The organism is Caballeronia sordidicola (genome assembly GCF_000729995.1).
Lineage (GTDB): Bacteria > Pseudomonadota > Gammaproteobacteria > Burkholderiales > Burkholderiaceae > Caballeronia > Caballeronia sordidicola_A.
The window spans coordinates 1-56,544 of the sequence record NZ_JNFG01000014.1 but is presented as its reverse complement, the minus strand read 5'-3'; the positions used below and the strand labels follow the sequence as shown (position 1 = coordinate 56,544).

Annotated in this window: 54 protein-coding genes and 2 tRNA genes (1 of these 56 only partly in view); 28 read left to right on the top strand and 28 right to left on the bottom strand. The window is 59.7% G+C overall.

The window, feature by feature from the left end; all coding sequences use genetic code 11:
• The 4 genes from FH08_RS0115280 to FH08_RS0115265 form a co-directional block, all read right to left on the bottom strand.
• Positions 1–228, bottom strand: partial view of a RelA/SpoT family protein gene (locus FH08_RS0115280; RefSeq protein ID WP_200878744.1) — the 5' end (the start) only. 2,202 nt of this gene lie to the left of the window's left edge; the window shows 228 of its 2,430 coding nt (coding positions 1–228); the start codon lies at positions 226–228; its stop codon lies off the left edge, out of view.
• A gap of 62 nt (positions 229–290) precedes the next feature.
• Complete coding sequence (gene rpoZ / locus FH08_RS0115275; protein ID WP_031359151.1) at positions 291–494, bottom strand: DNA-directed RNA polymerase subunit omega; 204 nt, start codon at positions 492–494, stop codon at positions 291–293.
• A gap of 57 nt (positions 495–551) precedes the next feature.
• A complete protein-coding gene (gmk, locus tag FH08_RS0115270) occupies positions 552–1,220 on the bottom strand; it encodes a guanylate kinase (protein WP_031359150.1) in 669 nt (222 codons plus the stop codon).
• Positions 1,221–1,227: 7 nt separating this feature from the next.
• Complete coding sequence (locus FH08_RS0115265) at positions 1,228–2,160, bottom strand: YicC/YloC family endoribonuclease (protein WP_031359149.1); 933 nt, start codon at positions 2,158–2,160, stop codon at positions 1,228–1,230.
• Between the two features lie 358 nt (positions 2,161–2,518).
• Here FH08_RS0115265 and rph point away from each other — a divergent pair, with 358 nt between their 5' ends.
• From rph to FH08_RS0115240, 5 genes are all read left to right on the top strand, one after another.
• On the top strand, positions 2,519–3,265 hold the full coding sequence (rph, locus tag FH08_RS0115260; protein ID WP_235210376.1) for a ribonuclease PH: 747 nt from the start codon (positions 2,519–2,521) through the stop codon (positions 3,263–3,265).
• Positions 3,258–3,887 (top strand): RdgB/HAM1 family non-canonical purine NTP pyrophosphatase, encoded by a 630-nt coding sequence (rdgB, locus tag FH08_RS0115255; RefSeq protein ID WP_031359147.1) that lies wholly within the window; start codon positions 3,258–3,260, stop codon positions 3,885–3,887. Before rph ends, rdgB begins: the two co-directional genes overlap by 8 nt.
• A complete protein-coding gene (gene hemW, locus FH08_RS0115250; protein ID WP_031359146.1) occupies positions 3,887–5,131 on the top strand; it encodes a radical SAM family heme chaperone HemW in 1,245 nt (414 codons plus the stop codon). Before rdgB ends, hemW begins: the two co-directional genes overlap by 1 nt.
• A gap of 40 nt (positions 5,132–5,171) precedes the next feature.
• On the top strand, positions 5,172–6,362 hold the full coding sequence (locus tag FH08_RS0115245; RefSeq protein WP_035566312.1) for an MFS transporter: 1,191 nt from the start codon (positions 5,172–5,174) through the stop codon (positions 6,360–6,362).
• A gap of 122 nt (positions 6,363–6,484) precedes the next feature.
• Positions 6,485–6,574: transfer RNA gene (locus FH08_RS0115240), tRNA-Ser, on the top strand.
• 65 nt (positions 6,575–6,639) lie between these two features.
• On the opposite strand, the gene FH08_RS0115235 is transcribed toward FH08_RS0115240, so the two are convergent.
• The 3 genes from FH08_RS0115235 to FH08_RS51875 form a co-directional block, all read right to left on the bottom strand.
• Positions 6,640–6,918 (bottom strand): BrnA antitoxin family protein, encoded by a 279-nt coding sequence (locus FH08_RS0115235; RefSeq protein WP_031359144.1) that lies wholly within the window; start codon positions 6,916–6,918, stop codon positions 6,640–6,642.
• On the bottom strand, positions 6,878–7,150 hold the full coding sequence (locus FH08_RS0115230; RefSeq protein ID WP_031359143.1) for a BrnT family toxin: 273 nt from the start codon (positions 7,148–7,150) through the stop codon (positions 6,878–6,880). Before FH08_RS0115230 ends, FH08_RS0115235 begins: the two co-directional genes overlap by 41 nt.
• Positions 7,151–7,282: 132 nt before the next feature.
• Positions 7,283–7,441 (bottom strand): hypothetical protein, encoded by a 159-nt coding sequence (locus FH08_RS51875; protein ID WP_200878747.1) that lies wholly within the window; start codon positions 7,439–7,441, stop codon positions 7,283–7,285.
• A 113-nt stretch (positions 7,442–7,554) separates the two neighbouring features.
• On the opposite strand from FH08_RS51875, the gene FH08_RS0115220 reads away from it, so the two are divergent.
• Entirely contained in the window at positions 7,555–8,034 is a 480-nt protein-coding gene (locus FH08_RS0115220) for a TonB family protein (protein WP_031359142.1), read from the top strand.
• A 291-nt stretch (positions 8,035–8,325) separates the two neighbouring features.
• Positions 8,326–9,642, top strand: coding sequence for an MFS transporter (locus FH08_RS0115215; RefSeq protein ID WP_031359141.1), 1,317 nt, complete (start codon positions 8,326–8,328; stop codon positions 9,640–9,642).
• A gap of 61 nt (positions 9,643–9,703) precedes the next feature.
• Here FH08_RS0115215 and FH08_RS0115210 read toward each other — a convergent pair whose 3' ends face one another.
• Complete coding sequence (locus tag FH08_RS0115210) at positions 9,704–10,837, bottom strand: OpgC domain-containing protein (RefSeq protein ID WP_031359140.1); 1,134 nt, start codon at positions 10,835–10,837, stop codon at positions 9,704–9,706.
• A 207-nt stretch (positions 10,838–11,044) separates the two neighbouring features.
• On the opposite strand from FH08_RS0115210, the gene FH08_RS0115205 reads away from it, so the two are divergent.
• Together FH08_RS0115205 and FH08_RS0115200 are read left to right on the top strand one after the other, a co-directional pair.
• Positions 11,045–11,224 (top strand): hypothetical protein, encoded by a 180-nt coding sequence (locus FH08_RS0115205; protein ID WP_031359139.1) that lies wholly within the window; start codon positions 11,045–11,047, stop codon positions 11,222–11,224.
• Positions 11,225–11,520: 296 nt separating this feature from the next.
• Complete coding sequence (locus FH08_RS0115200; protein ID WP_051888296.1) at positions 11,521–12,891, top strand: chloride channel protein; 1,371 nt, start codon at positions 11,521–11,523, stop codon at positions 12,889–12,891.
• Between the two features lie 216 nt (positions 12,892–13,107).
• Here FH08_RS0115200 and FH08_RS0115190 read toward each other — a convergent pair whose 3' ends face one another.
• From FH08_RS0115190 to map, 6 genes are all read right to left on the bottom strand, one after another.
• The gene (locus tag FH08_RS0115190) at positions 13,108–13,413 is read right to left on the bottom strand and encodes a YXWGXW repeat-containing protein (RefSeq protein WP_031359137.1); all 306 of its coding nucleotides are present in this window, start codon (positions 13,411–13,413) and stop codon (positions 13,108–13,110) included.
• Positions 13,414–13,658: 245 nt separating this feature from the next.
• Positions 13,659–13,913: a cell division topological specificity factor MinE gene (gene minE / locus FH08_RS0115185; RefSeq protein WP_031359136.1), complete on the bottom strand. Its 255-nt coding sequence runs from the start codon at positions 13,911–13,913 to the stop codon at positions 13,659–13,661.
• 9 nt (positions 13,914–13,922) lie between these two features.
• On the bottom strand, positions 13,923–14,738 hold the full coding sequence (minD, locus tag FH08_RS0115180; RefSeq protein WP_031359135.1) for a septum site-determining protein MinD: 816 nt from the start codon (positions 14,736–14,738) through the stop codon (positions 13,923–13,925).
• Positions 14,739–14,834: 96 nt separating this feature from the next.
• Entirely contained in the window at positions 14,835–15,590 is a 756-nt protein-coding gene (gene minC, locus FH08_RS0115175; RefSeq protein WP_031359134.1) for a septum site-determining protein MinC, read from the bottom strand.
• Between the two features lie 228 nt (positions 15,591–15,818).
• Positions 15,819–16,349, bottom strand: a complete 531-nt coding sequence (locus tag FH08_RS0115170; protein ID WP_031359133.1) for a GNAT family N-acetyltransferase — start codon at positions 16,347–16,349, stop codon at positions 15,819–15,821.
• Between the two features lie 193 nt (positions 16,350–16,542).
• Positions 16,543–17,325 (bottom strand): type I methionyl aminopeptidase, encoded by a 783-nt coding sequence (gene map, locus FH08_RS0115165; protein ID WP_031359132.1) that lies wholly within the window; start codon positions 17,323–17,325, stop codon positions 16,543–16,545.
• A gap of 439 nt (positions 17,326–17,764) precedes the next feature.
• Here map and FH08_RS53395 point away from each other — a divergent pair, with 439 nt between their 5' ends.
• A complete protein-coding gene (locus FH08_RS53395; protein WP_235210374.1) occupies positions 17,765–17,941 on the top strand; it encodes a hypothetical protein in 177 nt (58 codons plus the stop codon).
• Positions 17,942–18,032: 91 nt separating this feature from the next.
• Here the strand turns inward: FH08_RS53395 and FH08_RS0115155 are convergent, their stop codons facing one another.
• Positions 18,033–18,527 (bottom strand): outer membrane beta-barrel protein, encoded by a 495-nt coding sequence (locus FH08_RS0115155; protein WP_031359131.1) that lies wholly within the window; start codon positions 18,525–18,527, stop codon positions 18,033–18,035.
• 461 nt (positions 18,528–18,988) lie between these two features.
• Here FH08_RS0115155 and FH08_RS0115150 point away from each other — a divergent pair, with 461 nt between their 5' ends.
• Entirely contained in the window at positions 18,989–19,357 is a 369-nt protein-coding gene (locus tag FH08_RS0115150) for a hypothetical protein (protein ID WP_031359130.1), read from the top strand.
• 105 nt (positions 19,358–19,462) lie between these two features.
• On the opposite strand, the gene FH08_RS0115145 is transcribed toward FH08_RS0115150, so the two are convergent.
• The 3 genes from FH08_RS0115145 to FH08_RS0115135 all read right to left on the bottom strand — a co-directional run bounded on the left by FH08_RS0115145 (position 19,463) and on the right by FH08_RS0115135 (position 22,489).
• Positions 19,463–19,552 (bottom strand) — tRNA-Ser (locus tag FH08_RS0115145).
• Between the two features lie 142 nt (positions 19,553–19,694).
• On the bottom strand, positions 19,695–20,993 hold the full coding sequence (gene serS / locus FH08_RS0115140) for a serine--tRNA ligase (RefSeq protein ID WP_031359129.1): 1,299 nt from the start codon (positions 20,991–20,993) through the stop codon (positions 19,695–19,697).
• A gap of 182 nt (positions 20,994–21,175) precedes the next feature.
• On the bottom strand, positions 21,176–22,489 hold the full coding sequence (locus FH08_RS0115135) for a replication-associated recombination protein A (RefSeq protein WP_031359128.1): 1,314 nt from the start codon (positions 22,487–22,489) through the stop codon (positions 21,176–21,178).
• 230 nt (positions 22,490–22,719) lie between these two features.
• Here FH08_RS0115135 and cytX point away from each other — a divergent pair, with 230 nt between their 5' ends.
• The 3 genes from cytX to FH08_RS0115110 all read left to right on the top strand — a co-directional run bounded on the left by cytX (position 22,720) and on the right by FH08_RS0115110 (position 27,311).
• Positions 22,720–24,063 (top strand): putative hydroxymethylpyrimidine transporter CytX, encoded by a 1,344-nt coding sequence (cytX, locus tag FH08_RS0115125; RefSeq protein ID WP_031359127.1) that lies wholly within the window; start codon positions 22,720–22,722, stop codon positions 24,061–24,063.
• 849 nt (positions 24,064–24,912) lie between these two features.
• Complete coding sequence (locus FH08_RS0115115; protein WP_031359125.1) at positions 24,913–25,491, top strand: hypothetical protein; 579 nt, start codon at positions 24,913–24,915, stop codon at positions 25,489–25,491.
• Positions 25,492–26,189: 698 nt separating this feature from the next.
• Positions 26,190–27,311, top strand: a complete 1,122-nt coding sequence (locus FH08_RS0115110) for a PIN domain-containing protein (protein WP_031359124.1) — start codon at positions 26,190–26,192, stop codon at positions 27,309–27,311.
• A 423-nt stretch (positions 27,312–27,734) separates the two neighbouring features.
• On the opposite strand, the gene lolA is transcribed toward FH08_RS0115110, so the two are convergent.
• Positions 27,735–28,400: an outer membrane lipoprotein chaperone LolA gene (gene lolA / locus FH08_RS0115105; RefSeq protein ID WP_200878746.1), complete on the bottom strand. Its 666-nt coding sequence runs from the start codon at positions 28,398–28,400 to the stop codon at positions 27,735–27,737.
• Positions 28,401–28,457: 57 nt separating this feature from the next.
• Positions 28,458–30,773, bottom strand: coding sequence for a DNA translocase FtsK (locus FH08_RS0115100; RefSeq protein ID WP_031359122.1), 2,316 nt, complete (start codon positions 30,771–30,773; stop codon positions 28,458–28,460).
• A 380-nt stretch (positions 30,774–31,153) separates the two neighbouring features.
• Here FH08_RS0115100 and trxB point away from each other — a divergent pair, with 380 nt between their 5' ends.
• The 6 genes from trxB (at position 31,154) to FH08_RS0115070 (ending at position 36,768) form a co-directional block, all read left to right on the top strand.
• A complete protein-coding gene (gene trxB / locus FH08_RS0115095) occupies positions 31,154–32,149 on the top strand; it encodes a thioredoxin-disulfide reductase (protein WP_031359121.1) in 996 nt (331 codons plus the stop codon).
• A gap of 269 nt (positions 32,150–32,418) precedes the next feature.
• Complete coding sequence (locus FH08_RS0115090) at positions 32,419–33,255, top strand: Smr/MutS family protein (RefSeq protein ID WP_031359120.1); 837 nt, start codon at positions 32,419–32,421, stop codon at positions 33,253–33,255.
• Positions 33,256–33,257: 2 nt separating this feature from the next.
• On the top strand, positions 33,258–33,878 hold the full coding sequence (locus FH08_RS0115085; protein ID WP_031359119.1) for a trimeric intracellular cation channel family protein: 621 nt from the start codon (positions 33,258–33,260) through the stop codon (positions 33,876–33,878).
• A 169-nt stretch (positions 33,879–34,047) separates the two neighbouring features.
• Positions 34,048–34,701 (top strand): protein-L-isoaspartate O-methyltransferase family protein, encoded by a 654-nt coding sequence (locus FH08_RS0115080; protein ID WP_031359118.1) that lies wholly within the window; start codon positions 34,048–34,050, stop codon positions 34,699–34,701.
• A gap of 159 nt (positions 34,702–34,860) precedes the next feature.
• On the top strand, positions 34,861–35,184 hold the full coding sequence (locus tag FH08_RS0115075) for a rhodanese-like domain-containing protein (RefSeq protein ID WP_031359117.1): 324 nt from the start codon (positions 34,861–34,863) through the stop codon (positions 35,182–35,184).
• Positions 35,185–35,256: 72 nt separating this feature from the next.
• Positions 35,257–36,768: a TolC family outer membrane protein gene (locus FH08_RS0115070; RefSeq protein ID WP_031359116.1), complete on the top strand. Its 1,512-nt coding sequence runs from the start codon at positions 35,257–35,259 to the stop codon at positions 36,766–36,768.
• Between the two features lie 68 nt (positions 36,769–36,836).
• Here FH08_RS0115070 and FH08_RS0115065 read toward each other — a convergent pair whose 3' ends face one another.
• The 3 genes from FH08_RS0115065 to hemC are packed head-to-tail and all read right to left on the bottom strand — an operon-like array spanning position 36,837 to position 41,217.
• Positions 36,837–38,030, bottom strand: coding sequence for a heme biosynthesis protein HemY (locus tag FH08_RS0115065; protein WP_031359115.1), 1,194 nt, complete (start codon positions 38,028–38,030; stop codon positions 36,837–36,839).
• Positions 38,030–40,216 carry a fused uroporphyrinogen-III synthase HemD/membrane protein HemX gene (gene hemDX / locus FH08_RS0115060; RefSeq protein ID WP_051888290.1) on the bottom strand — a complete coding sequence of 729 codons (2,187 nt, stop codon included), beginning with the start codon at positions 40,214–40,216 and terminating at the stop codon, positions 38,030–38,032. Before hemDX ends, FH08_RS0115065 begins: the two co-directional genes overlap by 1 nt.
• Positions 40,216–41,217 carry a hydroxymethylbilane synthase gene (gene hemC / locus FH08_RS0115055; RefSeq protein WP_031359113.1) on the bottom strand — a complete coding sequence of 334 codons (1,002 nt, stop codon included), beginning with the start codon at positions 41,215–41,217 and terminating at the stop codon, positions 40,216–40,218. The genes hemDX and hemC overlap by 1 nt, the downstream gene beginning before the upstream one ends.
• A 347-nt stretch (positions 41,218–41,564) precedes the next feature.
• On the opposite strand from hemC, the gene ppc reads away from it, so the two are divergent.
• From ppc to FH08_RS0115025, 6 genes are all read left to right on the top strand, one after another.
• A complete protein-coding gene (gene ppc, locus FH08_RS0115050) occupies positions 41,565–44,621 on the top strand; it encodes a phosphoenolpyruvate carboxylase (protein WP_031359112.1) in 3,057 nt (1,018 codons plus the stop codon).
• Positions 44,622–44,985: 364 nt separating this feature from the next.
• Entirely contained in the window at positions 44,986–45,837 is an 852-nt protein-coding gene (locus FH08_RS0115045) for a helix-turn-helix transcriptional regulator (protein WP_031359111.1), read from the top strand.
• A gap of 389 nt (positions 45,838–46,226) precedes the next feature.
• Positions 46,227–46,811 (top strand): sigma-70 family RNA polymerase sigma factor, encoded by a 585-nt coding sequence (locus FH08_RS0115040; protein WP_031359110.1) that lies wholly within the window; start codon positions 46,227–46,229, stop codon positions 46,809–46,811.
• Positions 46,811–47,596 (top strand): anti-sigma factor, encoded by a 786-nt coding sequence (locus FH08_RS0115035; RefSeq protein ID WP_031359109.1) that lies wholly within the window; start codon positions 46,811–46,813, stop codon positions 47,594–47,596. Before FH08_RS0115040 ends, FH08_RS0115035 begins: the two co-directional genes overlap by 1 nt.
• A gap of 204 nt (positions 47,597–47,800) precedes the next feature.
• A complete protein-coding gene (argH, locus tag FH08_RS0115030) occupies positions 47,801–49,207 on the top strand; it encodes an argininosuccinate lyase (protein WP_031359108.1) in 1,407 nt (468 codons plus the stop codon).
• A 138-nt stretch (positions 49,208–49,345) separates the two neighbouring features.
• Complete coding sequence (locus tag FH08_RS0115025; RefSeq protein WP_051888289.1) at positions 49,346–50,287, top strand: bestrophin family protein; 942 nt, start codon at positions 49,346–49,348, stop codon at positions 50,285–50,287.
• An 89-nt stretch (positions 50,288–50,376) separates the two neighbouring features.
• Here FH08_RS0115025 and FH08_RS0115020 read toward each other — a convergent pair whose 3' ends face one another.
• On the bottom strand, positions 50,377–52,674 hold the full coding sequence (locus FH08_RS0115020) for an arginine/lysine/ornithine decarboxylase (protein WP_031359106.1): 2,298 nt from the start codon (positions 52,672–52,674) through the stop codon (positions 50,377–50,379).
• A 104-nt stretch (positions 52,675–52,778) separates the two neighbouring features.
• Positions 52,779–53,348: a dCTP deaminase gene (dcd, locus tag FH08_RS0115015; protein ID WP_031359105.1), complete on the bottom strand. Its 570-nt coding sequence runs from the start codon at positions 53,346–53,348 to the stop codon at positions 52,779–52,781.
• An 81-nt stretch (positions 53,349–53,429) separates the two neighbouring features.
• Between dcd and FH08_RS54010 the strand changes: the two genes are divergently transcribed.
• Entirely contained in the window at positions 53,430–53,561 is a 132-nt protein-coding gene (locus FH08_RS54010) for a hypothetical protein (protein ID WP_268810829.1), read from the top strand.
• A gap of 3 nt (positions 53,562–53,564) precedes the next feature.
• On the opposite strand, the gene FH08_RS0115005 is transcribed toward FH08_RS54010, so the two are convergent.
• Together FH08_RS0115005 and apbC are read right to left on the bottom strand one after the other, a co-directional pair.
• Positions 53,565–54,038, bottom strand: coding sequence for a superoxide dismutase family protein (locus FH08_RS0115005; RefSeq protein WP_051888288.1), 474 nt, complete (start codon positions 54,036–54,038; stop codon positions 53,565–53,567).
• Positions 54,039–54,272: 234 nt separating this feature from the next.
• Positions 54,273–55,361, bottom strand: a complete 1,089-nt coding sequence (gene apbC / locus FH08_RS0115000) for an iron-sulfur cluster carrier protein ApbC (RefSeq protein WP_031359103.1) — start codon at positions 55,359–55,361, stop codon at positions 54,273–54,275.
• Positions 55,362–55,634: 273 nt separating this feature from the next.
• On the opposite strand from apbC, the gene FH08_RS0114995 reads away from it, so the two are divergent.
• On the top strand, positions 55,635–56,291 hold the full coding sequence (locus FH08_RS0114995) for an OmpA family protein (RefSeq protein WP_031359102.1): 657 nt from the start codon (positions 55,635–55,637) through the stop codon (positions 56,289–56,291).
• A 48-nt stretch (positions 56,292–56,339) separates the two neighbouring features.
• Here the strand turns inward: FH08_RS0114995 and FH08_RS53385 are convergent.
• Positions 56,340–56,544 (bottom strand): hypothetical protein (locus tag FH08_RS53385; protein ID WP_235210373.1); only part of this gene is annotated, 205 nt, incomplete at its 5' end.

The following is a 56,544-nucleotide window of genomic DNA, read 5'->3' as shown; positions in this document are numbered from 1 at the left end:
AACGACATCGTGGCGGCGCGGCTTTTCCGGTGTGGCAGTCGGCCCGAACAGATGGCGAAACGATTGTTCGAGGACTGCGTCGATGTACTTGCGCGCCGCCGAGGGCGAGTCGGGGTCATGAGCGGTGTCATGATCGTGCGCGTGGGTTCCAGAATGAGACCCAGAGTGCTCTGTACTGAGGATGTCGTTATGCGGGTCCACAGAGACGGACGATGGAACAGGATTCATGGTCGCCTCCGTGGTTGGCTGACGCGGTTAGTGACAATGCGCGCAGACGTCCGGGCCGCAAATCAGACCGGCACCTTCTTCAACATCTCGACGCCGACCTGGCCGGCCGCGATTTCGCGCAGCGCAACAACAGTCGGTTTATCGCGGCTTTCGATCTTCGGCGTATGGCCTTGAGCGAGCTGACGCGCGCGATACGTTGCTGCGAGCGCGAGCTCGAAGCGATTGGGGATCATTTTCAGACAGTCTTCGACGGTGATGCGGGCCATGGTTGATTCCTTCTCGATATGTTCTTCATTCTACCTTATGTGACCGGAAAGCCCCGTTCACTCGGCGTGCGGCGAGTGTATGCCTAACTCGACAAACAACTGCGTATGACGGGCGTACTGTGAACCGAAACGCAGCCGTGTGGCTGCAACGAGACACTGCAACTCGCCAAGCGCGCGCTCGAAGTTCTCGTTGATCAGCACGTATTCCGCTTCCGGCGCATGCGCCATCTCGCTGCCTGCTGCCAGCAAACGGCGAACGATCACGTTCGGCGCGTCCTGGCCGCGCTTCTTCAGGCGCTCTTCCAGCGCATCCAGCGACGGCGGCAGGATAAAGATTTCCACCGCGTTGCGAAAGCGTTTCTTGACCTGTTGCGCGCCTTGCCAGTCGATTTCAAGCAGCACGTCGTGGCCGCTTTTCATCTGCGCTTCAATCCACACGCGCGAGGTTGCGTAGTAGTTGCCGTGCACTTCCGCGCTTTCGAGGAACTCGCCGGCGGCGTGTCGCGCCATGAAGTCATCGACGGAAGCGAAATGGTATTGAACGCCATTTTCTTCACCCGGGCGCGGTTCGCGCGTGGTGTACGACACGGACAGGCGGATCGCTTGATCCTGTGCGAGCAGCGCGTTGACCAGCGTCGACTTGCCCGCGCCCGATGGCGCGACAACCATGAACAGGTTGCCCGGATAAACCCCGGCGTAGGTGTTGCGTTGTTGTGCGTCGTTCATGGCAGCGTTACTCCAGGTTTTGCACTTGCTCGCGCATCTGTTCGATGAGCAATTTGAGCGTCATCGACGAATCCGCCAGTTCTTTCGCAGCCGCTTTCGACCCGAGCGTGTTCGCTTCGCGATTCAGTTCTTGCATCATGAAGTCGAGCCGCTTGCCCACTTTCCCGCCCTTTTGCAGCACATGGCGGGTTTCCGCCAGATGCGCGGAGAGACGCTGCAATTCCTCGGTGATGTCGATACGGATGCCGTACATGGTCACTTCCTGGCGAATCCGTTCCGCGATTTCCTCGCGCGGGATGCTGGTTTGCGTGCCTTCCGGCGACGCAATGCCCAGCGCATCCTGCAAACGCTCGACAATTTTCTGCTGATGCTTCGTGATCAGTTCCGGCACGAGCGGCGTGACCTTTGCCACGATAGCTTCCATTTCCGTCACGTTCGCGATCAGCACGGCGGCAAGCGCGGCGCCTTCACGGGCGCGGACATCGATAAGTTCGGTGATCGCCTGCTTGCCGCATGCCAGGACCGCGTCGCGCAGCGTTTCCGCCGATACCCCGCTCTCCGACAAAATGCCAGGCCAGCGCAGGATTTCACCCGTGCGCATGCGTTCGGCATCGGGGAAAATATCCAGCACCGAGCGCTCGAGCGCGGCGAGTTGCGACAGCGCATCGCGATTGAGCACGCCTGCAATCGTGGTCTGCTCTGCGCGATTCAGGTTGATGCGGATGTCGACCTTGCCGCGCGACAGCTTGTTCATCAGCATTTCGCGCAATTGCGGCTCGCACACGCGCACGTCTTCGGGCATGCGGAAATTCATATCGAGGAAGCGCGAATTCACCGTGCGCAATTCCACCGATACGCCCACGCCCGAGCCATTGGCGCCCGCACCGTCCGACGCTACTTCGCGCGTTGCGCTGGCGTAGCCTGTCATGCTGTAGATCATTGTCGCGTCCGTGATTGAAGGCCGTGGCGCTTTTTGCTGTTCGCTTTGCTGCTTGCGCGGCACGGCCAGTTCGCTTCGAAACGCCCGGCGTGAAGCTGCGCGAGATGGCAGGCAATGTTGGCCGGGCGAGGAAGCTGGCATTATCCCATTTTTGCCGATCCCGCCCGTGGAAACGCAATGCCGCCATGCGGCGCGCACGGATGAACACCGGGTGAACCCGGAAAGCCGCGCCGGACGCTCACTCCGATTGCGGATAAAATTCGTACCTTGGCGCGATTTTTACGCTTTTTTTACCGTGCGCCCAAGCTCCTTTTCACTGCGTTTCCTTCACTTTGCCGCCTCCATGACCGACTCCACGCTGAACCCGTCCGCCCCGTTCAACCGCCCGAGCGCACGTCGCGCGGACCAATTGCGCGACGTGCGCATCACGCGGCACTACACGAAGCATGCGGAAGGGTCGGTTCTCGTCGAATTCGGCGATACCAAAGTGATCTGCACCGCGAGCATTTCCGAGCGCGTGCCCGAATTCCTGCGCGGACGCGATCAAGGCTGGCTCACGGCCGAATACGGCATGCTGCCCCGTGCCACCAACACGCGTAACGACCGTGAAGCCGCGCGCGGCAAGCAAACCGGCCGCACGCAGGAGATCCAGCGCCTGATCGGGCGCGCGCTGCGTTCCGTGTTCGATCTGAACAAGCTGGGCGCGCGCACGCTGCACATCGATTGCGACGTGATCCAGGCCGACGGCGGTACGCGCACGGCAAGCATTACCGGCGCGTTTGTCGCAGCCCACGATGCGGTAACCAAGCTGCTGGCCGCCGGCAGACTCGCGGAATCACCGATCAATCAATTTGTCGCGGCGATCTCGGTCGGCGTGTACAACGGCCAGCCGGTGCTCGATCTCGATTATGACGAAGACTCGCAGTGCGACACCGACATGAACGTCGTGATGACCGGCGCCGGTGGTTTTGTCGAAGTACAGGGAACGGCAGAAGGCGTACCGTTCACGCGCGCCGAGATGACCGCGCTGATGGATCTGGCGCAGAGCGGTATCGAAACGTTGATCGCGAAGCAGAAGATCGCGCTGGAGTTGCTCAGTGTCTGATTCCGATACCGCTAGCGCCTTGGGACGCGTCGTACTCGCGTCGAACAACCCCGGCAAATTGCGCGAGTTCGCAGCCCTGCTGAGCACGGCCGGCATCGATCTCGTGACGCAGGGTGAACTGGGCGTGTCCGAGGCCGAGGAACCGCATGTGACCTTCGTCGAGAATGCGTTGGCGAAGGCGCGGCATGCATCGGCGGCGACGGGATTGCCTGCCCTTGCCGACGACTCCGGCCTCTGCGTGCATGCGTTGCGCGGTGCGCCGGGCGTGTATTCGGCGCGTTATGCTCAATTGCTCAACGGCGGCGAGAAAAGCGATGCCGCGAACAATGCGCGGCTCGTGAAGGATCTCGCTAGCGAATCGGATCGACGTGCGTATTTCTTCTCCGTCCTCGTGCTGGTGCGCCATGCCGACGATCCGGAACCGCTAATTGCGGAAGGCCGCTGGCACGGCGAAGTCATCGATACCCCGCGCGGGGCGAACGGCTTTGGTTATGACGCACATTTCCTGGTGCCGTCGCTGGGACAAACCGCCGCCGAACTCGATCCCGCTGTGAAAAACGCCAACAGTCATCGGGCGATTGCGCTTCGGCATCTGCTGGCGCGGTTGAAGGAAATATCGTAATGGCCAGCTCGAGCGGTCCTCAGACGATCAACGTGGTCAAGGCGTTCACGTCGCCGGGCAGTATCCGGCTGACGTCGTTGCCGCCCTTGTCGCTGTACGTGCATTTCCCGTGGTGCGTGCGCAAATGCCCGTATTGCGATTTCAACTCCCACGAGTGGAAGGGCGAGACGTTTCCCGAGGAACGTTATCTCGATGCATTGCGCGCCGATCTCGAGCGCGCGTTGCCGATGGTCTGGGGCCGGCAGGTCCACACCATTTTCATTGGCGGCGGGACGCCCAGCTTGCTGTCGGCGAAAGGACTGGACCGCCTGCTCTCCGACGCCCGCGCACTGCTACCGCTCGACGCCGACGCGGAAATCACGCTCGAAGCCAATCCCGGCACGTTCGAAGCCGCGAAGTTCACGCAGTTCCGGGCGAGCGGCGTGAACCGGTTATCGATCGGTATTCAAAGTTTCAACGAGCAGCATCTGAAAGCGCTCGGCCGGATTCACGATGCAACGCAAGCGCGTCAGGCAGTGGAAATAGCGGCCAGGAACTTTGATAACTTCAATCTCGACCTGATGTTCGCGCTGCCCAAGCAAACGCTGGATGAATGCCGGGCGGATATCGAAACTGCTATCAGTTTCGCGCCGCCGCATTTGTCGCTGTATCACCTGACGCTTGAACCGAACACGATGTTCGCGAAGTACCCGCCGCCCGTTCCCGATGACGACGCTTCCGCCGACATGCAGGACTGGATTCACGAGCGCACGGCTTCGGCCGGTTATGAACGCTACGAGGTGTCGGCCTATGCGAAGCCGCACAGGAAGAGCCAGCACAACCTGAACTACTGGCGCTTTGGCGACTATCTCGGCATTGGTGCCGGTGCGCATACCAAGCTGTCGTTTCCGCAGAAAATCGTGCGCCAGGTGCGTTATAAACATCCTGGAACGTACATGGATGAAGCGCTTAGCGGCGCGGCTATACAAGAAGAGAACGAGGTCGGGCCGCGCGACTTGCCCTTCGAATTCATGCTCAACACGTTGCGACTCGTAGAAGGGTTTCCGGTGCATTCGTTCAACGAACGAACCGGGCTCGCGATGTCTGCAATCGAATCGGGGCTGGTGGAAGCGGAGCGTCGTGGCTTGATCACGCGCGATATTGAACGCATTGCGCCAACGCAGCGCGGACAGGATTTTCTCAACGACCTGCAGGCGCTCTTTCTCAGGGACACGCCGTCGATAACGATCAAGGAAGACCGTTAAATTGAATGCGCCCGCCCCTGCTCTGACCGCCGGCTCCGTGATGCGGCACCGGCCCTTTGCGCTGTTCTGGAGCGCGCGGGTGATGTCATCGGTTGCGTTTCAGATGATGTCCGTGGCAATCGGCTGGCAGATCTACTCGATCACACACAGCGCGTTCGCACTCGGACTCGTCGGCCTCTCGCAGTTCCTGCCAATGTTCATGCTCACGCTGGTGGTCGGCCATGTCGCCGACCGCTACGATCGGCGCACGATCGCGTTCGTCTGTCAGGCAATTCAGGGCGTGGCCGCGTTGACGCTGTGCGTTGCGACGTGGCGCGGAATGACCAGCCAGGGGCTGATCTATTTGATCGCAGCTGTTGCCGGGTCGGCGCGAGCGTTCGAGTCGCCTTCGATGGCCGCACTCTTGCCCAACCTGATTCCGCGCGCCCAGTTGCAGTACGCGACCGCGTGGTCGACGTCGGCGAACCAGACAGCACAGATCCTCGGACCGGCAATGGGTGGTCTGCTCTATGGACTCGGAGCGCTTACGGTTTATGGCGCGGTAGCGGTGGCGTTCATTGGGGCGGCGGTGTCTTTGTCATCGATAAAAATCGAACAAGTGGTACGCATGCGCACACCGCTGACGTTCGAGTCGCTCTTCTCCGGCATCGCCTTCATTCGACGCAAGCCTGTGATTTTGGGGGCGTTATCGCTGGATCTGTTCGCGGTGTTGCTAGGCGGCGCGACGGCGTTGCTACCCGTTTTCGCCCGCGATATCTTGCACGCCGGCCCGTGGGCGCTTGGCGTATTGCGCGCGGCGCCTGCCGTTGGCGCGCTGGCCGGATCGATTTATCTCGCGCATTTCCCGTTGCGGCAGCGCGCCGGGACAGCGATGTTCGGCGGCGTGATCGCATTTGGCATTGCTACGATTGTGTTCGGGTTATCGCGGAATCTGTATGTCTCGCTGATCGCGCTGGCCGCGCTCGGTGCCTCCGATGTGATCAGCGTCGTCGTGCGTATGTCGCTCGTTCAGCTTCAAACACCCGACGATATGCGAGGACGCGTGGGCGCCATCAATTCGCTGTTTATCGGGACATCGAATCAGCTGGGCGAGTTCGAGTCCGGGATGACGGCGGGACTGTTCGGCGCGGTGCCGGCGGTGTTGATCGGCGGCGTAGGAACGATCGCCGTTGCGTTGTTATGGATGCGATTGTTTCCCGGTTTGCGAGCGACGAGGTCACTGGAAGGGTAAGGCGGTTTTGCTTGATGGACGCCCGCGAAAGTTGCGCTACAATACGCGCCTTGCCGGAAAGGTGCGACGCAGTTTGAACGCACTTTTCTCGTAGTTGCTGTGTGTGAAAATTTTTGAAACGTGGAAGCGTGGCCGAGCGGTTTAAGGCACTAGTCTTGAAAACTAGCGACGGGGTGACTCGTCCGTGAGTTCGAATCTCACCGCTTCCGCCAAAAACCAGCATTTCAGCTTGTGTGCAACCCTTCGCTTCAAACTCCCCTCCGCCATACCACGCACGTCACACCGCCAGTTCATCCGGCGAATGAGTCTTGAGCCAATCGGCCAGCGCGGCGTTCAGGCGCGATTGCCAACGCGGTCCTGTCGAGCGAAACGCTTCGAGTACTTCGTTGTCGAGGCGGACTGTCGTCGGTGTCTTTGTGCTGCCGAGCGGCCTTCCCCTCCGCACGACCTTTTCACCATCGCGCAGCTCCGCGCTGGCGATCCAATCATCGGTAATTTCGGGCGCATCGTCGGGATCAACCCAGGTGCTCGGCGAGCTTTTTAGTTTCGCGGTCATTTGCTTTCCTCATGCTTATGATGCGGCGATCCGCGCCGCGGGGCGTCCAGACCAACACGACAATCCGGCCATGCAACCAACCCGCAGTCGTGAATCGTTGTTCCCCATAATCGAAGCGCAAGTCTGGTTGCGTCAGCGTCATGCCCGCAAAAACCTCGGGAGCAAGCTCAAAATCCAGTCCGCGCTCAACGAAGGTTTTATCGCGCTTCACCCTGTCGTAAAGAATTCTCATGCAATTATTGTACTAACTTTAATCCAAAAGCAATGTAATTTTTTGTTAGTACAAAAAACAACTGCATCGCGATAAAAAACCCGCATCGTCTCCGATGCGGGTTTTTACCTTGCGGGACGCGCCTACTCAGTCTCACCCCACATCCGGCTCGCCCTCTCCTGGCTTCTTTCCGGGTTTATCGCTTGGGGCCTGCTTACGGTCGTCGTCGTCGCGCTCGGGCATCTTGCTTGCCTCGTTATCGCTGTGTTCGGCGGGCTTCGGTGTTTTCACATCGGTGGAATCGTTGCTCATGGTCTTCTCCTTGCGCATCAAAATGCAGTGGACTTGCAAAATGGGCAGCAAGTCCCGGACCAGCCGCGTATTGTTAAGTATGAGTACAACGAATTCGCGGAGCCTCGCTTGCCATGACCTCCAGCCTGAAAATCGCGCGTATCGCGCTTGCCACAGCAATAGCGGCAACCATCGCCGCTTGCACGATCACCCCGCCCCCTAGCGCGCTCGAGTCAAAACCGGCCGCTGCCGTAAGCGGCGCGACACTCGATCAGTACAAGGTGCGCGTTGCGCAACACATCTTCGATCACAATCCTTCGCTGGTGCTCAAAGGCACGCCGCAAGCGATGCTGCGCTCGCTCGTCGTAGTCGCGTTTACCGTGGACCGCAACGGTCGCGTGCTCCGATCATCGGTCTACCGGACCAATGGCGACGACGAAGCCGAAGCGACCGCGCTCGCGTCGCTGCGACGTGCGTCACCATTGCCGACGCCACCAACCCGCCTGCTCGATGGCAACGGCCAGCTCGATTTGTTCGAAGATTGGCTCTTCAACGACAACGGCAAGTTCCAGCTACGCAGCGTCCATTCACCGCAGGCGACAACCATCGACTGAGCGAAACAAGTGGAACTATTGGCCCGTTCATCAATACGGTTTCCTTGCCCGCCACGGCGCACGATCGTTATAATTTTCGATACCCCGCGCCGGCCATGCCGGCAAAGCCGTCGCCTTCGCCCATCCAGCGCTTGAGCCGGCGCCTGACCGGTCGACTCCGCGACACACCACGCGCAGTTCCACACCGTTCGGTTTCACCGCCGTACGCCGCCTCGCTGCGCATTCAATACAAAGTGTCCCGACGCGCGCTCCCATTCCCGGACGCGATACGAAGGGCGAACCGGAGACGCCATGTCATCAGCCTCACCATCGGGCTCCTTACCCGCATCGCCCGCAAGCGACGCGAAGATGAGCACTTCCCGCGTGATCTTCGCGAGTTTTATCGGCACGGCAATCGAGTTCTACGATTTCTATGTCTACGCGACCGCCGCTGCGCTGGTTATCGGCCCGGTCTTTTTCCCGCATAGCTCGCCCGCGGCGCAAGCGTTGTCGGCGTTCGTCACGTTTGGCATCGCGTTTATCGCGCGGCCGATCGGCTCGTTCATCTTCGGCCATTTCGGTGACCGCATCGGGCGAAAATCGACACTTGTCGCCTCGCTGCTCGTGATGGGCGTGTCGACCACCCTGATCGGCTTTGTTCCAGGCTACGCGTCCATCGGCAGCCTGGCGCCGGTGCTGCTGTGCATCCTGCGCTTCGGCCAGGGCATCGGGCTCGGCGGCGAATGGGGTGGTGCCGCGCTGCTCGCCACCGAATACGCGCCGCAAAACAAGCGCGGCTGGTTCGGCATGTTCCCGCAACTTGGGCCATCGGTGGGTTTCCTGGCATCGAATGGACTGTTCTTCGGGTTGGCGCTCTCGCTCACCGATGAACAATTCCGTAGCTGGGGCTGGCGCGTGCCGTTTCTCGTCAGCGCCGTACTGGTGGCGCTCGGACTTTATGTGCGCCTGAAAATCGCGGAAACGCCGGCGTTTCGTGAGGCTATCGAGAAAAAAGAACGCGTGCGCGTGCCTATCGCGACGTTGTTCGGCCAATACCTGAAACCGACGCTGCTCGGCGCGATCGCGATGATCGTCTGCTACACGCTCTTCTACATCTCGACGGTTTTTTCGCTCTCGTACGGCGTCTCGACGCTGCATTTCACGCGCGAAAAATTCCTTGGCCTGCTGTGTTTCGCGGTGATTTTCATGGCTATCGCGACGCCGATTTCCGCATTAGCCAGCGATAAATTCGGCCGCCGGCCGGTGCTGATCGTGGGTTGTATCGCGGCTATCCTGTCGGGTTTCACCATGGCCCCGCTGCTCGGCAGCGGCAACACCTACGCGGTCGCGCTGTTTCTCACCATCGAACTGTTCCTGATGGGCGTCACTTTTGCACCGATGGGCGCGCTGCTTCCCGAGTTGTTCCCGACCAACGTCCGCTATACCGGTGCGGGCGTCGCGTATAACGTGGGCGGCATTCTGGGGGCGTCGGTAGCGCCGTACATCGCGCAATTGCTGGCGAATCGCGGCGGTTTGGCGTGGGTTGGCGGGTATGTATCGGTCGCGGCGGCAATCAGCCTGATCGGCGTGCTGTGCATGCGGGAAACGCGCGATATCAAGCTTTCATAGCACTCAACGCGTGCCGGCGGCGCTTTGTAAAGCTCGCCGGCACGCGTTATTCAAACTCTCGTCATCTGTCGCGCCGGTTGACGACATGCGCTGGAACCGTCGGTCCCTTCGGCAACCGCGCCCGCTGTGCCTCCTTGCGATCGCGCCAGAACGCCGCGAGCCAGATCAGGCTGCCAATCGCGATGACGTCGCCGCCCAGCCCTGCCATCCACTGATATTGCCCGAGCGACACGACCCGCAAGGCGGTATCGATAACGAGCGACATGCACGCGCCCGCAATAAAACACACCAGCCCCTGCTTGCCGATGTTGACCACGCTCGGCAGGCGCTTCGCCACCGCTTTTATCCATCCGGCGTGCACCGCCTGAGCGAACAGCCACGCGATCACGACAAAACTCACAATGCGCAGGCTCGCCAGGTTCTGCTTCATATACCCGGGCGGCGCTTGCGTCTCCAGGAACAGCTTCGCGAACGCGAACGTCAGGAACACGACAACGGCAGCACGGGTCAACCAGCGAGCGGTTTTCGAATCGTGGAATTCGGCGGGAATCGGCTGCACGCGAGCCAGGATGCCGAGCGCGAACATCAGTTGCCACGCGAACGGGTTAAACGACCACCCTTCCGCGTAAGCAGACGGCAACCATTGCGCGAGCGACGATGCGAACAGCCATACGCCAAGACTGCCGAACAGCACCACCACCGGCTTACGTTCAGCCAACGGCACCACGAACGGCACGGCGAGCGCGAACATGGCGTACATAGGCAATACCGCCGATAGATACGGCTGATGCCGCAACGTCGCGACATCGAACGTAAGCCCCAGCGGCCGCGCCAGGAACGTCGGCCATTCGGTGATCTGCAGCATCGGGGTGTCGATGCGCAGCCACATGAGCAGCGCCCCGCCGAGCAGCATCATCACGGCAGTGAACAGGTACGCGCGATAAATCTCCCAACTGCGCTTCAGGAAGCGCAGGCGCGCGGCTCCGTGACTTCGATTCGCTGCCAGCGTTGTGTAAGCGGCGGCCGATGCATATCCCCCCAGGAACACGAAAACCTCTGCGGAATCGCAGAACGCGTAACTATGGAGTGTAAATCTGGATAAAACGCTTCCCGAAATATGATCGACGGCAATCACCAGCAGCACGAGTCCCCGGAAGAAATCCACTTCGAGAGAACGGCGGTTCGGCGAATTCATAAATGCAACTCCGTGGATGAAGTTTGCCCTTCACGGGAAAACACCAATTCGGGTTAGTACGGACTGCGCCCGGAAAATTCCCATCAGATCATTAGATAAATACGCCGATCCCAGACTTGTTTATTTTTATGCAACTTGCGTACCGGCACGTGCTGGCTATACTCGACAAACACTCAACAAAGACCGAACAATCGTGAGGCCAGCGTCATGCGCATTCATCTTCAAAGTGCTGATGTTGTTGCGATCATCGCCCTAGCGCTTTTCACCGCACTCATGCTGGCCGTGCGTTTCCGGACGACGAGCTGGCGCGGGATCGTACTGCAGGCATTGATTGCAAATGCCGGCGCCATTGCCGCCGTAGTCGCTTTCGAAGTAATGACAACCTGATCTTCAGTAAGCGCTTCACGTCCCGCCTAATACAGTAATCGATAAAACTTTCAATCTCCCTGGGCCATCGTTGAAACGTTTGCGTGTCATTCAAATACCTGAATAAAATATTACTTACTTATTACGTTTTTCTCTCCACTCTCGCCACCCCGACGAGAGTGTTTTTGGGGCGCTGGCTCATAGCCGCGCCCCGTTTTCTTTTCAAAGCGCGTTATCCGGCAGCCATCGGCTTGATTATTGCGACGGATCGGTATAATCAACGCTTTGCCGACAGCCGGTCGCATGGCTCACTGCACATGATTCGAGCGTTACGCTCTCTTCCCCGCTTTACTCTTCGACGCGCGCGCAACCTCTGGTACCGCTACGGCATTTTCTGGGTTGGTGCGATCGCGGTCGGGCTGGTTGCCGTGTTGTACGCTAGGCTCATCGACTGGGGCTATAACGCGTTTCGCGCGGTTCAGCACGACCATGTGTGGTTGCCGCTGATCCTGACGCCGGCGGTGGCCGCGTTATCCGTCTGGCTCACGCGAAAATTCTTTCGCGGCTCGGAAGGCAGCGGCATTCCGCAGGTTATCGCCGTGTTGCACAGTCCGCCGGGACTGGGGACGCGGCTGTTGTCGCCAGCCATCCTGATCGCCAAGATGGGAATCTCGTTTATCGCCATCCTCGGTGGTTTCACCATCGGCCGCGAAGGTCCGACTGTCCAGGTCGGCGCAGCGCTGATGTACAACCTGCGACGACTGTTTCCCCGCTCAAACGCCCGCATTGAACGGCAACTCGTGCTCGCCGGCGCGGCGGCGGGTTTATCCGCGGCGTTCAACACGCCGCTTGCGGGCATTGTGTTCGCGATCGAAGAACTGACGCGCAGCTTCGAAGCGCGTACGAGCGGTGTGCTGATCACGGGCATCATTCTCGCGGGTATCGTCGCGCTCGGCCTGAACGGCAATTACACCTATTTCGGCACCATCGAAGTCGACTCGCATTTCCCGAGCTTGCTGGCGGTCGCGGTGGTGATCACGGCTATCGTGACGGGCATTGCCGGCGGCGCGTTTTGCTGGTTGCTGCTCAATACCTCCAAGTGGATTCCGGCACGTCTGCGCGAGATGCACGGGACGCGCCCGGTCGTGTTCGCCACGCTCTGCGGGCTGATCATCGCCGTGGTGGGGCTCGTGTCGGGCGGTACGACCTTCGGCAGTGGTTACGCCGAGGCGCGTGGCCTGCTGGAAGGCCACGAGCAGCTATCGCCGCTGTATCCGCTGCTCAAGATGGTCTCAATGATCGGCTCGTACCTGCCCGGCATTCCTGGCGGGATCTTCGCGCCGTCGCTATCGATTGGCGCCGGCTTCGGCAACGTGCTCCATATGGTCTTCAGCCACATGCAGTTGTCGATGCTAATTGCGCTCGGCATGGTGGGTTATCTGGCGGCCGTCACGCAGTCGCCGATCATGTCGTTCGTGATCGTGATGGAAATGATCAACGGTCATGCGCTGGTGATTTCGCTGATGGCAACAGCGCTGATTGCGAGCCGGGTGTCGCGCCTCTTCGCGCCGCCGCTTTACGAAGCCTTGGCTGAGCGCTACATGACCCCATTGCCCTTGCCCGTGCCACGGGCATCGCCGGAACTGCCCGAGACGCCTGTCGAGGACGAAGAACCGGTGACCAAATAAAGCTTGGGCAAACTTAATAAACGTAGACGCGTGGCACCGGATGATAAGCATACGGATGCGCCGGCACGACAATACAGCCACCCAGCATGGTTGCGAGCAAGCCGATAATCAACAGTTTGGTTTTCATGTGGAACTCCGGAAGCGGGTTTATTGGATCAGATTCGGGCGGCGCTTAACGGGCCGCCCGTGAGGCTGGCAAGGCTGGCCTGTCAGGCGTCACGCCCAGTGTCCAGGCATCCAGCGCCATGCGCCGCCGCGGGCGAGCCAGTGCCCCGGCACCCAGTGATATCCCACGCGTTCGACTTGCCAATGCCCCGGATTCCACACGTATTGGCCGTGTTCCCAGCGCCAGTGGCCGTTGTCCCAGACATAACCCACGCGAGCTGGCGGAACGGATTCCACGCGTACCGCCGGCGGTGCATTCGGTGCCACGATAATCACTTCAGCCGACGCACTTACGGCTACTGCCGCGACGCCGGCCAGAACAATCGCCGCCTGCGCAATGAACAAACGTATTTTCATGATCGGCCTCTTGAGTTGGTCGCCTCGTATCGGCGATACACACTCAATGCGCGAGCACACGGTTTAGCCGACAGCGCCCGTGTAACGGCGATGGCTAAACTGCAACGGAATATTGATGTAAGTCGGCTATGCGACTTAGAGGTGCAAACGCACAAGCAAAAAGCCCGGAATCAAGCGATTCCGGGCTTTTTGGATGCTACGCGCCAAGGAAAATCTTCAGCGCTGGTTCAAACCGTCATCCCTCTTCAAACCGATGGAATTTCGATCTTCACTTCGAGTACTTCGAGATCGTCCTGACGTTCGAGGCTTACCCGGATATCGTCGCTCGAAATCTTCACATACTTGGAAATCACGGCAACGAGTTCTCGTTGCAACGCCGGCAGATAATCGGCGGGTGCATGTCCGCCCGCTCGCTCGTGCGCGATGATCAACTGCAAGCGTTCCTTCGCGACCGAAGCGGACTTCTTTTTCTCGCCCAGCAAAAACGAAAGAATCGACATTGCGTCCCCTTACTTGTTGCCGAAGATGCGTTGCAACAGACCTGGCTTCTGATAGTCGGTGAAGCGCAGGGACTTTTCTTCGCCGAGAAAGCGCGAAACGATGTCCTTGTATGCTTCAGCCACATCAGTGCCATCGAGGTGCACGGCCGGCAGACCCTGATTGGACGCATGCAGCACGGCTTCCGATTCAGGAATCACGCCGATCAATTCTATCCGCAGGATTTCCTGGATGTCGGTCAGCGAGAGCATCTCGCCTTCGCTCACGCGCTTCGGGTTGTAGCGCGTGATCAGCAGATGTTCCTTGATTGGCTCTTTGCCTTCAATCGCGCGCTTCGTCTTCGACGAAAGAATGCCGAGAATGCGGTCCGAGTCACGCACGGACGACACTTCCGGGTTCGTCACGATCAATGCTTCATCGGCGAAATGCATGGCCAGCAACGCACCTGATTCGATCCCCGCCGGCGAGTCGCAGACGATGTATTCGAAGTCCATCGCGATCAGGTCGTTGATGATCTTCTCTACGCCGTCTTGCGTCAGCGCGTCTTTATCGCGAGTCTGCGAGGCCGGCAGGATGAACAGGTTCTCGCACTTCTTGTCCTTGATCAGCGCCTGGTTGAGGTTCGCTTCGCCCTGGATCACGTTGATGAGGTCGTACACCACGCGGCGTTCGCAGCCCATGATGAGATCGAGATTGCGCAGGCCGACATCGAAGTCGATAACAGCCGTTTTGTGCCCGCGCAACGCGAGGGCCGATGCGAAGCTCGCGCTGGTGGTCGTCTTGCCGACGCCGCCCTTGCCCGAAGTCACCACAATGATTTTTGCCATTCCTGTACCTTGTGTTCGTCAATTAAATCCGCTCGCGTTCTGTCCGAGAGCGCGCCGTCCCCATCAGGCGCGCTTGCTTGATTCGTCTCAAGCCACTCAGGTCAGCCGCAGCGGTTCGATCATCAGTTTTTCTTCGTCGAGCCAGATCTGCACCGACTTGCCCAGGACGTCGGGGCCGAGCGGTGTTTCCATCGTCCTGTAGATTCCGGCGATAGAGATCAGTTCCGGCTCCAGACACGTGCAGAAAATACGTGCGTCAAGATTGCCGTGCACGCCCGCGAGCGCGCGGCCACGCAACGGCGCGTAGATATGGATGTTGCCTTCCGCGATCACTTCCGCGCCGTAGCTCACGAGCCCCAGCACGACGAGATCGCCTTTCGCATAAACCTGCTGCCCCGAACGCAACGGCCGGTCGATGATGGTCGTCTTCGGCACCGGCGCGCTGGGCGCTGGCGTTTGCGCCACGGCCGCTTCGATCACGGCGGCCGCCTCGGTGTTCTCAACGCCCGCGTCGACCGACGGCTTCGGCGCGCCGCGTCGGTCGCGCGCTTCAAGCAACGGCAGCGCGCCTTCGGACGCCCATGCCTGGTCCCCCGATGCCACTACGCCGATCGGGCGCATACGTACGCTGTCGAGCAACGCGGCGAGCTCGCTGATCGATATGCGCTCGTCGGCAGCCAGACGGCGCACGTCGATGGCGACAGTATCGTTCGCGAAAAACTCGGGAGTCGCTTCGAAGCGCCGCGTGAGTTCCGTTCGCAGCGCGTCGAGGTCGGTGGTCTTGACGACAAACAGAAGCGTGTCGACAGAGCCGCTGCGCAATTCGAAAAAGGGCGTTTTTTTGAGCGACATAGGTAAAGCCAAAAATTTTGCGTATTTTACAGGCGTGAGCGCAAGCAAACGGAAAATTTCAGATTGCCGCCCGAACGCGGGCAGCATGGTGTGAAAAGAGAACGAGGTAGACAAGACAGGGAACGGCGAGATCAGCCGGGACTTTGAAGCCACACTGCAGCCGCACTAAAGCCACGTGAGCCGTGGCCAATCCAGCCGCGATGAACGCTGGCGGATCAGATGCTCAGGTCATGCGCTTGCATCACGGGAATCGATCACGCGGCGCACGAGCAGCGTTTCATAGGCCTCGGGATGCGCTGGAATCCGTCGACGTTCACCGGTAGGACCAAAGCCCAGGCGCTCGTAGAACCGCATGGCGTTGCGGTTTTCGTCGGTGACCCAGGCAAAGACGTCATGCACACGCCGCTCCGCGAGCCATTGCGTGGCCGCATTCACGAGCAATTCGCCACCGCGCAGATGCCTTACCGCAGGGGCCACCCACAACGCGTAGACGAACGCGCGCGGCGCAGGCGCTTCGTCGACAAACGCACCCACCAAGCCCGCCGGATGACCTTCGGTGTACAGGATAAACGTCGCGATAGTGGGCGAATTCGCGTGGCGGTCGGCCGTTTCGTCGAAGCTTGCGACGTCGGCGGACAAGGCCTCCTCCAGCGTCTCACCGAACGCGTAAGGCGCCTCGCGCAATGAGGCCGTGCGAAGCTCGCGCAGGACTGCACCTTGATGCGCGGTGATCCTGCGAACAGTTAGTGAAGGACTCATGCGGGTGTTTTTCTCTCAAGCTTTAACAAGCTTCTTAAGCTTTCTTAAGCCGGCTTGGTCTGTTTAATAGCTTCAACCGAACAGGCTAACGAGTCAAATCATTATTGCGGTCAATGCGCGAAGTGCCCTCATGGTGGGTCTCTCTTCCCACCACCTCGCTAATTTCATGGTGTTTTATCAGCTTTATGCGGCTTTACGGTGCTGCGTATTCGCCCGTGCCGTCGGGCCACGGTGTCAGCAATTCGAAGCCGTCGTCGGTCACCACGACCATATGCTCCCATTGCGCCGACAACGACCGGTCCTTGGTGGTCACAGTCCAGCCATCGCGCGATTGCTGCGTTGCAGCCCGACCCGCATTGACCATTGGCTCAATGGTGAAGACCAGTCCAGGCTTCAAACGCAATCCTGCTCCCGGCTGTCCGTAATGCAGCACTTGTGGATCCTCGTGATACACACGGCCAATGCCGTGTCCGCAATATTCGCGCACGATCGAATATCCCTCGCGGTTTGCGACGGACTGGATCGCATATCCCACATCGCCCAGCGTGGCGCCCGGACGCACCGCCCGAATGCCGGCGACCGTGGCTTCATACGTCGTGTCGCACAGCCGTTTGGCCTCACGGCTCGGCGTGCCGGCGTAGTACATGCGGCTGGTATCGCCGAAATAGCCGTCCTTGATGATCGCAACGTCGATGTTGATGATGTCTCCGTCTTTCAGCGCACGGGGGCTGGGAATACCGTGACAGACAACATGATTCACCGACGTGCAAATAGTCTTGGTAAAACCCATGTAGCCCACGTTTGCCGGGATCGCCTTCAGTTCTTCGACAATGAAGCGGTTGCAGATCGCGTCAAGCTCTTCCGTGGTGATACCGGGCTGCACATGATCGCCGATCATCGCGAGGACTTCTGCGGCCAAGCGCCCGGAAATACGCAGTTTTTCGATGTCGGCAGGCGACTTGAGTGTAATGGCCATGGAGCGTTGGTGTGTCGGCGTGCGATATCGATGTATCGCGGACGCATTATTTCAGGATGCCGGCGATGATAGCATCGCACGCTTTTTCGCTCTTTTTTTGATGGTGCGCAGGATTGCCTTGCGGTGGCGCGACGTCATGCCTTAGGCTTGATTCAGTTTGCTCGCACGGGTTGTTTTGGCCCCTGATTGGCGGCCTGTTTCTGTTCTGATGTTGCCTTGCTTGCTGCCCTGTTTTCACCGACGCCCATTGCTTATGCCCTCACGCCGAGTTGTCCCGTTCACACCCTTGTTTGTGTCCTTGACTGTGGCGGCCATTGCGCTCACTGCGTGCAGTTCTGCGAGCGTCCCTGAACTTCGCGCTTCGAGTCCGGTAATCTACGTGTCGTCGCACCGCCAGCCAGGTGACGTACTGAATTGCCTTGAGGACAAATTGCCTTCGGTGTCCACGTCGAAGCTGGGTAGTGCCTCGGAACTGCTGGTCGGGCCGAACGCATGGCTGGTCACGCTCTCACCGTCGCAATATGGGTCGACCGTAAAGGTGCAAAAGTCTTCAGAAGAGTATGGCGGATTGCCCGAGCCTGAAATGCGCTTCGATATAGCGCGCTGCACAACTTAAGTTCAATTGGCATCAGCCAAATAAAATCCCCGGAGAATGATTATTCTTCCGGGGATTTTTTTAATTTTGATTTAATGAATTATTAAACCAATCAGAAGTAATAGTGAACTCCGACTGTCATGCTGTCATTACGGCGCTTGGTGCCATCATGGCTGCTTGAATCAGCTGTCCATTCAGCCGCGACGCTGAATTGCTTCGCGAACTTGTATTCAACGCCCACGCCACCGTGAAGGCGTGCATTGGGCCAGGTTCCAGTCATGCCTAAACGTGCGTAAGGCATGATTGTGTTGAATGGCATTCCGAACTTGAGATCAATGCCGCCATCTTTGTAGGTCGTCGAACCGTGGTGGAAATCCGCGAATACTTCTGCGCCGATCACGAACTGCTTTACATCGAACCCATAGCCTGCGGTGAGGCCGGGGAAAAACGTTGCATGGGAAGACTTGTTCACAACGCCAGACGCGCCAGACCAGTTCTCCCCGACTTTGATACCGGCGTAGGGGCCGGCGAACTCGCTCGCTTGAGCGCACGAAATACCGGTCAGGGCGATGACCAGTGCGGCAAAAAACTTCTTTAAATTGGACATGGAAGTTGATACATAACATTAAATTGAAAAGCAACGCTAATTGCCACGTTCGTGCACATTCATCCGTTAATAAGATTCACGGAATTTCTATTGAGCTGAATCTCGCAACGAAGCGAAAGATTAAATTGCAAGGAGGTGCGTGACCAATCGGAGTGCTCTTAATTATCTTTTTGCGGTTACTATTTATAGACTTTTGATTCGCAAGCGCCGAAGGGCAAAGGAGATTGCGATGGTTCTGTTCTTTATTTACAACGATGACTAGCGGAACGCCGGATCATTTAATTTAATCGAATGAAACGAATGGACGATTTGAATCGGATATTAATATGAACGGTGAGCGGTACAGGGATGAATAAGCGAAATCGCAGTTTCACCTCACGAAACGCTTCAACTTTGCCCGGATCCGGATGCGCCCGTCGCGGCCTCTGCCGCCACAGGGTTCTCACAACGGAAGTACACGCATGAACCACCTCGCTTTTAACGTCTGCAGAAGCTTGCTGACGGCGGCAGTGGCCGCTGGACCGCTTTGCTTCATGGCAGAGGCGCAGGCTACTGACCCGGTCGATCCGCCCGTCGACAAGCCAGTCCCGCTGTCTGTGGCACCGGTCCATGTGTATCGGTCGCCCTCCATTGCCGGGACGTCACAGCCGGCGTCCGATCCAAAGCCCGCATCCGGTGAAGATGACTGGTCGAGCCGACAGACGCCCAGCATTGAGAAGCCGGACAATTGGGCCTGCAGGACATCGAACAATCTGGCGCGAAGCTCAGCAGGCAGAAATACCGATGGCAAGTCGACCTTCGATATTGAACGCTTGCTGCCGAAGTGCTGATGAGGGAACGCGGGGGGCGCGTTGACGTGCGGCTCAAGGGACGTTCTAGCGGCGCACAATAGCAAAACCCCCGCTGATCTTTCGATCAGCGGGGGTTTTTGAATTTGGCGGAAAGGGTGAGATTCGAACTCACGGTACGCCTAAACGTACACTGGATTTCGAGTCCAGCGCATTCGACCACTCTGCCACCTTTCCATTTACTGCAACCGCTTTGCTGCTTGTTACCAGCTTTTTGCGGTCTTCGCGGAGCGGGTCGATGCTCAGCGAAGAGAAAGATTATAGACGACTCGGAATCGATTTCCAACCCCTTTTCGTGAGCCGGTTACAACACAGCAGCTCAGTCCGCCTTCGGCACTTCCAGTTTCTCGACACCACGCATGTACGGCCGCAAAACCGCCGGCACCGTCACCGATCCATCCGCATTCTGGAAATTCTCGAGCACCGCAACGAGCGTGCGCCCGACCGCCAGTCCCGACCCGTTCAACGTATGAACAAACTCGGGCTTGCCCTGCGCATTGCGGAACCGCGCCTGCATCCGCCGAGCCTGGAACGCTTCCGTATTCGAACAGCTCGAGATCTCGCGATAGGTGTTCTGCGCCGGCAGCCAAACTTCCAGGTCGAATGTCTTCGATGCCGAAAACCCCATGTCGCCCGTGCACAGCGTAATCACGCGATACGGCAGTTCGAGCTTCTGCAGGATTGCTTCGGCGTGTCCGACCATTTCGTCGAGCGTGTCGTACGATTTTTCCGGCGACACAACCTGCACCATTTCCACTTTATCGAACTGATGCTGGCGGATCAGGCCACGCGTATCGCGGCCGTACGAGCCCGCTTCAGAGCGGAAGCAGGGTGAGTGGGCGGTGAGCTTTACCGGTAGCGCAGCGGCTTCGAGAATGCTTTCGCGCACCGTGTTCGTCAGCGAAATCTCGGAGGTTGAAATCAGATATTGCGTGACCGTGTTTTCTTCGCCGCCCTTCTCCACCCGAAACATGTCGTCGGCGAATTTGGGCAATTGTCCCGTGCCGACCAGGATTTCCGGATTCACGATATACGGCGTGTACGCCTCCGTGTAGCCGTGCTGCTCGGTATGGGTATCGATCATGAACTGGGCAAGCGCGCGATGCAGCCGCGCAATCTGGCCGCGCAACAGGGTGAACCGCGCCCCGGAGAGCTTGGCGCCGGTCTCGAAGTCGAGGCCAAGCGGTGCGCCTACATCGACGTGATCCTTTACCTCGAAATCGAACGAGCGCGGCGTGCCCCAGCGGCGAAGCTCCACGTTTTCCGCCTCGTCGCGGCCAACCGGCACGCTTTCGTGCGGCAGGTTCGGCACGCCGAGCATGAGGTCCGAAAGGCGTTTCTGGATATCGTCGAGTTGCGCCGACGACGCTTTCATGGTGTCGCCAATTCCGCTCACTTCTGCCATCACCGCAGCAGTGTCTTCACCGCGGCCCTTCATTGCACCGATCTGCTTCGACAACGTATTGCGACGCATCTGCAATTCTTCGGTCCGCGTCTGGATCTCGCGACGTTCGGTTTCCAGTGCCGCGAAAGCCGCGACGTCGAGGGTGTAGCCGCGGTGGGCCAGGCGCTGGGCGACAGCGTCGGGGTCTTTGCGCAGAAGTTGAATGTCGAGCATGGCAGGGCCGGTTCTTAGTAGGTGCGAATCCGCGATTTTAGCTCAGCACCGAAGGGTTATTGGCGTGCTGTGGTCGCGTTAGCCATTCGGCCTGAAGTTCGGGGCGTTTTCCGTTCCAGATAAACCTGTCTTGAATTGGTCGCAACGCTTTTTATAAACAATGCCGCTGCACGCGGCTGCGATCACTTCTTCTCGCCTTTGTTCTCGCGCCGCCATTGCGCGTCCATCTCGGCGAGCCGCGCCATCTTGTCGCCAATCTTGCCCTCCAGGCCGCGTGGCACCGGCTCGTACCAGTGCGGATCACGCATGCCGTCCGGCAGATACGTTTCCCCCGCCGCGAACGCGTCGGGTTCATCGTGGGCATACCGGTATTCATGCCCGTAACCCAACTCCTTCATCAGCTTCGTCGGTGCGTTGCGCAAATGCACCGGCACCCCGCGCGACTGATCCTTGCCGACAAACTGCCGCGCCGCGTTATAGGCCTTGTATCCCGCGTTCGATTTCGGCGCGACCGCCAGATAAATCAGCGCCTGCGCCAGCGCCAGCTCACCCTCCGGTGTGCCCAGCCGCTCGTAGGTCTCGGCGGCGTCGAGCGCAATCCGCCCCGCGCGCGGATCGGCAAGACCAATGTCTTCCCATGCCATGCGCACGATGCGCCGCGCCAGATAACGCGGATCAGCGCCGCCATCCAGCATTCGACAAAACCAGTAAAGCGTCGCGTCCGGATTACTGCCACGCACCGATTTATGCAGTGCGCTGATCTGGTCGTAGAACGCGTCGCCACCCTTATCGAAACGACGCAGATTCTCGGCGAGCGCGCTGCCGAGCAACGCGCCATCGATATGCGTCGATTTCTGCTGCGCCGCCGCCCGCGCGACGATCTCTAGATTGTTGAGCAGCTTGCGGCCGTCGCCGTCGGCGGAACCGATCAGCGCGTCGCGGGCTTCATCGGTAAACGTGAGGCCGCCCAGTTCACCTTGCGCCCGGTCCAGCAACTCTGTGAGCTCGCTCGCCTCGAGGCTTTTCAGCACGTATACGGCCGCCCGCGACAGCAACGCACTATTCACCTCGAACGATGGATTCTCGGTCGTCGCGCCCACGAACACGAACAGGCCCGACTCCACGTGCGGCAAGAACGCGTCTTGCTGGCTCTTGTTGAAGCGATGCACTTCGTCGACAAACACCAGCGTCTGATGCCCGTTCGCCCGATGAATCTGCGCCAGTTCGACCGCCTCGCGAATGTCCTTCACGCCCGACAATACCGCCGACAGCGAGATGAATTCAGCGTGGAACGCCGCCGCCATCAACCGCGCGAGCGTGGTCTTGCCCACGCCCGGCGGTCCCCAGAGAATCATGGAATGCGCCTCTCCGGACTCGAACGCGACACGCAGCGGCTTGCTGGCGCCGAGCAGGTGTTTCTGGCCGATGACCTCGTCGATAGTGCGAGGACGCAGACGCTCGGCAAGCGGAACATTGGCACGGTTTTCTTCGAACATGGCGCTCTGGAGGGTTTCCGAATATGTCTGGATAAGTCTGGTGGTGCAATTCGAGCAAAGGCAGCGATAATCGTGCGCTTTTCGAGACAGACGCCGCCACTGCTTCAAAATGGATGTTTCGGCTCGAAAAAACGCGAATCGCGCCGCAACGGGTGATTATGACAGCCGCGGACGAACCGAAGAAACGCGCATGAACCGGGCCAAGCCCTACACATAAGGACGAAACGCGAATGGGACAAGGGAACACTTCGGAGAACACGACAGGTGAAACCGGCGCATCGACTTATGCGCCGCTTCTGCCGGTCCCCGCCGCGCGCCGCGCGTTCGGCACATCGGACGCCTTCGCCCTGTGGTTTTCACTCGGCATCGGCTTGCTGGTAGCGCAGGCCGGGGCGCTGCTCGTGCCGGGCATGTCATTGCCGCATGCGCTCGCGGCCATCGTGATCGGCACGGTGATCGGCGTGGTCTTGCTGGCGCTCGCAGGCGTAGTCGGCACGGACACGGGCCTGGCCGCCATGTCGTCGCTGCGCCCAACGCTTGGGACTCGCGGCGCGTCCGTGCCCGCGGTGATCAACGCGGTGCAACTGGTCGGCTGGGGCTCGTTCGAAATCATCGTGATGCGCGATTCCGCCGATGCCCTCGCCAAACAATCATTCGGCCTCTCCATGCCGCTGATCTGGACCTTGATCTTCGGCGTGCTGGCGACAGCGCTCGCCATCACCGGACCGTTGTCCTTCGTCCGGCGCTTTTTGCGCACGTGGGGGATCTGGCTGCTGCTCGGCGGCGCCGGTTGGCTGACGTGGAATCTGCTGTCGAAACAAGACTTTGGCGCGCTGATGGCCCGTCCCGGCACGGGCGATATGCCGTTCGGCGCGGGTATCGACCTAGTGGTCGCGATGCCGCTTTCGTGGCTGCCGCTAATCGCGGATTACACGCGTTTCGGGAGCAGCGCGGGCGGCACGTTCCGCGGCACGCTGTTCGGCTATGGAATCGCGAACATCTGGTTTTATGCTCTGGGCGCGTTCTATGGCTTGGCGGCCGGCGGCGGCGATGCGCTGCTGACCGTTGCACTGGCCCAGGCGGCGGGCGGGATTGCGCTGCTGCTGATTCTCATCGATGAAATCGACAACGCCTTCGCCGATATGCATTCAGCCGCCGTTTCCACAGGCACGTTCTGGGCAAAGGCGAGCGTGCCATTGCTGTCGGCCGCGTTCGGCGCGTTATGCACGCTGATCGCGCTGCTCGTGCAGATGGGCAAGTATCAGAACTTTCTGTTGCTGATCGGCTCGGTGTTCGCGCCGCTATTTGGCGTGGTGCTGGTGGATCACTTTATCGTGAGAAAACGTCGCGTTGAAATCGCCGCACTCAGCGATCCGCGCGGTCCGTATGGATTCTCGGGCGGCTGGCACGTGAGCGGGTTTATTGCGTGGGCGTTGGGGATCGCGGCGTATCACGCGATCAATCAGTGGCTGCCGAATCTCGGCGCCACGCTGCCAGCGCTTGTTGTGGGCGCGCTGGCTTATCTGGCTTTGGTGGGGGGCCGCCGCGAGCAACGGCAGTCGTCGGCGACTTAGGTGGCCAGTCGAGTGAATGATTTAATTAGATTGCTTGATAGGCCGCGGGCGAAACGTTATGAAAAACCCTTTTCACCATCGCCCATATCAAGCTGACCCTTGCTGAAGAACGTAAATATGCCGAAACACAGGCAGCGCGAGCCCGGCCTAGTCTACCTGAAACGTCACTCATATGATTCGGTGGCTGAAAATCGGAACGGAATTTTGGACCGCTAGCGGCTCCTTTAACAAAAATTGCAGTGTGCCGCTAACTATCGCTTTTCCCTCTTGCGAATGATAATTGTATGGCGCTTGAGCCCGGTTCCTTGAACAGCAAACCAATGCAGCACCGTATCCGAATGCTCAGTAACTGTGAACTAGCTCCCCGAAGTTTTGCGGCGTGACATGTAATGCTCAACAGCGCCTGCGGCCATATCCGGCGCACTAAGCAAGTCCAAGTATATTGGCCAACGCTCCACAAACAGCGCTGCGCCACCTAAGAGGGAAATTCTGCACTTGCTATAGTGGTCGAGAAACCTATTGAATACAGACAGCGTCTGCATATGTCGGTCACTTTTCGGAGCAATGCCGTCGTAGTTGGCCACAAAGAAAAATTCCTGCCCTTTTTTTGATAGCAAAGCCACTAAGTAAGCTAAAAAAATGCACAATTTGCATCAGTTTTTCCGATACTGACAACAAAAAATTCCTTTGAGGAATTTTTGTGGAATTACCTTCACCATAATAAATTTCAATCAGTTAAAATTATCCAACAAAACTTTTTCACCACATATTTGCCACCTGCAAATATTGCTATCCTTATATTTCGTCGACTTAGGTAAAAAATTGAACCATTCAATATATTGAGGCTCCGTGAACCAACAAACACAACAGATAGTCTCGCTAGTTATCGCCATCTTGGGCCTACTTATATCGCTCTACCTTCTCTACATCAACATTAAAAACAGAAGAACGCAACAGTCGAGCTATTACATTTCCCGAGCATTGCACAGGAGCAGTAGGATAGTCCTCAAATACATTAACGCAGAGCAACTTGATGGGCGCTTCCTCGTCAAACTGGTGCTATACAATCCCGGGTCCGTTGCATCGATCATCCACAGTTTCGCCGTGTTCAAACCAACAGTAAATCCCAATCGTTTCTTTCGCCTCTTCAAGCTAAACGTCCTTAAGAGAATCGAAGATGCTTATTGGTGGCCAACACAAGACGAAAACCAGAAGGAGCCAAGATACCTTGATGACGAGTATCGAAGCCTTTACGTTAAGGATTTCCGGGTAATATTGGTATCAATCCCTGGCTGGGTTGACAGAGTAAAGTATGCATTTGAGATCCGCACAAATAATGATTTTCAAATCCACGAAACCAATCTTGATGAGATAAAGGGGAGCACTCGATTCAGCCATCACTATGAAGAGTGGCACACTGAGAAATGAAACTCAGAAAAGGATACTTCAAATAAAAAATCTCGGATGTTTTAGACTACGCCCCCAAAGGCTCGTTTGGCATCCAATTTTTGGGGTGCAAGTCAAAATGCGTGTGCTTCCTTGTCATGCTCCCTGGTAGCGGCTTATTTGATCAGAAATTTGTCGCGGTTCTTGGCGTCCTTGATCCAAACTGGAGCGCATCTACGACCACTCCGTGTTTCACCTGTCTCGGGGTTCTGATACTTAACTTCTACAGGACTCGCCATGCGACGGCGATCAAACACGTCTTTTTCTGTAAAGCCATAGAGCACAATTTTTCGCGTGGATGTCAGCTAGTACGACGGTCGATTCTCCCGCAATAGCTGCTTCCAATTCAGCCCGAGTGCTTCCCAGTAGTGCACGCAGTTCAGCAACGGACTTGTTTGCCACAGTCTCTTAACTCCCTGATGGCTGGACAGGAAAGATCAGTACAGCGGATGCTGTCAGGTTTGCTCCCTTGGACTTCGACGCGTGCAATACGAAGAAGCCTACAGGTGAAGGCATACACCACCACATCAGCACTCTATATGAGCCAAAAGGAAAACACTCTTTAGCACTTACGTTGCACAGCCACAACCGCCTACGGCAACACTGCGCCGATCAAGGTGCCTATGATCTAGGCTCTCGATGTAAAATCATTCTGTTCTGGATTATGGCATTGCACAATAATGGAAAAAGATCAGGCTGGGCACCTAAAAGAACTCGTTCGAGACGGATTTATTCGGCATCTTAGCATTGATACAAGCACATTCCTGCAAAATGGCCTATCTTTGAAAGGTGGACTAATTGGTCAACTAGCGCAATTTCGAGAAAGTCGATTCAAGCTAATTCTTTCTTCTGTTGTCGTCGATGAAATCAAAAGAAAAATTTCCGAATCACATCAAGATGGCATGGATTCTTGGAAAAAGACATTAAAGAAGTTGACAAAAATTCCTGAAGTCGCGCCGAATGCGCGGGAGCTTGATTTCCTTATTTCTGAAGCGCGCACCCCTTCAGAGCTCGCCTGGCATGAAATCAACGATTTTCTACTGACTACGGCCGCTGACGTAATCTCGGCAGACCATGCGACCATCGACGAAGTGTTACATCTTTATTTTAACGGTCGGCCGCCATTTGGTCCAACGAAGCGCAAAGAATTTCCCGATGCGATTGCGCTGCTAGGAATCGAGGCGTGGACTCGCGCATCAAGAGGAGGCACCATAATCGTAAGTGCCGATGGGGATTGGATGCGCTTTTGTGAGGAAAGAGCCAATGAAAATCTATTTATCGTTGAGGATCTAAAAACAGCACTGGCTATCATCAACGAAAGCGAAGAAGTGCGTAAGGTCGAGGCGCAGACTCGCTTTGAACGTGTACGACAGACAATTCAAAGCGACAATTTTCATAAATCCACCGCCCAACTCCTAAGAAGACACTTGTCCAATGAATCCCGTGCCCACGGAATGAGCATACTTGCATATACGGCGAAAATTAATGAGATAGAGTTAGGCAACTTTGAATTCGGGAATGGTAGTCGAATACGAGACGATGATGCGGCAATATCGATACTCTTCGACGTTACTGCTCATGCCACTTTTTGGTCAACCTTCTACTTCTTTAATGAAAATTTTACCAAACCGCTCGGACAAGGAACATATTATATCGGCAAGGATATTTCGGGCGGACTATTACTAACCGATGACAAAGGTTCCGTATCGACGGAGATCTTGTTGAACGAAGAGAATCTTTCTATCGATTTTGGAATGGTTGAACCGAGCGGTGACGGTATAGCCTCACGCCATCGGACGTGATCTTGGCGTGGGATAAATCATCCCTAGCTGAATAAAGTTTGGTCAGATGGCTGAAACATCGTTGAGTCGCATGGGTCAACTCACTTCGTAGTTACAATACTATGGCGCTACGTCTTCAATTTCCTCGAGCGCGTACGCGAGGCTTTCTGAATACATACTTCGATTGCACTGCGCCGGGCCATTGATGGGCGCTCCATCGTGACTCTCAATCAAGTAAGTGTCTTCAACGGCAGAAACACCTGGAACGCTGCTGGGAGACGCCGATGCACGCCTCGTCTTCAATGCGCGATTTCAGCGGGTGTAACGGATACGAGATTGCCTGTCACGTCATAAGCTTTGATCGCAGCTCTATCTAAGTTTAGGCGTGAGGAACATCAAATCCTCGCGCCTGCCTGAAAACCTATCCGGGCAGCCCCTGTTGCGTCAGCCGTTGATCACATCTGCGCCCTTCGGCACGATGAACTTGAACTGATCGGCTTTGAGCGGCGGATTTTTCTGGATGTTCGAGAACGTCAGCAACGTGACATTGCCGAACACGTCATGCAGTTCCATCGCTTCGAGATTGCCGTCCTTGAAGCCGATACCCACCTGCTGGAATTGCGTATCCTGCGCTTTCGGCGTCAGTTCCAGCCAGTCGATGCCATCCTTCACGCCCGCGTCGCGCGACGTGAAATTCTTGTCGAGGTCGTTGCTGCCGAAAAGAATCGCAGCCGGGCTCGCACCCAGCGCGTTGCCTAACGGCCGGATAGTGACCTGGTTCAAGTCTTTGTCGTACACATAGAGCTTGTCGCCGTCAGCCTGCAGGATTTGCGCATAGGGTTTGTCGTACGCCCAGATGAACTTGCCCGGCCGCGCGAACGTAAACGTGCCGCTCGACGTGCCGCCAAGCCGCGCCGCCATGCCCTGCGTAGCCGATGCCGCCGCTTTGCTCGGCGCCTTCACTTCACGCTGGACGAAGCTGCCATGCGCCGAGTGAACCTGCGCAATAAACGCCTTCAATTGCTCGGTACCGCTTGCGAAAGCCTGCGACGCCAGCAGCATGGAGGCGCCAAATACGACGGCTTTTATCGTCCGGCCTTGATATTTCATCACCGATTTCAAAGCCGATCCCAAAACTGACTGCATATAAAAACTCTCCAGATAACCTTATTCAGCTTCACGCGCCGGCGTGAGGATTTCGCGATTGCCGTTCGAGGACATCGACGAAACGAGCCCCGAGTTTTCCATTTGTTCGAGCAGCCGTGCTGCCCGGTTATAACCGATCCGCAGATGCCGTTGCACAAGCGAGATCGATGCGCGCCGGTTCTTGATCACGATTTCGACGGCCTGGTCGTAGAGCGGATCGGCTTCGCCTTCTCCGCCGCCTGCTGCACCGCCTGGCGCACCGTCCTCGCCATCGCCCAGCACGCCGCCCTCGAGCACGCCTTCAATGTAGTTCGGCTCGCCCTGCTCCTTGAGCTTGGCCACCACGCGATGCACTTCTTCGTCCGATACAAACGCGCCGTGCACGCGCACCGGCAACCCTGAACCCGGCGGCAGATAAAGCATGTCGCCCATGCCGAGCAGCGATTCCGCGCCCTGCTGGTCGAGGATGGTCCGCGAATCGATCTTCGACGACACCTGGAACGCCATCCGCGTGGGCACGTTGGCCTTGATCAGGCCGGTGATCACGTCCACCGATGGCCGTTGCGTAGCGAGAATCAGGTGAATGCCGGCTGCGCGCGCTTTCTGCGCGATCCGCGCGATCAACTCTTCCACCTTCTTGCCGACCACCATCATCAGGTCGGCGAGTTCGTCGATCACGACCACGATGGTCGGCAAGCGGTTAAGCGGTTCCGGTTCGTCCGGCGTGAGGCTGAACGGATTCGGGATCTTCTCGTCGCGCTTGGTGGCTTCGTCGATCTTGTTGTTGAAGCCCGCAAGATTACGCACGCCCATCTTGCTCATCAGCTTATAGCGGCGTTCCATCTCGGCCACTGCCCAGTTGAGCGCGTTACCGGCTTGCCGCATGTCGGTGACGACGGGACAGAGCAGATGCGGAATGCCTTCGTAGACGCTCATTTCGAGCATCTTCGGGTCGATGAGGATCATGCGGACTTCGTCGGCGGTGGCTTTGTACAACAGCGACAGGATCATCGCGTTGATACCCACCGACTTGCCCGAGCCCGTGGTGCCCGCCACCAGCAAGTGGGGCATCTTCGCTAGGTCGGCACATACCGGCTTACCGCCAATATCCTTGCCGAGACCCATGGTCAGGGGTGAAGCGGCATCGGCATAAACCTGCGAACCGAGGATTTCGGACAGACGCACGGTCTGGCGGCGCTGATTCGGCAACTCCAGCGCCATGAAATTCTTGCCCGGAATGGTCTCGACCACGCGGATGGAGACGAGCGACAGCGAGCGCGCCAGATCCTTCGCCAGCCCGACGATCTGCGAGCCCTTCACACCCGTTGCCGGCTCGATCTCGTATCGCGTCACGACCGGACCCGGGTATGCGGCCACCACGGCCACTTCCACACCGAAATCCTTCAGCTTTTTCTCGATCAGCCGCGACGTGTATTCGAGCGTATCGGCGGAAATGGTTTCCTTCACTTCCGGCGCGGCGTCGAGCAGAGCCAGCGGCGGCAGCGTGGAATCGCCGGGGAGATCGGTGAAAAGCGGCACCTGCTTTTCCTTTTCCACACGCGCCGATTTGGCCGGCGCGACCGGCGGCACGATCATGACCGGCTCCTGCTCCTCGATCTTCACGCGCCCGCGCACCACCTTGCCTTCGCGCTTTACAGCTGCAACTTCACCCAGCTTGCGGTCGCGGCCCGCCTCGCGGCGCATCCTCGCACCCGTGATGGTCGCCATGATGGCATCGCCAGTTTTTTCGCAAACGGACAGCCAGGAGAAGTTGAAATACAGCGACAAACCGATCGCCAGCGCGATCAGCAGGAACAACGTAGCGCCGGTGAAACCCAATGCGTGCGAAACCCCGTGCGCAATCGCTTCGCCAACCACGCCGCCCGATGCATATTGACGCGGCATCTGCACCTTGAGCGACCACATCCGCAACGCTTCAAGACCGTCGCTGGCGGCCAGCACCAGCACGAACGCGAACGCCTCGGCCAGCCAGGTGCGATCTTTCGCCGGAGCGTCATCAGCCGCTTCCTGATTCGTGATCCGCCGATAATTCGCGATGATCCGCCGAACCAGCAACACGACCCACCAATAGGCCGACAGCCCGAACAAAAGCAGCAGGATGTCTGCTGTCCACGCGCCCACGCGACCCGCCCAGTTGGCGATCTGGTCGACTTGGGCGGCGTGGGTCCAGCTTGGATCGTGGCGGCTGTAGCTCACCAGCGCCATGAGCAGGAACACGCCGAGCGCGACCTGCAAGATCCATCGAATTTCGGTGAAAAGGCGCGACATGCGGTGCGGCAATGCCTGCGCGCTTGCAGAATAGGTAGCTTTTGCCATTGATCCGTAAGGCTTTCTGACCTGCCGCACGGGGGTGCGTCGGGTCGACAGGTTTAATGACGCATTGTAAACGCTGCATTGCGATGGTCGAGCAAAAATGGTCTGCGGTTTCACCCTGTAACACACGAGTTACACGCGACAAGCCCTGCAGCGTGCTATGGCGGCCATTGAAAGGATCACTCGGCGAGCGTTCTTCACCCCCTTTATAATGGCGAACTCGCACCTAACTACAGGTCACCGGCAGCAGTGCGTGGCATGCGGTTCGCCGCCACGAGCGACTTTCCACCGTCCGCGCGCTCAAGTCGATAAGAACCGTTTAATAGATCAACGCGGATCCACGCGGATCAACGGTTCGGCCCTAACCACAACGGATTGCTCTCATGTCATCGCCCAAACACGCAAAAGTGCTGATTCTCGGTTCCGGCCCCGCCGGCTACACCGCCGCTGTCTATGCGGCGCGTGCCAACCTGTCGCCATTGCTGATCACGGGCATCGCGCAGGGCGGTCAGCTCATGACCACCACCGACGTCGAAAACTGGCCCGGTGACCCATTGGGCGTGCAAGGTCCGGAACTGATGCAGCGTTTGCTGGAGCACGCCGAGCGCTTCAACACTGAAATTGTCTTCGATCACATCCACACCGCCAAGCTGACCGAACGGCCTATCCGCCTGATCGGCGACTCGGGTGAGTACACCTGCGACTCGCTGATCATTGCGACGGGTGCATCGGCGCAATATCTGGGCGTGCCGTCGGAAGAAGCGTTCATGGGCAAGGGCGTGTCCGCTTGCGCAACGTGCGATGGTTTCTTCTACAAGAACGGCGAAGTTGCGGTGATCGGCGGCGGCAACACGGCCGTGGAAGAAGCGCTGTACCTGGCGGGTATCGCTAAGAAGGTGACCGTGGTGCATCGGCGCGACAAGTTCCGCGCCGAGCCCATCCTGATCGATCGCTTGCTCGCGAAGGAAAAGGAAGGCCTGGTCGATATCAAGTGGAACCATGTGCTGGACGAAGTCACGGGTGACGCTTCCGGCGTGACCGGCTTGCGCATCAAATGCACCGACACCGGCACGACCAGCGACGTGCCGCTGCAAGGCGTGTTTGTTGCAATCGGCCACAAGCCGAATACGGACCTGTTTGTCGGCCAGCTCGAGATGAAAAACGGCTACATCATCACGACCGGCGGCCTGCAAGGCAACGCAACGAGCACGAGCATTCCGGGCGTGTTCGCGGCCGGCGACGTGCAGGATCACATCTATCGCCAGGCTGTCACCAGCGCCGGCACGGGCTGTATGGCCGCACTCGATGCTCAGCGGTACCTTGAAAGCATCAACGAAAATCCCGCCGTGCACTCGATGAGCGCCGAAGCGGAACGGTAAGCGACGGGAAAGGCAGCGCGGACTGATTGACACGCTAAGCTCCGCCTGTATTCTGAATACGCTCCGGTTCGCCGGGTACAAAGCAATGAAACGCCGGTGGCGATCCCTTGGATCGGCCGGCGTTTTTTCGTTTTGAGCACCGTCGATGCTGGATGAAAACGGTTAAGAAAACACCCGACGCGCCGATTTTTCCCCTTCCCATGTTAAAAAGGGTTTCCGGAAGCGGCGAGAACCGTGTTTCGCCGCCGTGCATTTTCTTCAACCGTGCAATGCCCAAGAACCTGCCCCATCCGAACGAACCCAAGCTGAGACGCCAGCGCGACTCCACGTCTGCGTCTGCTATCGCCGCCGCTTCGCCCAAGGCCGGTGCGCCAACGCCGGAAGAATTGTCGGCGGCCTTGAAACGCGATGGCCTCGCCGGGCTCGGCACCCTGCGCCGCTCTCTCGAAGCGGAAGCCGCCAAACGCAAGATACAGCGCGCCGCCGCCGTGATGGCCGAACGCGAAACCGTGGCGGACGCGGACGTGTTCCGTCGTTCGATCGGTGAGGTGGCGCCGCTCAAAGTCCCGCCCCGCATGCCGCTGCCGCGCGTGCCGCCGTCGCCGCTGCCACTCCAGACGCGCCTGGATGAAGAAGCCGTCCTGCACGAAGCGCTCTCCGATGAATACGATCCCGAAAGCCTGCTCGATACCGACGACACCCTCTCCTACTGCCGCCACGGCGTGCGTCAGGAAGTGGTGCGCAAGCTCCGGCGTGGCGCGTGGATCGTGCAGGCGCAACTCGACCTGCACGGCATGCGGCGCGAGGAAGCGCGCGAGGCGTTATCGGAATTTATCCGTGAAGCGGTGAAACGCGGGCTGCGCTGCCTGCGCGTGATCCACGGCAAGGGACTTGGGTCGATCGGACGCGAACCGGTGCTCAAGGGCAAAGTGCGCGCGTGGCTCGTGCAGAAAGAGGAAGTGATCGCATTCTGTCAGGCGCGGCCGCACGACGGCGGCGCGGGCGCCGTGCTCGTGCTGCTTCAGCCCGGCGGCTCGCCGCAGCATCACAGTCATCCGCAAGACCGGGATTCCGATCAGCGGCGCGACCAGCGAAAGGGGCTGTAAACGTGCATCCCAGGCTCACGCTGGCCATCTCGATCATGGAGGCGTTCGCGATCTTCGCGTATGCGATTTCCGGGTTGATCGAAGCGAGAAAGCGCCGGCTGGATGTTGTCGGGGCCTTTCTGGTGGCGCTCGCCACCGCTTTTGGCGGCGGCACGATGCGCGATGTGCTGCTCTCGCGCCGGCCGTTCTACTGGGTCCAGCATCAGGACTATGTGATCGTCATCTTCCTCATGGCGATTTTTGCGCCGTTGCTGCTGCGCACGACCACACGCCTGTTCGATCAGCGCGCGCTGCTGATTGCAGACGCCATCGGACTGGGCCTGTTCAGCATTTCGGGGACGTCGATTGCACTCGATGCGCAGATGCCCGCGTTCACGGCAGCCATGATGGGCGTGATGACGGGGGTGTTCGGCGGCATCATGCGCGACGTGCTGTGCAACGAGGTGCCGCTGATCCTGCGCGATTCGCGCCCCTATGCGGTGTGTGCGCTCGCGGGTTGCTGGCTATATCTCGGACTGGACTGGCTGGGGCTGGAAGGGGTGTACAACGTGCTGGTATCGACTGGGTTTATATTGATCGCACGGCTGGCCACACTCAAGCTGGACGTCCGGCTGCCCCATTGATCCGTCGCGGTCGGGACGCCGGCCCTGCAGCCCCGCCCACGCGTGCCAGCGAAAGCCGCCTGCTATTTGCTACAATCTCTCTTCGATTTTCGCCTTATTTACGGCGCTGCAGTACGTCAAGTCGTTACGTCAACTCCACCCCAACGGTCGATCGACCCGCAGACTGAACATGAACATCGAGCAAGCGCGTTTCAACATGATCGAACAGCAGATCCGTCCCTGGGATGTGCTGGACCAGGACGTCCTGAACCTGCTGTCGATCGTCAAGCGTGAAAATTTCGTTCCGGCCGCGTATCGCAACATCGCGTTCGCGGATCTCGAAATTCCGCTGCCCGCCGGCCAACACATGCTGTTTCCGCGAGTCGAAGCGCGGGTGCTGCAGGAACTTGCCGTGAAAAAACATGAAGTCGTGCTGGAGATCGGCGCTGGCTCGGGTTACATGGCGGCGCTGCTCGCGGCCCGTGGCCGTTCTGTCACCACCGTCGAAATCGAGCCCGAACTCGCGAAGCTGGCCGCAGAAAACCTGGCGGCGAACGGCGTGTCGAATGCGCAGGTCGTGCTCGGTGACGGCGCACTCGGCTGGAAAGAGAGCGAACCCTACGACCTGATCTGCGTCTCGGGCGGCCTGCCGGTCTTGCCGCAGGAATTCCTCGATCAATTGAAGATCGGTGGCCGGCTGGCAGCGTTTGTCGGTGGCGCGCCGGTCATGAAGGCGCAGATCATTACGCGCGTGGACGAAAAGCAATTCCGCGTCGCCGATATCTTCGAAACGCTGATCCCGCCGCTCAAGAACGCTGTGCAGCCGTCGCGCTTCAAGTTCTGATACGACGGCCTGGTTTCACGTTCGGACTCGCCCTGGAGCTAGTTTTGGCCTCATTGCGGCGAGTCCGAAGCATCAAGTTGCAAGCTGCATATTTGTCTGTGCGGGTAGCACTGGAGGGCCGCCCGGCTCGCCGTCGCTAACCACTTTCACCGGAATCCCATGCAAAATCTGTCCGCACCCGAACTGGCCGAATGGCTCGCCGATACATCGCGTCCCGCCCCTGTCCTGCTCGACGTTCGCGAACCATGGGAAATTCAAACCGCCAAGCTCCCGAATATTGTCGTCATCCCGATGCGCGATATCCCGGCCCGCAGCGAAGAACTGGACGACGAAGCGCAGATCGTCTGCATCTGCCACCACGGCGCCCGTAGCGCGCAGGTCGGCATGTTCCTGGAATCCCGCGGCTTTACGCACGTGTTCAACCTGTTCGGCGGTATCGACGCATGGTCGCGTCAGGTCGACCCAACTGTTCCCACGTACTGATCCGTCCGCTTTCGCTTTAGCGTTCTCGTTTTAGTCGCTCTGCCCTCCGCTCACCGGTCCCGGACGAATCCCATGCGCCCGATGTTCGCACTCGCGCTATGCAGTCTCGGCGCCGGGTTTGCATGCTCGCCGGCTTCGGCCGTGAGTCTCAACCAGCTTTACGACGAAGCGCTTGAAACCGACGCGCAGTTGCAGAGCGCCCGCGCCGGCCTCACCGCCGACAGCGAGCAATTACCCCAGGCCCGCGCGAAACTGTTGCCGCAACTCTCGGCGACGGCGACCGCCAGCGAGCAGCGCACCGAATTCGGCGGCGGTTTCCCTGCATCGACGGGCAACAGCAACGGTTATACGGTTTCGCTGACGCAACCGCTCATTAACGTCGCGAGCTGGCAAGGTTATCAACAAGGACAGATTGCCCTGACGTCCGCGCAGGCGCAGTTCGCAGCCGCCCGTCAGGACCTGATCGTGCGGCTTGGCCAAGCGTACTTCGACGCCCTTTCCGCGCAGGACAGCGTGGCCATCGTGCGTTCGCAGAAGGCATCGATTGCCGAGCAGCTTGAATCGGCGAAACGCTCGTTCGATGTTGGCCAGTCGACCATCACCGATACCAACGAAGCCCAGGCCAAATACGATCAGGCGATCTCGCAGGAAATTGCGGCGCAGAACGATCTTGAGGTGAAACTGGCGGCGCTGGAACAGATCGTCGGGCATCCGGTGACGCGGGTGGACGGCCTCGCACGCGGCGTGACGCTGCCGCCGCCCGTTCCCGCCGACATGCAGCAATGGGTCGATATGGCACGCGACGCGAACTATCAGGTCGTGCTCAAGCAACTGTCCGTGGCAAATTCGCAGCGCGAGACATTGAAGGCGAAGGCCGGTCATTACCCGACGCTCGATCTGATCGCAAGTTACGGGAAAAACAGCCTGGGCGCGGCGGGCGCCGGCAACTTCGGCGGGAATTTCGGCGGCGGTTTTGGGAGCGGCGCGAATACGCTTTCGCCGGAGGTTCCGGCAGCGGCAGCCGAACTGGGCAATTACGGCGCGTATTACACCAACGCGACCGTGGGCGTTCAGCTCACTATTCCCTTGTACGAAGGCGGCGCGACGCAGAGCCGCGTGCGCCAGACACTTGCGCTGGAAGACAAGGCGGCAGCGGATCTGGACGCGGCGCGGCGTTCGGCGGCGTTATCGGCGCGACAGGCGTTTCTGGGGGTATCGAGTGGACTTGCACAGGTCCGCGCGCTCGAAACGGCTGAACAGTCGGCACGGACGTCGCTTGAATCGAATCTGCTGGGGTATCAGGTGGGCGTGCGGATCAACATAGATGTGCTCAACGCACAGGATCAGCTCTTTTCGGCACGGCGCGATCTCGCCAAAGCCCGCTACGACACGCTGATCAATTCGCTGAAGCTGAAAGCATCAACAGCGAGCCTGACCGATAGCGATGTGCTCTCGCTCAACATGCTGCTCTCGCCCACCGACGATACCGCGCTGACCGCATTGCCGGTGGCGCCAAGCGTGCCGCATCCGGGTGCGGCGGCGCGTAAAACGAATGCGGTTGGCCGCCGCCAGATGCCGCAATAAAAAACCGCGGGTATCTTTCTAATTCGAAAACGAAAGAAGCCAGCGGTTTTTCTCAAAGCCCGACAAACTCAAACTACATTCATTGCCAGCGCGCTCTCGCGATAGTGCAGGCTCGCTTTTTCGCTATCGCCGAGTTGCTCATGCAAACGAGCCAGCGCCCGATGCGTGCGAATCTTCAACGGTTCGTTATCGGCGAGCTTCAATGCCGACTCCAGGAACGCCTGCGCCTTGCCCCACAACTGCTGATGCAGGCACAGCCGCCCAAGCGTGAACATCAGGTCCGCGTCTTCGGTGCGCTCCTTCTGCCATGCTTCGGCGCGCTGGATCAACGGCAATGCGTCGCCCGGTGACGCGCAATCCGGGTAACGCCGCAACAGCCGCGCGTCCCAGTTGTGATTCAACGCTTCTTCAACAATCTTGCGCGCGTCGTTCCTTCGATCCAGCGCGATCAGCAATTCGGCGGCAAGGTCAGCAAGACGAGGCGATTGCCGTTCAGTTGCCGATAACGACTGCCAGAACTCCAGCAAAGCGTCCGGATTGTGCCTTCGGTCACGCAGCAGATTTTCCGCCGCGACCTGACGCAAACGCACCGCGACCGCAGGATGCAGCGCCTCGCGTTTCTCCAGCGTCTTGACCAGTTTCAGCACTTCGCCCCAGTTCTTCAACTGCTGCTGTGCGCGCAACGCAATCTGCTGCGCACGCAGACGCCGGCCGCCCTGCGCCTGCATTTCGGTCAGCGCAACCAGCGCGCCGTCCGCATCGCGGCCATCGGCGCGCATGTCGGCGGTGGCCATCAACCGAGCGTCCTGCCAGTCGCTGTCCTGCACCTTGGCGAGCCATTCGTCGCGACGCGCGTATTCGTTCATCTCGTGCGCCGCCTTGGCGCCGATCAGCCCGGCCGCACCCGCATTTTCATCGGCGATAAGGGAATCGCGCGCCGATTTCTCCGCCTTCGAAAAACGTCCCGCATACAAATGGCCGATGGCATCGCGTAACGCCGCATTGGCCTTCGCGAGCCGCGAGCGGGTCCGGTACGCCGACACCCGTTGCGGCATTTTCAGCACGCTGCGAACGGCGCGAAGCACGGCGTAGATCACGATGAACGACACGACCAGCGCCACCACGAACAGATTCAGCGATATATCCACCCGATACGGCGGCATGACCAGCAGCACTTGCCCGCCGTCGAAGACGCCAACGAGCGCCAGGCCCGCAGCTGCCGCGAACAGCAGCACAAACCAGATGAGTCCGCGCATCGTCATCATCCGCCTCGCTTGAACTGGTGGACGGCCGCGAGACTCGCGTTCAGATCGGGCACGGTGACCGCGAGCGACGCCTGATCGACTTGCTGCACGAGCGCACGAACTGCCTTGACCTTGCCCGAGGACTGGTCGAAATACCGGCCGAGCGCGGTGTCGGCGGCGTGAAGATCCGACTTGAGCGCGGGTTCACTGCGCGACAACAGCGACAAGCGCGCCGACAACAACCGCAGCTTTACGTTTTCGCGCACGAAATAACCTTCGTCTGGCGATGCAAGCATGGCGTCGGCGTTATCGATGCGACGTACCGTCACCAGGCTCGACAACTGTTGTCCAATACCACTCGCAACCTGCTCCAGCCACACTTTCCAAACCGGCTGGCCAGTCTTTGCTGCGATAGCGGCCGTGTCGCGCGGGGTATCGGCGTGGGCCGTGGCCGGTGTGATCGGCGCTTCGCCCGCCAGCGGCAGGGAATCGATCTGATCGATTGCTGTATCGAGCTTGATGGCCAGTCCGGTGAGATCGGTGGACGGCGTTGCGTGCAGCTTGTCCATGTCCAGCGCGATGGCCTTGCGGATCGTCACGATCTGCGGGCCGGTGGTGGCTGCAAGGCGCGTGTCCGCGCTTTGCAGCGCAAACAGCGCGAGCTGGACATTACCGGTGAGCTGCAACTGCTGGCTCGCGCTGGAGAGGATCTGCTCGACTTCAGCGAGCGTCCAGTCATCGCGATTGCTCGCCAGATCCTGGTATTGCTGTTGCAGCGCCTGGCTTTGCGCCTGCGCGTCGGTGAGTTTGCCCTGGAACTGGATGATCTGCGTGTTGATGGCTGACACGGAACTCGCGGCCTCATCGGCCTGTGCGCGCAATGCGGCCGTTTGCGTGTCGTTCGCTTGCAGACGTTGCGCGAATTGCGTGTCGCGCTGATCGAACTTGCGGTTGAGCATGAAACCACCCACGCCCGCGACCACCACGACAATCAGCAGCACCAGCCACAGCAGCGCCGTGCCCGCGCCGCCACCACCACGCTGTTTCGGCGGCTGAGACTCGTAAGGAGTAAACGGCGTGTTCGGCGGCAACGGAGGCGTTGACGTGGTGGACTGCGAGGGGTTCTTACTCGAATCGATCGAATCAGTCATGCGTGATTGAGCCGGTTGGTGAGCCGGCGTTGAAGCCGGCCTGGAATCCGTCGGCGCGGACTCCTGGTTGGTTTGACTGGATTGGCTGAACGGCGCTGCCGTCGAGGCCTTGTATCCATGTTCCTGCGCTTTTGCAACCTGCGCCTCGGATTCTCGTTCAAGTTCTTGTTGTTTCGCGAAGATGCCGCCAAGCGCCTGCACGATACGCTCATCGCCTGCGCCGGACACCGTAATCCTATCAAAACCCGCTTGCCGCGCGGCCTCGGCAATACGCGGATGCGGCGTGACGAGCGGCGCGTGCTTGAGCGTGAGGGTTTCATCGACGGTGAGATGTTCGCGGGCAAGCTCTTCAAGATTGCGCACACCTTCCGAGCTGGTCAGCAGCCACGCGTGCGGAACGCCTGCGAGAAGTGCATGGATGCGTTCCCAGTCGCGCATGGACGGTTCCGGCACGATCCGCCGGTACGCCGCGACCTTCTCCACTTTCGCACCCGCTTCGCTGAGCGCGTCCGCCAGCCACTCGCGGCCACCGTCGCCGCGCACGATCAGTACACGTTTGTCCTTGAGACCATCGTGGCCGAAATGCGCTTCGATAGCCGCATGCAACGCCTCGGAATCGTAACGAGGGTCCGTGGGTGTTTCGGTCACCGTTGCGCCGGCCGCCGGACTGATGATCGTATAGGCCGGTGCCGCCACGCCTTGCCGGGCGAGCGCAGCCACGCTACCGGGGCCTACTACGCCAATCGGTATCTGCAAAGGCCACGCTGAACTGAGCGCGGCAAACGCGTGATCGATCGCATTCGGCGACACGAACAGCACCAGCGCAAAGCCAAGCGGCGCAGGCGCGTACAGCTCGCCGAGCGCGGCATGCAGCGGCGCGGCATCGGCCACCGGACCGATATCGATGAGCGGAAATTCGATTGACTCGAAACCGGCTTGCTCCAGAAGCCCGAGCAGCACGGTCGACTGACCCAAAGGACGCGTGACGACAACAGCCGGTCGCTGCGTTGGCCCTTGTGCCGATGACGGGGCAGATCCTTGAGGGCTCGCCATCAGTCGGCGGGCGTTGCAGCAGGAGGAATACGCGCGCCGCTCGCGGTGCTCAACTCACGGACGATATCCATTGCTCCCTGCGCTTCGAGTTCGGCGGACACGCGGCTGCCGAGGTCCAGCGCAGCCTGTACGTCAGCGGCCTGGGCGGAGCCTTCGGCGCGCAAGACCCGCGTGCCGTCGACGGTCGATACACACCCGCGCAGATGCAGCACGCCATCTCGCCAGTCCGCATAGGCGGCGAGCGGCACTTCGCAACTGCCGCCGAGCGAGCGCGACACCATCCGTTCAGCTTCGACAGCGGAGGCTGTCGCTTCATGGTGCAAGGGCGCGAGCCACGCGGCAAGATTGTCGCGACCGGAGCAAATCTCGATACCCAGCGCGCCCTGCCCTGCAGCCGGCAGGCTGATTTCGACCGGCAAACTGGCCCGAATCCGTGACTCGAGGCCAAGGCGTTTCAACCCGGCGGCGGCCAGGATGATTGCCGCATAATCACCGCGATCAAGTTTGCCGAGCCGGGTATCGAGGTTACCGCGCAACGGACGGACATCGAGATGAGGGAACTGCATGCGCAGCATGGCTTCGCGACGCAAGCTGGACGTCCCCACAATGCTTCCTTCAGGCAGTTCCTCGAGCGATGCATAGTGCGGCGAGACGAAGGCATCGCGAGGATCTTCGCGTTCGAGGATCGTGCTCAGCGTGAAACCCTCGGGCAGTTCCATGGGCACGTCTTTGAGCGAATGCACGGCCAGGTCGGCGCGGCCGTCGGCCAGCGCGGCTTCCAGTTCCTTGACGAACAGGCCCTTGCCGCCGACCTTCGATAAGGTCCGGTCGAGAATCTGATCGCCGCGTGTCGTCATTCCGAGGATTTTGACGTCGCAAGATGGATATAATTTGTGCAGCGCAAACCGCACGTGCTCAGCCTGCCACATGGCTAGACGGCTTTCCCGCGAGGCAATGACCAGAGTGTCGGGCGGTGGCGTGGAAGGCGTCTCGAAGTTCATTGCAAAGTCAATCGGATGACGGGATGGATAACAAACAATGGTAGCACGCACGCCATTGCCCAATTACAGTCGTTCCCCGCGCCCGAGCGCCACGGCACGGGCTTCGAGCAAGGCGGCAGGACGGAGACAGCAAGGGTGTGCCGCAGCGCGCGGCATCGCCGGGGCACGCATTTTATCGCGTGACCGCGGCAGGGCGCCTTCGCCATCTCGGGTTCCATCCGCTACGGTGTAGTCAGGCATGGCAAAGCAGTCGAACGTCGCACCGGCCGGCGGTCTCGCGCCCTTTTTGTACTTTCGGCGCCCGGCCGCCTCGGTATCCTGTCTCTGGTTTTCAAGAGGAATTCAACGTGACGTCTCCCGGATCGGCGCGCAACGCCCGCCCCCGCCGCAACGCTGTATCGAAGGATGCTTCTTCCGCCGCCCCCGCTACGGCCCCCGGTACGGCTCCCGCCGTACGTAGCCGCGCGGCCACGGTCGCCAAGGTGTCCCAAACCGCCACCTCCGTGAAAAAAACGGCTGCGGCCAAGACCAGCAAACGCGTGACGAACGGCCGCGCTGCCGCCGCACCCGTTGGCAAAGCCGACAAAGCGCCCTCGCGCACGCGCGACATCAAGGACCATCCGCTCTTCGAAGACATCCGCTATCTCGGCCGCCTGCTCGGCGACGTGGTGCGCGAGCAGGAAGGCGACGAGGTGTTCGATGTCGTGGAAACGATTCGTCAGACGGCTGTGAAGTTTCGTCGCGAGGAAGACAACGAGGCGTCGCAGACGCTTGAAAAACGCTTGAAATCGCTCTCGCCCGAGCAGACGGTGAGCGTTGTGCGCGCGTTCAGCTACTTCTCGCATCTTGCGAATATTGCCGAGGACCGGCATCACAACCGGCGCCGCCGGATTCACGCGCTCGCCGGTTCCGCGCCGCAGCCCGGCACGATGGCCTATGCCATCGAACGCCTGAAGGCGAGCCCGAATGCGAAGAATGCGAAGTCGGCGAAAGCGACGCTGCAAAAATTCTTCGATAACGCGCTCATCGTTCCCGTGCTGACCGCCCACCCGACCGAAGTCTCGCGCAAGAGCATCCTGGATGCGCAGCACGAAGTCGCGCGGCTGCTGGCCGAGCGCGATCAGGAACTGACCGCGCGCGAACGGGCGCACAACGAAGCCATGCTGCGCTCCCGTGTCACGTCGCTTTGGCAAACGCGGATGCTGCGCGACGCCCGCCTGACCGTCGCCGATGAAATTGAAAACGCGCTTTCGTATTACCACGCGACGTTTCTCGAAGAGATCCCTGCGCTTTACGCCGATATCGAAGGCGCGCTGGCCGAGCACGGCCTGCCCGCGCGCCTGCCGCCGTTCCTGCAAATGGGTAGTTGGATTGGCGGGGACCGCGACGGCAATCCGAACGTCACCGCACCTACGCTAGTGCACGCCATCACGCGCCAGGCCACGGTGATCTTCGAACATTATCTCGAGCAGGTTCACAAGCTGGGCGCGGAATTGTCGGTGTCGCATTTGCTGGCCGGCGCGAGCGATGCACTGAAGACACTTGCCGATGCATCGCCAGATTCATCGCCGCATCGTATTGATGAGCCGTATCGGCGTGCATTGATCGGCGTGTATGCACGGCTGGTGGCAAGCGCCGACCAGCGCCTTGGAAATGGCGTGGTCCCGGCGCGCAGTCGTCATCCGGCGAAACCGTATGCGTCGGCGGCGGAATTCGGCGCAGACCTCAACGTGCTGATCGAATCGCTCGCGGCGCATCACGGCGAGTACTTGTCCGCGCCGCGCTTGTCGCCGCTGGCGCGCGCGGCCGAGGTGTTCGGCTTCCATCTGGCGAGCATCGATTTGCGTCAGAGCTCGGATATCCACGAAGCGGTGATCGCGGAACTGCTTGCACGTGCAGGCGTTCAGGACGAATACGCCGCGCTGCCCGAAGCCGACAAGATCGCGTTGCTGCTGAGCGAACTGGCGCAACCGCGACCGCTGCGTCTGCCTTATTTCGATTACTCCGATCTCGCCAAGAGCGAACTCGGCGTGCTGGAAACGGCGCGCGTGACGCGTGAGAAATTCGGTACGCGCGCGGTGCGCAACTACATCATTTCGCACACGGAAACCGTCAGCGATTTGCTCGAAGTGATGTTGCTGCAGAAGGAAACGGGCTTGCTGCAGGGACGGCTGGGACACGCCAAAGATCCCGCGCACGATGGCCTGATGGTGATTCCGCTGTTCGAAACCATCGCCGACTTGCGCAATGCACCGCACATCATGGGCGATTTTTTCGCGCTGCCGGGCGTGAGCAAGCTGGTCGAACTGCAAGGCGGCGAGCAGGAAGTGATGCTCGGCTACTCCGATAGCAACAAGGACGGCGGCTTTCTCACATCGAACTGGGAGCTGTATCGGGCGGAACTGGCGCTGGTCGCCTTGTTCAAGCAGCACAAGACCACGCTACGGCTCTTTCATGGCCGTGGGGGTACGGTCGGACGCGGAGGCGGCCCGACGTATCAGGCAATCTTGTCGCAACCGCCGGGTACCGTCGACGGCCAGATCCGCACGACCGAGCAAGGCGAAGTGATCGCGAGCAAGTTCGGCAATGCGGAGATCGGGCGCCGCAATCTTGAACTCGTGGTGGCCGCGACGCTCGAAGCGTCGCTTCTGCCGCACGAAAACACCCCGGCGCAGTTGCCGCTGTTCGAAGCCACCATGCAGACGCTGTCGGATTCGGCCATGGCCGCGTATCGCGCGCTGGTTTATGAAACGCCCGGCTTCAAGGAGTATTTCTTCGAGTCAACGCCGATCTCGGAGATTGCAGAGCTGAACATCGGCAGCCGGCCGGCATCGCGGAAACTGCAGGACCCGAAGCAACGCAAGATTGAAGATCTGCGGGCGATTCCGTGGGGCTTCTCGTGGGGCCAATGCCGCCTGCTTCTCACCGGCTGGTATGGCTTCGGCAGCGCGGTGACCGGTTACCTCGATAGCGCTCCCGACGCCGCCGAACGCACCCGCCGTCTCGGCACGCTCAAGAAAATGCACAAGACCTGGCCGTTCTTCGCCAATTTGCTGTCGAACATGGACATGGTGCTGGCGAAGACGGACATTGCGGTGGCATCACGTTACGCGCAGCTTGTCACCGATAAAAAACTCCGCAAGCACGTGTTCGGCCGGATCGTGGCGGAATGGGAGCGAACGTCGAGCGTGTTGTCGGAGATCACCGGGAACAATGAGCGGCTTGCAAATAATCCGCTGCTCGCACGGTCGATTAAAAACCGCTTCCCGTATCTGGATCCGCTGAATCACTTGCAGGTGGAGTTGCTGAAACGCCATCGTGCAGGGGATGACAACGTGCGGCTCGGACGGGGGATTCATTTGACGATTAATGGGATTGCGGCGGGGTTGCGTAATACGGGGTGATCCAGCAATAGCAACATGATCGTTTCATCGATAAAGCCGGCTTGTGTACGTCACAGCCGGCTTTTTTCATTGCCTGTCCGAGGGTCAAGCGTCGGGGCGTCGGGGCGTTGGCGCATTTGATGTGCGGTGTACTTCCGCGGCAAAGCCTCGTCGAATCAGAGCGACGATCATGACCGCGGAGAACCGGGCGTGCCGGCAGCTTGCTCACCGCGCCTCTTCATCGCTACTCGTTTTCGTCAGTATTTTCCTACCTGCCGCACCGCTACAATGGGCCCCCTCTTGTACCGGTACAAGTTGCGCGGTTATTCTGGTATCCACACTACCTGAACCGCCGTCAGATTTTTCATCGTACGTATTAAGCCCCATGCCCTTGTCACCCACCGCCACCGCCAGCAAAACCGACGCTGCCCCGCCACTCGACGCCACGCCAGCCCGCGCGCTTGGCGACTTCATTCGCGCACATCGGGAGCGGCTGTCGCCCATGGCCGTCGGCTTGCCGCCCGGCCCGCGCCGCCGCACGCCCGGGTTGCGGCGAGAAGAAGTCGCCCAATTGTGCGGCGTCAGCCCGACCTGGTACACGTGGATCGAACAGGGACGGCCAGTGTCCGCGTCCGCCGACGCGCTTGCGCGCATCGCCGTGGCGTTGCAGTTATCACGGGCCGAACGCGCTTATCTCTTCGAACTAGCCGCCCAGCGAGACCCCGCCGAACCCGATCCGGCGGCACAGGACGCGCCGGCTGCGCTGCTGAAATCGGTGGAACTGATCGACGCACCCGCCTACGTCCTCGACCGGCAGTGGAACGCGTTGCGCTGGAACGCGCGCGCAGCGGAATTATTCGTCGGCTGGCTGGACGGCGTTCAGGACCGTAATCTGCTTAGCTTCACATTTACAGCGCCGGGGGCGCAGAGCTTGATCGTCGATTGGGAGACGCGCGCGCGAAGGCTGGTAGCGGAGTTCCGGGCGGATTCGATCCGCCATCTGAACGATGCTCCCACGCGAGCGCTGATCGATTCGCTCAGTGCCGCCAGCGATGCGTTCGCGCGTTTTTGGGCGTCGCAGGACGTCGGCGAACGGGAAGGCGGTACGCGGGAATTCAATCATCCAACCCGCGGACGCCTGGTGTTCGACCAGATTACGTTCAAGCCGGCGCATCGGGAGGATTTGAAGTTAGTGATGCTGGTGGGCTCTGACGTGACGGAACGCACCCGAGAGTAGCTGGACGACGCCTGTCCACGTGCTCCCTCGAGGACGGTGACGCTAGTCAGGTACCGCGGGCCGCTCAAAACGATGACCACCGGCGAACGCGGACGCATACGCGTAAGGCACACGAACCTCGACTATCGGCACGCTTCTGAATCGATAGCCCAAAAAAATGCCCGACCTGGCCGGCCGGGCAAAGCCGCTTCTCCCCGGCAGGGCCGGAGGAGAACGGGGACACATGGTGAACTTCGCGTGCTGCGCCTGATTATTTCGCGCGCTACGAGGCTCGTATCCGTTGTTACGTAGGCGCAAGCAAAACGGATGCATCCGGATGCAAAAAAACCTGCGCGGTTCGTATCGACTATTTCGGTAAGATCAATCGCGTCGCCCACCCGACCGGTCCCATGACAACGACACTCCCCCACGACCCGACTCCCGACACCCTCGTGCAACTACTCGATCGTGTCGCCAGCGAAGATGCCGCCGCGTTGCGCGCGCTCTACGATTTAACTTCCTCGAAACTGTTTGGCCTCGCGCTTCGTATATTGGTGAAGCGTGAGTGGGCCGAAGAAGTTTTGCAGGACGCGTTCGTCAATATCTGGCGATACGCGGGCGACTACAAAGCCGGCCTGTCCGCGCCGATGACCTGGATGGCGGCGATTGTCCGCAACCGGGCTCTCGATTATTTGCGGCGGCAAAAGGCCAACGGGGCAAGCGCCGAAACAGAATGGAGCGATGCGTTGGACGATACCTTGCCGGCAAACGAGGCAGATCCCTCCGAGCAGATGTTGATGAGCCAGGAAGCGCGGCAACTCGCCATCTGCATGGCGCGGCTCGAAGCGAATCAGCGACAGGCCGTGGCGCTTGCCTATCTGCGCGACCAGAGCCACAGCGAAGTGGCCGATGTCTTGAAAGTACCGCTTGGCACAGTGAAGTCGTGGATTCGGCGCGGCCTCGAAAAACTTAAAACGTGCCTGGGAGGTCTGTGATGGATCTGCATCGATACGCAGGCCTGGTCGATCAGCTTGCTGCCGAGTACACGCTCGGCGTGTTGCGCGGGGGGTCGCGAAGACGGTTTGAAGCTATTTCGCAGCACGATCCGGCGATTCGCCTGGCCGTCGAAACCTGGCGTTTGCGGCTGGAGGCCATGACCGAGCTCGGGGCCGCAGTCGCGCCGCCGCCGGAGATCTGGCCGGCTATCGAGCGGCGCCTGAATCTGGTGAACGCCCGGCGCGATGCGGTGGCCGCCCGGCCGGTTCCGTCTGCTGCCCCGGTTACTCGACCAAAGCCGAACTGGTTCGAAAACCTCTCGTTCTGGCGCAGCTGGTCGATCGCCGCCACGGCCATCGCGGCGATTGCGCTCGTCGTGTCCATTCGCGAGCTGTCTACCGTCGCGCCCGTTCCTGCCCCCGTGCCCGCGCCGCAAGTCGCTGAGGAACCGCGGATTGGTTATGTGGCTACGCTTGCCGATGACAAGTCGAACGCGAGGATGCTGGTGACGTGGGACGATCGGACTTCCGAAGTCACCGTGCGGCGTTTGAGCGGCTCGTCGGATCCATCCGACAAGTCCATGCAGCTCTGGGGCCTGCCCAAGGAAGGGCACCCGGTTTCGCTCGGCGTGCTCCCAGTCGGGGGGACCGCGCGATTCAAGGCGGCTTATGTGAATGCGTATCCAATACTGGCTGTGTCCGTGGAGCCTGTCGGCGGATCGCCGAATCCGAATGGGCCGACCGGCCCGGTCGTCTATACGGGTAAGGTGATTCCAGCGGCTTGACGGTTGTCGTTTGATCAAGGGGCGTCGCGAGGCGCCCCTTTTCTTTTTGTGCCTTGCATGCGCGTGGCGAACGCCCGCTTTCCCCCGTTCGATGGTTACACGTTCCCATTGCCTGTAAAATCGCCAATTCCGCGGGTTTCTATCCGGATTGCGCTACGCCCGGCCGCCTGCCACACGACTTTCCGCCCTCTTACGAACATCACTATGACGTCCCAACTGCACAAAAAAGGCGAAGCCTGGTCGGCTCGCTTCAACGAACCAATGTCCGATCTGGTCAAGCGCTATACGTCATCGGTGTTCTTCGACAAGCGCCTCGCGCTCGTCGATATCGAGGGATCGCTGGCCCATGCCGCCATGCTGGCCGCGCAAAAGATCATCGCCGATGCGGATTTCCAGGCCATCCAGCAAGGCATGACGCAGATCCGCGGCGAAATCGAACGCGGTGAGTTCGAGTGGAAACTGGACCTGGAAGACGTGCATCTGAACATTGAAGCGCGGCTGACGGCGCTTATTGGCGATGCCGGCAAACGCCTGCACACCGGACGCTCGCGCAACGACCAGGTAGCAACCGATATCCGCCTGTGGCTGCGCGGTGAGATCGACCGGATTGGTGAATTGCTGATCGAATTGCGTCGTGCGCTGATCGATATTGCCGAGCAAAACGCCGAAACGATCATGCCCGGCTTTACGCATCTGCAAGTCGCGCAGCCGGTGACGTTCGGCCATCACCTGCTGGCTTACGTCGAAATGTTCAGCCGCGACAGCGAACGCCTCCTCGATTGCCGCAAGCGCGTGAACCGGCTGCCGCTCGGCGCGGCGGCGCTGGCTGGAACAAGTTATCCGATTGATCGGCACGCTGTTGCCAAGACGCTCGGCTTCGATGGCATCTGCGCGAACTCGCTCGACGCGGTGTCGGATCGCGATTTCGCCATCGAATTCACCGCGGCTGCCGCGTTGATCATGACGCACGTGTCGCGCTTCTCCGAAGAACTCGTGCTGTGGATGAGCCCGCGAGTTGGGTTTATCGACCTGGCTGACCGTTTCTGCACCGGCTCGTCGATCATGCCGCAGAAGAAGAATCCGGACGTGCCCGAACTGGCGCGTGGCAAGACGGGTCGCGTGAACGGACATCTGATTGCTCTGCTGACGCTGATGAAGGGCCAGCCGCTTGCGTACAACAAGGACAATCAGGAAGACAAGGAACCGCTGTTCGATACCGTCGATACCGTCTCCGATACCCTGCGCATCTTCGCCGAAATGGCAGCGGGCATCACGGTGAAACCGGAAGCCATGCGCGCAGCGGCGTTGCAAGGTTTTTCGACGGCGACAGATCTCGCGGACTATCTGGTGAAACGCGGCCTGCCGTTCCGCGATGCGCATGAAGCGGTAGCGTTAGCCGTGCGGATCTGTGTGGACCGCGGCTGCGATCTGGCCGATCTGACGCTCGATGAAATGCGCGCGGAATTGCCGAACGTGGCACGGTTGATTGGCGACGATGTGTTCGAATACCTCACGCTGGAAGGCTCGGTCGCCAGCCGGAATCACGCCGGTGGAACCGCGCCTGAGCAGGTTCGGGCGGCGGCGAAGGCGGCTCGGGCGGCGTTGGGGTAAGTAGGCGGCTGGCTGCGCACAGCTCGAGACCAGTAGCGATCGTAGCTAATTTGGCTACGATCGTAGCCGATCTGGCTACAGTCACGCCCGGTGATTGCGCGGTGGCATGCATTCAACCATGTTGTTTCCGGTACGCCCATGATCATCCGCCCCAAGCTCAACTGGTTCCGCATGCTGTTCGTCTGGCGCGGGTCGGTACTGCCGCATTTGCTGCCACGCCTCGCATTGATCTTCGTGTTGTCGATCGCGGCCATCGTAATGCACGACAACGTGCGAAATTACCCGGTCGGACTCGGCACGCCGCCGTTCGCGCTGGTTGGCATCGCGCTCGCCGTGTTCCTCGGCTTTCGCAATAGCGCGAGTTATGAGCGCTGGTGGGAAGGCCGCAAGCTGTGGGGTTCGCTGCTGATCCACGGCCGCTCGATCGCGCGGCAGGCGCTGACGTTGCCGCGCGGCGTAAAAAGCGAAGAGACGCGCGAGTTCATCGCGGGAATCGGCGCACTGGGTCACGCGCTGCGTCACGAAATGCGCCGCACCGACCCCCTCCCCGATCTCGCCACGCGCCTTCCGACCACGCTTTATCAACGCGTCGTTCAAGTGCAATACCGCTCGTCCCTGATCCTGCGATGGCTCGGCGAATGGTCGGGCGCACGCGCTCGCGAAGGCGCGCTCGACGGCTACGGCGTGCTTGCCTTCGAGCAGAATTTGAACGAGTTGTCCGCGGTGATTGGCGGCTGCGAGCGGCTGGCTTCGACGCCGCTGCCGTTCTCGTATTCAGTGATGATCCACCGGACCGTTTATCTGTTCTGCGTGATGCTGCCATTCGGGCTTGTCGATGGTGCTGGTTTGCTCACACCCTTGTTCGCGCTGCTGGTCGCGTACGCGTTTATGTCGCTGGAGGCGATTGCGGCGCAGATCGAAGATCCGTTCGGCCTGGAAGAAAACGACTTGGCGTTGACCGCGCTATGCGACTCGCTGGAAACCGCGCTTCACGATATGGCCGCCGATCCCGCCTTCACCCGACCACCGAAGGCCTTGCCGGAACCGGGCGTGGAAGAACGGCTGTTTATCGTTACCTGAGAGGCTGAGGAGCCAGAGCGCACCGACCACCAATGACAAAGGCCCGCAAATGCGGGCCTTTGTCATTCCTACGTTCTCACGCCGTCAAATCAACGCTCAAGCTGCACGCAATCGACGAAATATTCGATACGTCCGTTGATCATCTCCCCGACCAGCCCGTGGATATCCGTATGGAAGCCCGGGAAGCGTTCGTTGAACTCACGTGCAAAACGCAAATAATCGACGATCGTCTTGTTGAACCGCTCGCCCGGAATCAGCAACGGAATACCCGGCGGATACGGCGTCAACAGGATGCTGGTCACGCGCCCTTCGAGTTCATCGATAGGTACACGATCGATCTCCCGATGCACCAGCTTTGCATACGCGTCTGACGGCTTCATGGCCGGTTCCATGCTGGAGAGATACATCTCGGTGGTCAGTCGGGCGATATTGTTGGCCCGATAAACGCTATGGATCTGCTCGCAAAGATCCTTCAATCCCATGCGCTCATACGACGGATGCAGCGCAATGAAGTCCGGCAACACACGCCACAAAGGCTGGTTGTTGTCGTAGTCATCCTTGAACTGCTGCAACTCGGTGACCATCGAATTCCAGCGGCCTTTCGTAATGCCGATGGTGAACATGATGAAGAACGAATACAGCCCGGTCTTCTCCACGATAATCCCGTGCTCCGCCAGATATTTCGTCACGATGGCGGCCGGAATCCCGGTCTCGCCAAACTCGCCGTCCACGTCGAGTCCGGGCGTGATGATGGTCGCCTTGATCGGATCAAGCATGTTGAAGCCTTCGGCAAGCGCCCCGAAACCGTGCCAGCGGTCGTTCGGCTTCAACACCCATTCCTCACGATCGCCAATGCCTTCTTCCGCGAGCGCTTCCGGTCCCCACACCTTGAAGAACCATTCGTCGCCGTATTCGTCGTCGACCTTGCGCATGGCACGGCGGAAATCGAGCGCCTCCGCAATCGACTCCTCCACCAGCGCCGTGCCGCCCGGCGGCTCCATCATGGCCGCGGCCACGTCGCAGGACGCGATGATCGCGTACTGCGGGCTCGTGGACGTGTGCATGTGATACGCCTCGTTGAAACGATGCTTGTCGAACGTGCTGTTCTCGGAGTCCTGAACCACGATCTGCGACGCCTGCGAAATCCCCGCGAGCAGCTTGTGCGTGGAGTGCGTGGCGAACACCAGCGCGCCCGTACGCGGACGCCCCGCGCCGATCGCATGCATGTCCTGATAAAACTCGTGGAACTCGGCGTGCGGCAACCAGGCTTCGTCGAAGTGAAGCGTGTCGAGCAGGTCGCCAAGCAGATCCTTGATCATCTCGACGTTATAGATAACGCCGTCATAGGTACTTTGCGTGATGGTCAGGATGCGCGGCTTTGCGTTCGGATTTTTCGCCAGCGCCTCGCGCGTGAACGGATTCGCTTCAATCTTCTTGCGAATGTTTTCCGGCTTGAATTCGTCGCGCGGGATCGGTCCGATGATGCCGAAGTGATTACGCGTCGGCGTCAGGAAAACGGGAATTGCGCCCGTCATGGTGATCGCGTGCAGGATCGACTTGTGACAGTTGCGGTCGACCAGCACGATGTCGCCCGGCGCAACCGTCGCGTGCCAGACAATCTTGTTCGATGTCGACGTGCCATTGGTCACGAAGAACAAATGGTCTGCGCTGAAAATGCGCGCCGCATTGCGCTCGGACGCGGCGATCGGCCCGGTGTGGTCGAGCAACTGGCCGAGTTCATCCACGGCATTGCAGACGTCCGCCCGCAACATGTTCTCGCCGAAGAACTGATGGAACATCTGCCCGAGCGGGTTCTTCAGGAATGCCACGCCGCCCGAATGCCCCGGGCAATGCCACGAGTACGAACCCTCTTCCGCGTACTGCACGAGTTCCTTGAAGAACGGCGGCGCCAGCGCGTCGAGATAAACCTTCGCCTCGCGAATAATATGACGCGCGACGAACTCCGGCGTGTCCTCGAACATGTGAATGAAGCCGTGCAGCTCGCGCAGGATGTCGTTGGGCAAGTGCCGCGACGTGCGCGTTTCGCCGTACAGGAAAATCGGGATATCCGCGTTTCGTCGTCGCACCGCCTGCACGAACGCGCGCAACGCGACAATAGCGGAGGCCAGCTCCGGTGTATCGCCTTCAGCCAGCACCACGTTGTTGTCCGCGTACGGCAGCAGCTCGTCGTCGTCGATCGACAGGATGAAGCACGACGCGCGGCTCGATTGCTGCGCGAACGACGTCAGGTCGCCGTAACTCGTCAGTCCAAGCACCTCGACGCCTTCGCCCTCGATCGCTTCGGCAAGGGCGCGGATGCCAGAACCCGAAATGTTCTCGGAGCGAAAATCTTCGTCGATGATGACGACGGGAAAACGGAACTTCATGCGGCGAATCTCCAAATGGAACGACCGCTGACCGAGTTAAGCATGCTCGATTCCAGCGGTCTTTCAAAAAGTGTTGCAATGACGTTTCTAATGGATAAGACCCGTCAGGTTTTCGGCAGCGTTACGCCGACTTGCCCTTGATACTTGCCCCCACGATCGGCGTATGAAGTCTCACAGATCTCATCGCTTTCAAAGAAGAGAACCTGCGCCACGCCTTCGTTCGCGTAGATTTTGGCAGGCAATGGTGTCGTATTCGAGAATTCGAGCGTCACAAATCCTTCCCATTCGGGCTCGAACGGCGTCACGTTCACAATGATCCCGCAGCGCGCGTACGTGGATTTACCGAGACAAACCGTCAGGCACGAGCGCGGAATCCGGAAATACTCGACCGTCCGGGCAAGCGCGAAGGAGTTCGGCGGGATGATGCAGACGTCGCCCTTGAAGTCGACGAACGATTTCTCGTCGAAATTCTTCGGGTCGACAATCGTGGAATTGATGTTGGTGAAGATCTTGAATTCGTCTGCCACACGAATGTCATAACCGTAGCTGGACGTGCCATAGCTCACGATCTTGCGGCCGTCTTCAGACACCCGCACCTGATCTGGCACGAACGGCTCGATCATGTTGTGCTCTGCGGCCATGCGCCGGATCCACTTGTCGGACTTGATGCTCATAGGGAACGCTACCCAACGAAAGAGGCGGCTTGAGAGAGGCCGCCGGGCTTGAAACAGGGCGTGGCCGGAGACTCGGGATGAATGCAGAAGCACGCCGAAGCCAGCCAGACCAGACGAGAAGCGGGTATTTTACTTGATGCGCCGGCTGCGCGACGCGGCTATGCCAACTGGCCGGGTCACGCGCCGCAACAGCCTGATTTCATTGAAAGATGAAGATCACTGCCGGATCACGCCGCACGCGAGGGCGGGACCGGCGCCGTGCGGAACCATGGCGTAGCCGTCCGCGGTGTCGCGATGAAGCACGATGGCCCGCGACAACACGGAACGCACGCCATCGAGCGACACGTCCGGCGCGACGATGAAGCCGGTCGCCGTGCCATTCGCGTCGGCACGAATGCTGGCCAGGTCGCCTTCCACCTTGGAGCCGGAGTCGCTGCGTTCGGACGCGGGCGCGAATACGGGGCCACCGTCGGACGAGGCCGGGATGATGCAATCGCCGCGTTCATGGATCTGCAGCGCGTGCTCGCTATTGGGCGGCATGCCCGACAGGTTGTAAGACACCTGGACGCCGTCTGCGCGTTCGATGAACGTGACCGTGCCGGTCGCCCCATTGCCGCCGGTCGGCTGCAATGTGGCATCGGCACGTTTTTCGTGGTTCTGGAACAGAAGGCCGCAGCCACCGAGCAGCATGACACTCGCCAACACGCTGACAGTCGTGCATACAGCCGTGCTCAAACTCAGTATCAGGCTCGGGACCGGGTGTCTCGCGGCAGGCGCGCTGCGCGATTCAGGCCCGTCGAATCTTTGTTTCATGCGATCCTCATGGCGACCCGCGACCACCCCGTGTGTTCACCTGGCCGCGCCAATCAAGGCGACATGATACCGCGACACGCGCCGCGAAAATCGCCCGCGTCCTCGTGCCGCCTAAGTGTTTTGCACTACGATGCTGGGGAACATCGAGGTCATGTCGCGCTGGCGTTCGGCAATCGAAATAGCGATCTTGCGCGCGATCGATCGATAGGCCTCGGCAATCTTGCTGTCCGGCTCAGAGATCACCGTCGGCTGGCCCGCATCGGTTTTCTCGCGGATCGCGATATCGAGCGGCAAGTGGCCGAGCACCGGCACGCCATATTCCTTCGACATGCGCTCGCCCCCGCCCGCGCCGAAGATATGCTCTTCGTGACCGCAATTCGAGCAGATATGCGTGCTCATGTTCTCCACGATCCCCAGGATCGGGATGCCCACCTTCTCGAACATCTTCAAGCCCTTCTTGGCGTCGAGCAGCGCGATGTCTTGCGGCGTGGTGACGATCACCGCGCCCGTCACAGGCACTTTCTGCGAGAGCGTGAGCTGGATGTCGCCGGTGCCGGGCGGCATGTCTACCACCAGGTAGTCGAGGTCTTTCCAGTTGGTCTGGCGCAGCAATTGTTCGAGCGCGGACGTGACCATGGGACCGCGCCATACCATCGGGTTGTCCTGTTCGATCAGGAAACCGATCGAGTTGGCCTGGATGCCGTGGCCGATCATGGGGTTCATCGACGTGTTGTCGGGCGATTCCGGACGGCCGCTGATGCCGAGCATCATGGGCAGCGACGGGCCGTAGATATCCGCGTCCAGCATGCCGACCGACGCGCCTTCCGCGGCCAGCGCGAGCGCCAGGTTCACGGCGGTCGTGCTCTTGCCGACCCCGCCCTTGCCCGACGCAACCGCAATGATGTTCTTCACGTTCGGCAGCAGCTTCACGCCGCGCTGGACGGCGTGCGCGATCACTTGCGACGCCACCGTGACCTGTACGCCGGCCACGCCCGGCACGCCAGCGACGGCGTTCGCCACAAGTGTGCGGATGGCCTCGAACTGGCTTTTCGCCGGATAACCCAACACGATGCTCACCGTGACATTTGCCCCGTCCACGGCCACGCTGCGGATGCTTTTCGTGTCAGCAAAAGTGCGGCTAGTATTGGGATCGATCAAACCGCCAAGCGCGGTATCGATCTGGGCGCGATCAAGACTCATCGAAACTCCAGGGGAACGCTTTTTGCTCTGGCGGATCGAATGTTCCGCACGCAAAGTATGAAATTGAAAGGAATTGTTGCATCACGTTGCGCCGCAGCACTGGGCGATGCACTATCCGACGCTGCCATGATTCGGGGACGCATCGTTATAATCGCTTGAATCCTTGGCCGTATTGTAGTGGCAGCCGTTACGACGCGCCGGAAGACCCTACGGGGCTCCCTTCGGCCTGTCGGTGCCGGCTTTGTCTGAATTGGTATCCTGGAGAATGAACAAATGAACTCGAAAATGATGACCCGCTTGACTGTAATCGCCCTTGCGGGCGCGCTTGTCGCCGGCTGCGCAACCCAGCAAGGCAATAACGCGGCTGTCGGCACCGGCATCGGTGCGGCGTCGGGCGCGGCGCTTGGCGCAATCTTCGGCGGCGGCAAGGGTGCGGCCATCGGCGCGGGCGTAGGCGCAGCGGCGGGCGGTATCACCGGCTACAACTGGCAGGCCATCAAGGGCAAGCTGACCGGCGCAACGCAGGGCACGGGCACGCAGGTGACGGAACAGCCGGATGGTTCGCTGAAGGTCAACATTCCGAACTCGATTTCCTTCGATACCAACAGCTATGCCATCAAGCCCGGTTTCGCACCGGTGCTCGACCAAGTCACGCAAACGCTCACGCAGCATCCTGAGCTGATCGCGCAAGTGGTTGGACACACGGACAGCACCGGCCAGCCGGCATACAACCAGACACTGTCGCAAAACCGTGCACAAAGCGTGGCTTCGTATCTGGCTAGCCATGGCGTGGCAGGTCAGCGTCTGTCGGCGCAAGGCATGGGCCAGACGCAACCTATTGCTGACAACAGCACTGAAGCCGGCCGTGCGCAGAATCGTCGCGTGGAAATTTACCTCCGTGCGACCGCCCAGCCAGGTCAAGTTCAGTAAGACGCTTGATTTACAAGGGGGAATGACGCTGTAGCCAGGGTCGGAGATTCAATTCGCTTCGCGACGAAATAGCAAACTCGCAGCAAACCCGTCGCGAACATGAAAAATATTTGAAACTTTGCTCCTGCTGTCCGGGTCTGTATTAACGGTAGGTGGCTGGCTTTGCCGCCACGTGCCATTCTCCTCTTGTCGTTGTTGCTCCGGGGCCGTTAATCGCCCCGGTTTTTTTTCGTCTAAATTTTCGAAGGAGAAC

What these genes read in the sequence shown, in the direction of transcription:
- cytX (WP_031359127.1), top strand. Translation starts at nt 22,720, where the DNA reads ATGGGACAAGGGAACACTTCGGAGAACACGACAGGTGAAACCGGCGCA.
- argH (WP_031359108.1), top strand. Translation starts at nt 47,801, where the DNA reads ATGACGTCCCAACTGCACAAAAAAGGCGAAGCCTGGTCGGCTCGCTTC.
- FH08_RS0115035 (WP_031359109.1), top strand. Translation starts at nt 46,811, where the DNA reads ATGGATCTGCATCGATACGCAGGCCTGGTCGATCAGCTTGCTGCCGAG.
- FH08_RS0115005 (WP_051888288.1), bottom strand. Translation starts at nt 54,038, where the DNA reads ATGCTGCTCGGTGGCTGCGGCCTTCTGTTCCAGAACCACGAAAAACGT.
- rpoZ (WP_031359151.1), bottom strand. Translation starts at nt 494, where the DNA reads ATGGCCCGCATCACCGTCGAAGACTGTCTGAAAATGATCCCCAATCGC.
- minE (WP_031359136.1), bottom strand. Translation starts at nt 13,913, where the DNA reads ATGTCGATTCTTTCGTTTTTGCTGGGCGAGAAAAAGAAGTCCGCTTCG.
- FH08_RS0115100 (WP_031359122.1), bottom strand. Translation starts at nt 30,773, where the DNA reads ATGGCAAAAGCTACCTATTCTGCAAGCGCGCAGGCATTGCCGCACCGC.
- FH08_RS0115205 (WP_031359139.1), top strand. Translation starts at nt 11,045, where the DNA reads ATGCGCATTCATCTTCAAAGTGCTGATGTTGTTGCGATCATCGCCCTA.
- hemC (WP_031359113.1), bottom strand. Translation starts at nt 41,217, where the DNA reads ATGAACTTCGAGACGCCTTCCACGCCACCGCCCGACACTCTGGTCATT.
- minC (WP_031359134.1), bottom strand. Translation starts at nt 15,590, where the DNA reads ATGTCGCTCAAAAAAACGCCCTTTTTCGAATTGCGCAGCGGCTCTGTC.
- FH08_RS0115045 (WP_031359111.1), top strand. Translation starts at nt 44,986, where the DNA reads ATGCCCTTGTCACCCACCGCCACCGCCAGCAAAACCGACGCTGCCCCG.
- hemDX (WP_051888290.1), bottom strand. Translation starts at nt 40,216, where the DNA reads ATGGCGAGCCCTCAAGGATCTGCCCCGTCATCGGCACAAGGGCCAACG.
- FH08_RS0115040 (WP_031359110.1), top strand. Translation starts at nt 46,227, where the DNA reads ATGACAACGACACTCCCCCACGACCCGACTCCCGACACCCTCGTGCAA.
- FH08_RS0115020 (WP_031359106.1), bottom strand. Translation starts at nt 52,674, where the DNA reads ATGAAGTTCCGTTTTCCCGTCGTCATCATCGACGAAGATTTTCGCTCC.
- FH08_RS0115220 (WP_031359142.1), top strand. Translation starts at nt 7,555, where the DNA reads ATGACCTCCAGCCTGAAAATCGCGCGTATCGCGCTTGCCACAGCAATA.
- FH08_RS0114995 (WP_031359102.1), top strand. Translation starts at nt 55,635, where the DNA reads ATGAACTCGAAAATGATGACCCGCTTGACTGTAATCGCCCTTGCGGGC.
- dcd (WP_031359105.1), bottom strand. Translation starts at nt 53,348, where the DNA reads ATGAGCATCAAGTCCGACAAGTGGATCCGGCGCATGGCCGCAGAGCAC.
- FH08_RS0115265 (WP_031359149.1), bottom strand. Translation starts at nt 2,160, where the DNA reads ATGATCTACAGCATGACAGGCTACGCCAGCGCAACGCGCGAAGTAGCG.
- minD (WP_031359135.1), bottom strand. Translation starts at nt 14,738, where the DNA reads ATGGCAAAAATCATTGTGGTGACTTCGGGCAAGGGCGGCGTCGGCAAG.
- serS (WP_031359129.1), bottom strand. Translation starts at nt 20,993, where the DNA reads ATGCTCGACATTCAACTTCTGCGCAAAGACCCCGACGCTGTCGCCCAG.
- gmk (WP_031359150.1), bottom strand. Translation starts at nt 1,220, where the DNA reads ATGAACGACGCACAACAACGCAACACCTACGCCGGGGTTTATCCGGGC.
- FH08_RS51875 (WP_200878747.1), bottom strand. Translation starts at nt 7,441, where the DNA reads ATGAGCAACGATTCCACCGATGTGAAAACACCGAAGCCCGCCGAACAC.
- FH08_RS0115170 (WP_031359133.1), bottom strand. Translation starts at nt 16,349, where the DNA reads ATGAGTCCTTCACTAACTGTTCGCAGGATCACCGCGCATCAAGGTGCA.
- FH08_RS0115075 (WP_031359117.1), top strand. Translation starts at nt 34,861, where the DNA reads ATGCAAAATCTGTCCGCACCCGAACTGGCCGAATGGCTCGCCGATACA.
- FH08_RS0115155 (WP_031359131.1), bottom strand. Translation starts at nt 18,527, where the DNA reads ATGTCCAATTTAAAGAAGTTTTTTGCCGCACTGGTCATCGCCCTGACC.
- apbC (WP_031359103.1), bottom strand. Translation starts at nt 55,361, where the DNA reads ATGAGTCTTGATCGCGCCCAGATCGATACCGCGCTTGGCGGTTTGATC.
- map (WP_031359132.1), bottom strand. Translation starts at nt 17,325, where the DNA reads ATGGCCATTACACTCAAGTCGCCTGCCGACATCGAAAAACTGCGTATT.
- FH08_RS0115080 (WP_031359118.1), top strand. Translation starts at nt 34,048, where the DNA reads ATGAACATCGAGCAAGCGCGTTTCAACATGATCGAACAGCAGATCCGT.
- FH08_RS0115235 (WP_031359144.1), bottom strand. Translation starts at nt 6,918, where the DNA reads ATGACCGCGAAACTAAAAAGCTCGCCGAGCACCTGGGTTGATCCCGAC.
- FH08_RS0115210 (WP_031359140.1), bottom strand. Translation starts at nt 10,837, where the DNA reads ATGAATTCGCCGAACCGCCGTTCTCTCGAAGTGGATTTCTTCCGGGGA.
- FH08_RS0115110 (WP_031359124.1), top strand. Translation starts at nt 26,190, where the DNA reads ATGGAAAAAGATCAGGCTGGGCACCTAAAAGAACTCGTTCGAGACGGA.
- FH08_RS0115090 (WP_031359120.1), top strand. Translation starts at nt 32,419, where the DNA reads ATGCCCAAGAACCTGCCCCATCCGAACGAACCCAAGCTGAGACGCCAG.
- FH08_RS0115190 (WP_031359137.1), bottom strand. Translation starts at nt 13,413, where the DNA reads ATGAAAATACGTTTGTTCATTGCGCAGGCGGCGATTGTTCTGGCCGGC.
- FH08_RS0115135 (WP_031359128.1), bottom strand. Translation starts at nt 22,489, where the DNA reads ATGTTCGAAGAAAACCGTGCCAATGTTCCGCTTGCCGAGCGTCTGCGT.
- FH08_RS0115245 (WP_035566312.1), top strand. Translation starts at nt 5,172, where the DNA reads ATGCGGCACCGGCCCTTTGCGCTGTTCTGGAGCGCGCGGGTGATGTCA.
- FH08_RS0115150 (WP_031359130.1), top strand. Translation starts at nt 18,989, where the DNA reads ATGAACCACCTCGCTTTTAACGTCTGCAGAAGCTTGCTGACGGCGGCA.
- FH08_RS0115215 (WP_031359141.1), top strand. Translation starts at nt 8,326, where the DNA reads ATGTCATCAGCCTCACCATCGGGCTCCTTACCCGCATCGCCCGCAAGC.
- FH08_RS0115070 (WP_031359116.1), top strand. Translation starts at nt 35,257, where the DNA reads ATGCGCCCGATGTTCGCACTCGCGCTATGCAGTCTCGGCGCCGGGTTT.
- FH08_RS0115025 (WP_051888289.1), top strand. Translation starts at nt 49,346, where the DNA reads ATGATCATCCGCCCCAAGCTCAACTGGTTCCGCATGCTGTTCGTCTGG.
- hemW (WP_031359146.1), top strand. Translation starts at nt 3,887, where the DNA reads ATGGCCAGCTCGAGCGGTCCTCAGACGATCAACGTGGTCAAGGCGTTC.
- FH08_RS0115200 (WP_051888296.1), top strand. Translation starts at nt 11,521, where the DNA reads ATGATTCGAGCGTTACGCTCTCTTCCCCGCTTTACTCTTCGACGCGCG.
- FH08_RS0115065 (WP_031359115.1), bottom strand. Translation starts at nt 38,030, where the DNA reads ATGACGATGCGCGGACTCATCTGGTTTGTGCTGCTGTTCGCGGCAGCT.
- lolA (WP_200878746.1), bottom strand. Translation starts at nt 28,400, where the DNA reads ATGAAATATCAAGGCCGGACGATAAAAGCCGTCGTATTTGGCGCCTCC.
- FH08_RS0115230 (WP_031359143.1), bottom strand. Translation starts at nt 7,150, where the DNA reads ATGAGAATTCTTTACGACAGGGTGAAGCGCGATAAAACCTTCGTTGAG.
- FH08_RS54010 (WP_268810829.1), top strand. Translation starts at nt 53,430, where the DNA reads ATGCAGAAGCACGCCGAAGCCAGCCAGACCAGACGAGAAGCGGGTATT.
- trxB (WP_031359121.1), top strand. Translation starts at nt 31,154, where the DNA reads ATGTCATCGCCCAAACACGCAAAAGTGCTGATTCTCGGTTCCGGCCCC.